Source organism: Paenibacillus nanchangensis, assembly GCF_046543445.1.
GTDB lineage: Bacteria > Bacillota > Bacilli > Paenibacillales > Paenibacillaceae > Paenibacillus_AQ > Paenibacillus_AQ nanchangensis.
In genome coordinates, this window is record NZ_JBHOFD010000015.1 from 115,343 (window position 1) to 160,398 (window position 45,056).

Consider the following 45,056-nt stretch of genomic DNA (forward strand, 5'->3'; position numbering starts at 1 on the left):
GGGCAGTCGCAGATCACCACGCCAATCGTAGGATATCCCCACTCGTCGATCATAAACTGGCTGCCCATATCGCCGCACAGCGAATACGATTTACGGCGGCCGATTCCGGAGATACTTGTGATTGCAATATGATCTTCGGACCACGAGGTTGCCTCGTCGGTAGGGAAATTCGTATTTTTGGGGATTCCTCCATTTTGCGTTTTCATCAAAGCGATATAGGACGCCGGCAGCTTATATCCAAGCTCCGCTTCGACCGAGGCGAGCAATTCATCCGTCAGCGGTTCATCGACGTGCTGATCCCGGGCGTAGGTGCTGTCTTCCCAAAAATCCGACAGGTCAAACCCCGCAAACGGCTCCGCAGTGCCGCCTTCCGCCTGCCGCCGCAGCACGCGTTCCCTCGCTTCCCGGGCCTTTTGTTCCTGGCGCCGTTCCCGTTCGGCCTGGCTCAGGCTTAAGTTCAACAGCTCCAGCGTATCTTCGTCCGGCTCCAGCTCATTTGAGATCCGGAAAGACTCTGCCGCTTCTTCATACCGGCTCATATAAAAATAGGCGTAGCCTACCCGGTAATGCCATACCGGGTCTGTTTTCCCTTCCTCGGCGGTGCGGGCAAACTGCTCCAGCGCCTCTTCATATTGGCCGAGGTTGTTATAAGCCCTGCCCAGGCGTCCTATTAGGTCATAGTTCCGTTCCTCTTCAGGAAGGTTTAGAATCGCGTCCACAATCTTCTGATGTTTGTTTTTTTCATGCCAGGTATTCAGCTGTTCCAATTGATTTGCGTCCATATCCAGCCTCCAAGTTCGTAGGATAAATGATAATTTTATGCATTTTCCCTATTCTACCAGAAGTAGAGGGGGGATTAAAAAGAGCCGATACGCCTGCTTTTCATTTATAAAGTTCGCACTGCCGTATTCGACTGGAAAAAGAGGGGATGAGAATGCTGCAGGTCCCTGCCGATTGATACCCGCGGCCGGTTTCGTATAAGATGGGCTTATCTCAGTTCGTGGAGGTTTTATCGCTATGGCCGTATTAATCAATGAACAAATCAGAGCGTCGGAGGTGGAACTGACGGGGCTTCAAGGAGAAAAACTTGGAGTCGTTTCCCGGACGGAAGCGCTGGCGCTGGCCCGTTCGTCTTCGGCCGATCTTGTCTGCACATCGCTGATGAGCAGCCCGCCGCCCTGCCGGCTGATGCCCAAGGGGAAAGCGAAAGCAGAGGCCGGCAAAGATAAAGCCGCAGCGCGTAAACCGGAAGGGCGCAAGACGGGAAATGCAGGTTCGGATGGCAAGGAAAAAGCGAAAGAGCTGCGTTTTACCGCCCATATCGAGGATCATGATTATGAGACAAAGCTCCGGCAGGCGGACAAGCATCTGCGCGCCGGCAAACCGGTACAGCTGGTAGTGAAAGCGTCGGGCGCAAAAGAAGCCGCGGCCGCCAAATCGGTGCTGGAACGGCTGCTTGCCGATCTGAAGGACGTAGGGCTGAAGGAGACGGGCATTCAGAGCGGCGGCAAAGGCTCGCAGGTTCGGGTCAATCCCCGCTGACTCCCAGCCGTAAGCGGGTGGCCACAACCGGAACCGAAGGCCGCAATCCGAAGCCAAAGCCCCGCCCGTAAGCAAATGGCCCTAGGCGGCACATAACCAAAAAAGGCGGTCCGCTTCCCGCCGGTCCGGCGAAAGCGGCGGCCGCCTTGGTCGCCGTTCGTTTTTCAAGTTCACCTTTATCCTGACGCCGCTTGTGTGTCTTCCCCTACGTTCCGCAGTACGTCCGGTAGGCACAGTCCGACGGCTCCGGCGGCGCGGAGAATTCCTCTTGCGCCTCATTATGCGCATACGGGTCGGACAGAACGGACAGCAGCCGGTCCATTGGCTCATAATCTTCTTGTTCCGCCGCTGCCAGCGCCTCTTCCACACGATAGTTGCGCGGAATGACCGCCGGATTGGCGCTTCGCATCATTCTGTGTGCAGCTTCAGCCGGCTCTTTTTGCCGCTGCATTCTTGCCTCGCGTTTGTCCAGCCAGTCCTTGTACTCGGGTGCTCCTGTCAGCGTCGTCAGTTCAGGCCGACCGAAGGTCAGCGCCCGGAAAGTATTGGTGTAATCCGCCCGGTGCGTCTCCATCATCTCCAGCAGCTCCTGAATCAGCGCTTCATCCTCCGCTTCCTCTCCAAACAAACCCAGCTTCGCACGCATTCCCGCAAGATAGTGCCGCTGGAACTGGTCCGCAAACCCGTTCACCGCTTTTTCCGCAAGCCGGACGGCCTCTTCTTCCTCCTCATGCAGCAAAGGAAGCAGTGTCTCCGCGAACCGCGCTAAATTCCAGGCGGCGATGCCCGGCTGGTTACCGTAAGCATACCGGCCCTTGCGGTCGATTGAACTGAATACGGTCGCCGGATCATACGTGTCCATAAACGCACAAGGGCCGTAATCAATCGTCTCTCCGCTAAGCGCCATATTGTCGGTGTTCATCACCCCGTGAATAAAACCCGCCAGCTGCCACTTGGCGATCAGCGCAGCCTGGCGTCCAATCACTTCGTTCAGCAAAAATAAATACTGATTGTCCGCCGAGCCGGCAATAGGATAATGCCTATGCAGCGTATAGTCGGCAAGGACCTTGACCTCTTCCTTACCGCCCCAAGCCGCCGCATATTGAAAGGTGCCTACACGCAGATGGCTGGCCGCCACCCGTGTCAGGACTGCTCCGGGCAGATGCGTCTCCCGGATGACCGGCTTGCCCGTCAGCGCAACCGCCAGACTCCGCGAGGTCGGAATGCCCAGCGCATGCATCGCTTCGCTGATGATGTATTCGCGCAGCATAGGGCCAATCGCCGCTTTGCCGTCACCCTGGCGGGAATACGGCGTACGTCCCGAACCCTTCAGCTGGATGTCCAGCCGCTCGCCGGAGGGTGTAATCTGCTCGCCAAGCAAAATGGCGCGCCCGTCGCCCAGCCGGGTAAAATGGCCGAACTGGTGGCCCGCATACGCTTGGGCCAGCGGCTCCGCACCCTCGGGCACACCTTGTCCGGCGAACATACCCGCTTCCGGCCCGCTGCGCAGCTGCCCGGCGTCCAGGCCTAGCGACGCTGCCAGCACGCTGTTCAGAATCACCAGCCGGGGGTTCGGCGGAACCTCGGGCTGGGCACGGGAATAAAAAAATTGCGGCAGGCGGGCATAACTGTTGTCGAAACTCCAGCCTGCGTCGTTTTGCTGTCGTTGTTGTTCAGTCATAGCTTCTCCTTTGACTGTCTGCGCCTTATCGGGCCGCACAGACCAGGTCTACATAGTATTGTCTGCTTCCCCGGACTTCTTATCCGTCAACCTTCCTTTACGGGCACATTACACCGTTGACGGAATTTGAAACACTTCTTTGTATGCAGAAGACCTGCGGTGATAGGGAGGGTCCTGTTTTTCGCGGTATCCGAATTTTTAGCAGGACAAGCTCTCCAAATTTCCCGGACTGATCTGTTTAATTCCCGCTTCAACCCGTCTGGCTGCCGGCGATCCCCGGGTCCCCCTCCAGCCTCTTCAGCAATTCCGCTGCGGTCTCCTCGGCCGTCAGCCGGGTGGAGTCCAGCCAGATGCCGACTTTTGGGGTCTCCTCCCAGAGTACGCGGTTCAGAGCTTCGACTGTCCAGGCTCCGTACCCCTTTTTACCCCGATTGGCTTCCCGCTCGGCGACCGCCCCGGGGTCAGGACATAACACGGCCACATGGAAGGGACGGTACGTCATGTAGGCGATAAAGTCATCTAGCACCCTACCGACTACCACATCCTGGACAATCACCGTGAAGCCTGCCTCCGCGTATGTCCTGGCCGCTTGGGCAGCTAAACGGTAGCGGAGCCGGAGCTGCTCCAGTTCCGCTTCCCCGGCGTCCGGCGTCATTTCCCGCCGGTTATTTACAATCATTTTGCGGAACATATCTCCCCGCAAATGCACGGACGGATTCATCCGTTCAGCCAGCAGCTGGGCTACTGTCGACTTGCCGCTTGCCATAATCCCCGTGACCAGGATCACTTTAGGTTCGTTCATCCTCTTCTCTCCTTCCATTTTGCTTTACTTCCTTCGAGCATAGCCGCGGGCTGCATCCGCCTGCAAGAGAACCTTTGAATAAAGGCGTTTTTTTTCTTTACATTTAGAATACGGCTGAATTTGTGGCGCAAACGCAATCCATAAGAAATTAGGGCAACGCCGCAAGGTTATAATAGAAGTAGAGATAACTGCGGACGAGCCGCGCGGACAGAGAGGATTTTTTCATACGGGTACTTTAAGGAGAGGATATCATGACAAGACCCCAAGGTACGGACAGAATTTGCAGCAAAGGACACCGGTACCGTAAAAGCTCCGACTGTCCCGTCTGTCCGTTTTGTGAGGCTGAGGCTGCGCCGGAGGAAGGTTTTCTTGCCCCTTTTGCCGCACCGGTCCGTCGGGCTTTAACCCATGCAGGCATCACTACACCGCAGGAATTAGCCCGGCACACCTCCAAAGACATTTTAAAGCTTCACGGCGTTGGACCCAGCTCGATCCCGAAAATGAAAGCGGTGCTGGACGAAGCCGGCTTGTCTTTCAAAGAGGAGCCGGGCAGGTAAGCGGCAGGCACGCCTTTCTGCCGGCAGGCAAATTTATTTTCACCGTGAGCCCCAGGGGCATTCCCGGTCAGTGTGAGCTCTAGGCTGCCGTTAGCAGCATACAAAAAGCCGGTTCCACAACGCCTGTGCCTAGGCATCTTGAAACCGGCAATTCTTTATTTCAATTTATTTCGGTTCTTATATTTCCGTCTCTAGTTCTTTATTTAAGTTCCTTCCACACCCAGTTCTCCACTTCCGGCAGGTCGAAGCCTTCCTCGCGGATATACTCGTGATGCTTCTTCAGCATGGCGTCCATTTCGTCTACGATGTCCGCATAACGCCCGGCATCCAGGTTCAGCGCCGCTTCCTTCACGAGATCAAACCGGTCCATCTGATTCAGGACGCGCATATCAAACGGAGTGGTAATGTCGCCGTTCTCCCGGTAGCCGTGTACATGCAGGTTGTGGTTGTGCCGGTCAAAGAACAGATCTTTGATCAATCCTTCGTATCCGTGGAACGCGAAGACAACCGGCTTGTCTTTTGTGAAAAAAGTATCAAACTCTTCGTCAGACAGGCCGCGCGGATCGAGTTTCGGGCTTCTCAGCTTCAGCAGATCAACCACGTTAATATAACGGATCTTCAGCTGCGGCAGCTTCTCATGCAGAATCGAGATGGCTGCCAGGCTTTCAATGGTTGGCTCCGTGCCCGCGGAAGCAAAAACAATATCCGGCTCTTCGCCGTTGTCCGTGCTTGCCCAGTCGATAATCTTCAGTCCCTTGTTGACCAATTCCTGCGCTTCCTCCGCCGTAAACCACTGCGGACGCGGATGCTTGGACGAGACAATCAGGTTGATCTTCTGCCGGTCGTTCAGCACCGTATCAAACACAGCCAGCAGCGAGTTGGCGTCCGCCGGCAGATATTCGCGGATAAATTCCGGCTTCTTGTCGGCCAGATGGCCGAGCAGGCCCGGGTCCTGGTGTGTATAACCGTTGTGATCCTGCTGGAATACCGTCGAAGTGGCAACAACGTTCAGCGACGGAATATCGGTGCGCCAGCCTTGATCGGTCGCTTTGCGCAGCCATTTGAAATGCTGGGTGATCATCGAATCGACAACCCGCAGGAACGCTTCATAGCTGGCGAAAAATCCATGGCGACCCGTCAGGACATAACCTTCCAGCATCCCTTCCGCCTGATGCTCCGACAGCTGCGAATCGATTACCCGGCCGTACGTTGCCAGGAATTCGTCGTTCGGTTCGATAATGGCGTCCATCCATTGGCGTTTCGTAACCTCGAACACCGGGCCTAACCGGTTGGACATCGTTTCGTCCGGACCGAAGATGCGGAAGTTTTTGTTCGCCTCGTTCAGCAGGACAACCTCACTCATATATTTCCCCAGAACCGCCATATCCTGCGCAATGACTTGGCCGGGAACACTGTTATCCACCGCATAGTCACGGAAATCCGGCAGACGCAGTGCTTTGACCAGCTTGCCGGCGTCGGTTACCGGATTTTTGCCCATTCTTCTGTCGCCTTTAGGCAAAATCTCTGCGATTTCAGCAATCAAGCGGCCGTTTTCGTCAAACAGCTCTTCCGGACGGTAACTGTTCATCCATTCCAGCAGTGCGGGGGCATGCTGCATATTTTTTTGATCCACCGGAATGGGCACCTGATGCGCGCGGAACGAATTTTCGTTTGGCACATTGCCCCATGCCTTCGGACCCGTCCAGCCTTTTGGGGAACGGAATACAAGCATCGGCCACAGCGGACGGGTTTGATCGCCGTTTTTCCGCGCGTTTGTCTGAATTGCACCAATACGTTCGATAATCGCATCCAGCGTTTTCGCCATTTCCGGGTGCATAAACTCCGGATCGTTTCCTTCCACAAAAAACGGCTCCCAGCCCATGCCGCGGAAATAAGCGGTCATTTCTTCTTTGGACTGGCGGGACAGAATCGTCGGGTTGCTGATCTTGAATCCGTTCAGATGCAGAATCGGCAGCACCGCGCCGTCGGTCACCGGGTTGATAAAGCGGTTCGAGAACCACGATGCGGCCAGCGGTCCGGTTTCCGCTTCGCCGTCGCCGATAACGACCGCGGAGATCAGATCCGGATTATCCAGGATTGCGCCAACGCCGTGCGACAGGGAGTAACCCAGTTCTCCGCCTTCATGGATGGACCCCGGCGTTTCCGGTGCGGCATGGGAAGCGACGCCGCCAGGGAACGAGAACTGCTTAAACAGTTTTTTCAGGCCGGGAATATCCTGGGTAATCTCCGGGTAAATTTCGGTGTAGCTGCCGTCGAGATAAGCGTTCGATACCATTACCTGGCCGCCGTGTCCGGGGCCTTCGACATAAAACATGTTCAGATCGTATTTGCAAATAACGCGGTTTAAGTGAGCATAAATAAAGTTCTGGCCCGGAATCGTTCCCCAGTGGCCAATCGGCTTCACCTTCACGTCGGATGCTTTCAGCGGCTCTCTAAGCAGCGGATTGTCCTTCAGATACAGCTGACCTACGGAAATGTAATTCGTCGCGCGCCAGTAAGCATCCAGCTTCTCCAGATAGGTTGCCGAGGAGTAATCAACCTGTACAGATGATAATCCCATTTTCTCCACTCCCTGTATATTCGTTCTCTTTTTTCCTGCCAATGTTTTCTACAACTCCATCATACCGCCGGAATTATTTAATTCAACCTTTTAAACAAATGATACGGTCCAATTTTGTGAAATTTTGAACATAGTATGAAAAACGCAGCTAAACCCTTACTAAAACAGACGGTTTATAGAAGAATTGGAAATTAAAATCAGCCGGAAATTTAGGTTTCAGGACAGCAAAAAAGACCGGATGATTGCTCCGGTCTCTCGCTTATTGTACGGATACAAATGTATTAAATTTGAGATACTGATAATGAAACCGCATGTGGGAGAACTCGAACGGGGTTCCGTTGTCCAAAAAGAAAATGCCTTCCATGATGCCGACCGGCTCGTGCTCCCGCAAATGCAGCAGCTCCCTGTCTTGAGGCTGCGAAGGCTCCGCAAATATGGATAAAAACGACTTGGTGACCGCCAGATTGCGCGAATCCTCGAGATAATTGAAGATCGAGCCCTCAATAATTGTCTGGTTTAAATCCTGAACGATTTTGATCGGAATATATCCCGTCTCAATCATAAACGGCACTTCTTCAAACAGCCGGAGACGGACAATTTTGTAGACAAAATCATGCGGCTGCAGGAACAAATCCCGCTGAAGCTCCTCCGTTGGCGGTATGACCTCGAAGGTCAGCACTTTGACCTGCGGCTTTTTGCCGTGCATATGAAAGTTGTCCGTAACGCCTAAATTGGAGCCTTCGTAGTTGAAGATGGACTCGTTTTTTATGTATAACGGATTGATGAAGGTACCGGAGCCCTGTTTCTTAAAAATGATGCCGGCATGCTCCATCTTCGTGAGCGCCCGCTTGATGGAGCTTCGGCTGACCTGATAGGATTCGCTGAGGCTGCGTTCGTCGGGAAGCCGCATATCGGGGAACTTGCCGGCGAAAATTTTTTCCTTCAAGTCGTCCATAATCTGCTTATAAACAAACTGTGTCATGTAGCTCTCCTTCTTCATTCATGACCCAAACCCGGCCTGTCTTGTCTGATTCACTATACCATATTCGCCGGCCGGATTATAGCGTTCCTCGGGGTCCCAAGGACTTCTCCCATTTGTGATGAGTAAACACCGCAACTGCCTATCCCCCGGTAAAAAGGTTGCAGATTTAAACCATTCTTAAACGGCTCCCGCCTTTAATTTTAACCTAGGCGCTCTACTATGAATGTATACCAAGAGAGGAGCTAAGGGTGTGAAAAAAACGTCTGTCATCTTATTATCGGGACTTGCCGCCGTTATGGTATTAACCAGCATCCCCCTTCAAGCATTAGCCAGTTCAACCACCAGAGACATAAGTACAGCTTCAGCAGCTTCAGCAGTTTCAGCACCGTCAGCCGGCCGAGCCCCGCTGTTTATCCCGCTGCGCAAAGCAGCTGAATCCATTGGAGCCAAGGTCCATTGGGACCAGGCTGCAGGCAGCGTAACCGTCAAACGGGGGAGCCAACAATGGCAGTTACGTACCGGTTCCCGCAACACGGAGGTGAACGGGGCCTTATTTTTAATGGATAAACCGCCCTTTATAGCAAAAAAACAACTGTATGTCCCGCTTGATGCACTAAATAAAGCTTTACAAGTCCATCTGAACTGGAATGACAGGACAGGGATGCATATCGCATCGTCCGACATAACAACGCAAGGAAGTTATTTGATACGATTGATTGTTGACGGGAAAACACGGGAAGCGCAAAATTTGCTGAGTGACCCGCTGCGTAAATCCGTGCCGGAAGAGGTATTAACCCGGCTTGGAAAAGAATATAAAACGGCATACGGCCCGCTGGATACTCTCCGGAAGGTATCCGTTAGCCAAACGTCAGTACACACTAATGCCCATTTAACCTATGTCCTGCCTTCGGGAGCGCCCCTGTCCATCATCATGCGGTTTGATTCCAAAGGGAAACTGGACGACCTGTTTATTCCGCCTTCAACCCCAGATACATACAAACCTCCCGGCTACGATCATCCTGACGGATATATCGAACAAGAGGTTACGGTTGGACAGGGCACTTATGCGCTCCCCGGGACCTTATCCATTCCCAGAGGAAAAGGGCCTTTCCCTGCAGTCGTGCTGGTCCATGGATCGGGGCCGAACGACCGCGATAATTCAATTGGAGGCGCCAAGACATTCCGCGATTTGGCCGTCGGTTTAGCCAAGTACAATATCGCTGTACTTCGTTACGAGAAGCGTACCAGAGAACACTCTTTGAAGTCGGACAGCGCCTGCTTTACCGTTCAAGAGGAAACGGTCGATGATGCCCTGGAAGCCATAAAACGCCTTAAAAATGATCCCCGGATCGACGCTAACCGGATATTTTTGCTCGGACACAGCCAGGGAGGAATGCTGGTGCCCCGTATCCTGGAGCAGGACCGTTCGGGTTCCATCCATGGAGCCATACTGATGGCCGGCCCTTCCAAACCGCTGGAGGACGTTATGCTGTGGCAGTATGAGCACATGCTTGAAACGGTAAAGAAAAACGGGGCTCCAAGCGGGCAAGTATCCGGTGTGAAGCAGCAGCTTGATTTTTTTAAATCGCAATATGATGTAGTGAAGAGTCCTGCCTTTTCTCCGAAAGGCGCACCCGGGTTTCAACTGCCTCATCCGGAATGGTGGTACGATTTCCGCAATTACTACGGCGGGGAGCTCGCCAAAAAACAATCGGTCCCGATGCTCATTGCCCAAGGAGATAATGATATGCAGGTAAGTGCCGACCATCTGAACGGCTGGAAACAAGCTCTCGCCGCCCGCAGTAATGTCACTTACAAGCTGTATCCCAAGCTTAATCATTTGTTCGTAGCGTCGGACACCGAATCAACGGGTGCGGAGTACATGCTTCCAGGAAACGTACCGCTAAGTGTCATTCAGGACTTTGCCAACTGGATGAATCAGCAATAGAAGGAAACATCCAATAAAGGGAGGCAGGGGCCGCGGCTCCTACCTCCCTTTATCGTCCTGACAGTTATACCCGGTAAGCCTTTGTATCATATACTCTACAGGGAGATGTACACGAAGGATAATAGTTGTGGGTGAAAAAGCCAACCCCATCGGCGGTTCTATTCCTGCCCGCCCTGTGCGGCCAATCCGCGGACAAACGCCTCGAAGCTCGGGGCCAGCGGAGTAACGGCCATACCGTTGTTCCGGTCCACATGCACAACCTCCGGCTCGCCATCGTTGCCCGCTTCCCGGTAGTCCAGCATGATGACTTCATCCGGTGAAGGACAGTCGCAGATCACGACGCCAAATTCCGGGAAACCGCCGCTGTCGATCACTGCCCGGCTGCCTCTTGCGCCGCATAACGAATGTGCTTTGTCCCGGCCGATTCCCGGCATCCCGGCAATAAAAATAGGGCTGCCTTCCGCAGGAGAATAGCTGCGGATAACCGGAACGCCGCCATTATGCTGCTTCATCATCTGCACATAAAACGATGGCAGCTTGAACACAAGCTCCTCCTCCACGGACTCGACCAGTTCGTCGGACGGCGGAGCCGAGCGATAGGTGTCGGCATCCGGCGCCGTATCGTCCCAAAATCCCTCTACGTCAAAGTCGGTATCGAATACGACCGGAGCGGCCTTTACCAGCGGCTTCGATTCCGCCTTCGATTCCGCCTTCGGCTTCTCGGGAAGTTTGCTCCGGATGGTCTCCAGGAACTCCAGCGTATCTTCGTCATCCGGATCAAGCCGGTCCGCGGCTTCGAAGTACACAAGCGCTTCTTCATACTGCTCCAGGTAAAAATGAGCAATCCCCATGCGGTAGTTCCACAGCGGATCATTTTTGCCTTCGTCCGCAATGAGCTCAAACTGTTCAATCGCTTCTTCATACCGCTCAAGGTTGTTCAGCGCCCGGCCAAGATGACTGATCAGCGTATAATCCCGTTCCGCTTCGGGAATTTCATTGATTGCCGCAACAATATTCTCAAATTCATCCTCTTCATGCCATGCCTCGAGCTTGTCCAGTAAATCCTCCTGCATCGCGATTCCTCCTGTTTTGCACGCCTTTGTTTAATTATACCATTATCGGCGAAGTCCGCTCCACCGCAGGGAATCCGGAACTGTCAGCGGGTCTGCACGGGCGGGAGTTCCCGTTGAAAATGGCGGTATAGCCTTTGTCCCGCCAAATGCAGCGGGTAGGCGCCGCTGCTGCCGAGAAGACCGATGTTCATGGAAATGAGACTATCGCCAAGCGGCCGGGCGGTGACGCCTTGAAGTCCGGGAACAACCACAACTTTAGGCACAAGGGCGATCCCCATCCCTTCTGCCGCGTAATATTTAAGCGCCGTCATGCTGCCGATTTCCATCGTTGCCGGCATCGGCAGTCCCCGTTCCCGGAGAACCGCCTCAAGCTTCCTGCGGTAAGGACAAGTTTCCGAGGTAACCAGGAGACGGTCGGCTTCAAGATCCTCCGGTTCAATCCGGTCTTTTTCCGCAAGAGGGTGACCTTTCTGAATCAGCGCTACGAACTCCTCACGGTACAGCTTCTCAAACTGCAGGCCCGCCGTGTTGTCAGGTGTGGTGCAAAGTGCAAAGTCGACCTCCCCGCGCAGCACCTTATCGCTTAGACCCGGCGTATTGGATATCTCCACATCAATCCGGATGTTTGGATAAGCCGTCATGAACTCCCGCAAAATCCGGGGCAGGCGGTAACTGGCTGCCGGCTCGGTCACCCCGATGCGCACTTCGCCCGCTTCCCCCTTGGCGGCATCCTCCAGGCTGCTCTTCAGCCGGTCCATACTGGCGGTGATTTGCAGGCTCTCCGTATGAAACAGTCTGCCCGCCTCCGTCAGCCGGAACGTTTTGCCCCGTTCAATCAGCGGAAGACCAAGCTCGGCTTCCAGACGCTGGATCTGCATCGTCACCGTGGACTGCGCATAATTCAGTTCTTCTGCCGCCCGGATAAAACTGCCGTGTTTGACGACAGTCTGAAACGACCTTACTGCCTTCAAGTCCATTTGCCGCCTCCGTTCTGGTTCAATAATATTGAACCTTCAGTTCATATCATTCAATTATACAAATAGATAATTAAAAATTACAATGAACTCATTCAGATGGAAAGGAAAAGGAGCGGATTACTTATGAACTTAAATGGGAAAACAGCGATTGTCACCGGAGGAGGAACCGGCATCGGCAGAGCTGTCAGTCTTGAATTGGCAGCCAGGGGAGCGATGGTCTGCGTAAATTATTCCCGCTCGCAAGCGGAAGCGGAAGAAACGGCAGACCTGATCAACCAGCAGGGAGGACGCGCGGCAGCCGTCCGGGCGAATGTCGCCGACGACGGGGAGGTGAAGGCCATGATTGAAACCGTTGTACAGCAGTTTGGCACGATCGATCTGCTTGTCAACAATGCGGGGATTACACGGCACCTTCCGATGGACGATTTGGAGTCTGCGGACGGCGAGGTATGGGATGAGTTATTTGCGGTCAATGTGAAGGGGATGTTTTTTTGCGCCCGCGCCGCCGCTCCGTATATGAAAAAAAACGGGCAGGGCGCCATCGTAAACCTGGGCAGCATCGCCGGGTCGACCGGCGTCGGCTCCTCCCTTCCCTACGCTGTATCCAAAGCCGCCGTCCATGGGCTGACCCGGTCACTGGCGCACGCCCTCGCTCCGCTGATCCGGGTGAACTGTATCGTTCCCGGAGCGGTCGCCACCCGCTGGTGGTCGGGAAAAGAGCAGCAGATGCGGGAGCTCGCCCCCCGTCTGCTGCTGCAGCAAATCGCCTCTCCCGAAACGATTGCATCGATGGTCTGCGCCGCACTGGAGCAGGAGGCAATGACCGGCCAGATCATTACGGTTGACAGCGGACAGACCTTGTAGACTGGCCCGGTCAGCACGCCTGACATAGATCGTGCCGTTTCCGGGCGGCGCCGCTATTTTTCTAAACAGAAACAAAAGCTGTCCCTTTTCCCTCCTGCCGTTTGTTATACGGGTGTATACTTCATAGGAACCCGGAGGGAGGTGCTTGAACCTATGGACGAGGAAACAGAATATCGGATCAGGCAGGTCCAGGCAGGCGATATCCAGGCGTACGACTACATCGTAAAAAAACATCAGCGGCAGATTTTTGTGTACTGCTGGCGGCTGTTGGGCAGTGAACAGGAGGCCGAAGACGCCGTTCAAGACATTTTGGTCCATGCCTTTGAACGAATCCGCCAATATAAGCCTACAGTCAGCTTTTCCGCTTGGCTGTACAAAATGGCGTACCACCACTGTCTGAACCTGATCCGCCGCAGGCAGCTGCAGCGCAAATTCAGCCTTCTGCTCCCAAGGGGCCAGACGGCCGAGAGTCCTGACGAAACCATGGAACGCCGCTTATTTAGCGAACCGCTCAGCCGCGCGCTGGACCGGTTGACCGCGGAGGAACGAAATTTACTGGTGCTGCGCGTGTTTGAAGAAAAATCGTTTGAGGAAATCGGACAGATTACCGGCCGCAGCCAGGAAGCAGCAAAAAAGAAGTATGCCCGCACCAAAACCAAACTCAAAACCGTTATGGAAGAAATAAAGGAGGAACACAAGCCATGCGTGAGCTACAACACGACCGCGAAGAACAAGGCTTAAAGGAGATGAGCCATCTATCGGGAAATTCGCTGAGGGTTCAAACCTTTGATGTCTCCGCCCAAGTGATGGAGCGGGTGTACCGGCAGGCCGGAGTGAAACCGGGCCGGAAAACTGCTGCGGCCGCGGGACGGTTCCGCAAAGGCTTTGCGCTTCCCGCCATGGCTGCGGTATTTGTCCTGTGCGCATCCGTAACAGGTTATGCCGCTTCTCAATATCTTGAATTCCGTAACAGCCAAGGGGACATCGTCATGGATACGGCCGTGGCGCCCAAAGAGACCGATGCTTCCAAAATGTATTCGCAGGCTTACTGGCAGCAGCACGAAACAGCCAAAAGCCGGCTTCAGCCCGGTGAATATGGCGCTTATTACGTTAAAAACAGCACCGATCCCGGCCGGAACATTCAATACGTGTATCACGAAAACGAACTGGACAGCATCGCGGGCCTGCAGCGCGAGATCGAACGCACCGGCGCACCGTCCCCTTCCCTGCCCGAACATCCGCTTAAGGAATATACCTTTGATTTTGGCTATGTAACCCCGGTTCATGCGGCCGGATTGGATTCAGCTGCCCAAGAAACCTTGAAAAAGCGGCTGATCGCTGAGGCCGAGGCGGCTCCGCAGGAGGAAGGACTGTTCGTCAGCAAGCTGGACTGGAGCACCTCGGACTTCACTTTTGTTCGGTATTCCAGCGGCAGGCATTATGTGAACCTTACCGTCTCCAGGATCGAACCGGACGTTACAAAAACCACCATTATGCAAAACGAACAGGATGCCGCCGAGAAGCTGTCCATCGGCGGAACGGAAGCTTATTATATCCGCTCGGGCGGACCGGACGGGCCCGTAAATGCAGGCACAAACCGTCTTGGCTGGATTGACGAAACGCGCGCGCTGCAGTTCAATTTGTCCGACGATTCAGACAGTCCGCTGAGCAAAGCCGATTTGGTGAAGATGGCCGAAACGTGGATTGATCCGAAGTAAAATATTTAAAGGGGCTGTCCCAATAAGTCGCAGTATGACGGGGGACAGCTCTTGCTTCGTAATGCACTTGGCTGACTTCATGGGGTGTCTACGCTTACGTATCTAACCAGGCCCACTGGCTTTTATTTAAAATTCGAAAGATTCATAAGCATGAAGCAGAAATACCCGCCCGGCATTGAATACAAGTATAGGCTTCTATATAATGGCATGGAAGACTGTTCCACTAGGTATTTTGTGTGTAATAGGTTTTCATATTCTACTGCCAATGGGAGAGGTTCAGTCCATGATGAAGAAACTCAGCACTCTATTTCTATCTCTGTTTTTGGTGTTAACCGTAGTTTCGCCTGCGCAGGCCGCAGCCAAGCCGGTGGGCGTATGGATTGACGGAGCCCAGGTTCAGCTCGGCAATGTGAACCCGATTCATGAAAAAGGTACAACGCTTGTCCCGATGCGTCCGTTTTTCCAGAAGCTCGGCGTGAACGTAGTCTGGGACAGCAAAACCAAGACAGTAACCGGCACTAAAAACGGACTAAAGCTGCAGTTGACGGTAGGCAGCACCAACGCAACCGTTAACGGCCAGACGAAAAAACTTCCGGTTGCTCCAAAATCGATTAACAACGTTACTTATGTTCCCGTTCGTTTTATCGGTGAGACAACCGGCTACAGCGTAGCTTGGAATCCCTCGCTCCGCACCATCACCTTTGAGGCGCAAAAGCCGGTTAGCGGAAGCAAAGGTTTCCTGTGGAAGGTAGAGAACAAAGGCAATACCGTATACCTGCTTGGTTCTATCCATGTGGCTGACAAAGCCATGTACCCGCTTCGCCCGGAGATTGAAGCAGCATTTAAAGAATCGCAGTATTTGGGCGTAGAGGTGGACATGACGAAAGTTGATTCCGCTTTGATGAAAAAATTTATGGCGGAAAAAGGAGTCTACACGGACGGCACCACGCTTAAGGATCATATTTCGTCCGCAACCTACAACAAGCTGGTCAAATTCCTGACTGACAACAAACTCCCGGCCAATTCATTTGATCAGTACAAGCCTTGGCTGGTCTCCAACTCGCTGACCGGAATGCAGGCCCAGGACTCCGGTTATCAGACCGATATCGGCATTGATATGTATTTCCTGCAGAAATCCAAGCAGCTGAACAAGCCGGTCATTGAGCTGGAGACAGCCGAGCTGCAGCTTAATATGCTGGCCGGATTTTCGGACAAGCTCCAGGAGGAGCAGCTGAACGAAATGCTTGAAGCATTGACGCAGCCTACCGCGGCGGCTCAGGATAACTCAGCCGATCAGCTGAACCAAATGTGGAAAGAAGGCGATGAAGACACGTTGGTTGCCTTCACTAAAGCTTCCGCCACTGACCCCGAATACTACAAAGCGATGCTGCAGGACCGCAATGATGGCATGGTGAAGCATGTCAAGGAATACCTGAACAGCGACAAAGGCTCCACCTACTTCATCGTGGTTGGCGCACTGCATATGCTGGGCGACCACGGGGTCGTGACCCAGCTGAAACAAGAAGGCTACACCGTTGTGAAGCAATAGTGTTGGATTGTAAACCGCTTCCGCCCCGCTTAACCGGGCGGGGCGGTTTTTTTGTCAACTCCCGGGCTGTTTCACCTCAACCTGCTGTTTGAGGGAAGGGTTACCGGGTAAGCTCTTTATAATCAGGCGAGTCCTAACATTACGCAAAAATCGCAGCCGGAGGGGAGTCTATGAAGGAGTTTGATTACACACTGGATTACAGCCAGCTGGATCTGCGCGAGCATCCCGAGCTGTATACGATAGGCCGCGGCGAACAAGGCGTGCTGCTTGTGGAGCCCTACAAAAGCGAGATCCTCCCGCATTGGCGGTTCAAAACGCCGGAAATCGCCCGGGCATCCTCAGAGGCAATCTACGGGCTGTTTTTGAAATACAAAGAGGACCGTGATTTTGTCGGGATGGATATGGCACGGAAGTTCCTGCAAATGGGTTATACGCGTGCACGGCGGTACACCAATCACAAAGGCGGGCGGAAATATTCGCAGGAGGACGGTTCTGTTTTGCCTTACCAAAACGATTCGGTGAAGGCGGAGTCCGCCGCTATCTTCAAAGCCAAATGGACGGAAGCCAAAACCGATCCCGACTATGTGGCAATGAAGCGTAAGCACAAAGCCAAATATGAGGAGTAAGACAGGTTCGATGCATTAAACCTCGATCTGCACACTCAGCGCGCCTTCGCTCCAATCCCCCGACTCCGCCGCAAGTTTGCCTGTCCGGTCAAACAGATAGCCGCCCCCTGGAAAATCCTCGTCCACCGTCCGCCCCGCCTGCGTCGCGACCGCGATGTACGTTGCCGTCTCCGCCGCATACGCTCCAAGCTGGTCGATGCATTTGCTTCTCCACCAGTTATATCCGGATGCCCAGTCGCGGGCCGCCTGCTCGCCGTACAATCCCGGCGCCGCGCTCTCCAGAATCACATCGGCTCCCTGTGCGGCATACTGGCGAAAAATATCCGGATCATCAATGTCAGCGCAGACGGAGAGGCCAAAAGTAAGCCCCGGGATGGAGAACACCGGCTGCTGGTCGCCCGGCGCAAACCATTCCGCTTCCTCGTCGACGATCGTTTTTTTGCGGTAAAATCCAAGACACTCGCCCTTGTAGGCGGCAAATTGCGTGATAAACGGCTTCCCTTCCGGGTTATGCTCGACGAAACCTGCAATAACGCAGACGGCGTATTCCGCACTGTACTCCACGGCTTGGGTTACCGCCGCATGATCCCGGGTCAACACGGCTTCCGGGTGTTTCGCAGGATCAATGTAACCTGTAATGTTCATTTCGGGAAAACAAACAATATCCGCTCCTCCGGCGCTGCCGGCAGCTATGTACTCCCGCATGGAATGGAGATTGCCTGCGATGTCCGCCTTTTCGCTTCGCATCTGGACAAGGAAAAGCTTGTGGGCTGTCTTCTTCATGTCTTTACACCTCATTTGATATAGTATTGGGGACTTTGAAGGAGGGGCCTGTTTGATCTGGAGCGTTACCTAAGCCTGCCGTAGCTGCCTCTCCAACCGGGCTTCCTCCTCCGCAATCCGGTCTGGATCAATCCGCTCAAACAGCAGCTCCAGCTCCCGGATGCACCGTCCGGCCGGAATAACAAGCAGCGTCCACCCCGGTTCTTCCAGTGTAAGGAATTTCCTTATTTTCGCGCAAGCAAACGGAGTAAAGGGCTCCAGCAAATTCGCCAGATTGGCGATAATTTGGACAAATTCGTAGAGCGTATTTTCGCATGCCGCCCTGTTCTCCTTAAATTGCGCCCAAGGCTTCCGCTCGTCAAAATATTTGTTGGCCCGGCGGACATAACCAAAAATCAGCTCGAGGGCATCCTTGAACTGTCCCGCTTCCACTAAAGCTCCCGCTCCGTGATACAGCTCCTCCGTTGAGGTCCTCCATTCCGTACTGAACGTCCCGGCGGGCACTGCGCCCCCAAACGACTTCTGAACAAAGGCCAGCGTGCGGTTCACAAAATTCCCGAATGCGCCAAGCAGCTCGCCGTTATGACTGTAAATGAACTCTCTCCACGAAAAATCCGTATCCCGCTTCTCGGGCCCGTTGGCAATCAGAAAGTAACGAATGGAGTCCGGCTGATACCGCTCCAAAATGTCGGGCACCCACACCGCCCAGTTGCGGCTGGTCGAGAACTTTCGCCCCTCCAGCGTCATGTATTCGCATGAGAGAATCCGGTCCGGCAGATGCAGTCCTCCCGCACCCAACAGCAGCGCCGGCCAAATCAGGCTGTGGAACGGGATGTTGTCTTTTCCGTGCACGTAGTAAGCAGTGATTCCGCCGTCTCCGTCCCCGTTCTCGTCACCGTCACTGTCCTGCCAAAACGCTTCCCAGTTCCCACCCGTTTCCTCCGCCCACTGCCTGCTTGCCGACAAATATCCGCTGACCGCTTCAATCCAGACGTATATTTTTTTCCCCTCATAGCCCTCTAACGGAACATCCACTCCCCACTCCAAATCCCGTGTAGCCGCCCGGTCCTGAAGCCCTTCGTCCAAATAACGTTTCGTCAGCCGCACCGCGTTGTCCCGCCATCCTTGAGCAGTATCCGCATAACGGGCCAGAGGTTCCTGAAACGAGGACAAGCTTAAATAAAAATGCTCCGTTGGCCGGTCGACAGGCGGATGTCCGCATAATTTACAGGTACGGTCCGTCAGATCTGCCGGATCCAGCAGCGTGGAACAGTAATCGCATTGGTCGCCGCGGGCGCGGTTTCCGCATACCGGACACTTTCCCTCGACATAACGGTCGGGCAGAAACCGCTTATCCGTTTCGCAAAAGGTCTGAAGGACTGTCTTCCGGTACAAATGCCCGTTCTCCAGCAGCTTTCCAAACAATTCTTGAACCACCCGATGATGCGTTTCCCGGTCGGTGCGCGTGTACAAATCGTAGGTAAAGCCCAAACGTTCAAAACATTCGGCAAACTCTTGGTGGAACCGGCCGGCGACCGCTTCAGGCGTTGTCCCTTCCTGGATCGCTTGCACCGCTACAGGCGTGCCATGACAATCGCTGCCCGATACATACAGCACTTCTTCCCCTTTTGCCCGGTAATACCGCGCCAGGACATCGCCGGGCAGCACGCTTGCCAGCCGGCCGAGATGCAGCGAGCCGTTCGCATACGGCCAGGCGCCGCCGATAAAAATCTTAGCCATGATCATAACCTCCTCATTGTGGGAAAACAAAAAAAGCTCCCGTCCCAAAGGGACGAGAGCTTGTGCTCACGCGTTACCACCCAATTTAATGCCGGTCCCGGCATTCACCTTGTCAGGTACGACGCCGCTTGGCGTTTATACCCTAGCACAATAACGGATGCGGGTTCCGTCGCAGCCTACATCCCGCAGGGAGTTCGGTGCGCAGCTCAGAGACCATGTTCCCGCGGGTAGTTTCTTTGCTCCTTTTCAGCTGCCGGAGCTCTCTGTTCAAAGATTTCACCGCCGTACTCTTTCTCTTCCTAGCCTTTTCGGGTATCAAGTTATTGGAAATTATAGCGGAGGTTGGGTTGGACGTCAATGCGAAACTTCCAAAGCCGCGGTCCAGCGAACAATACTCTGTGCTTGGGGTGCGCGCCTTAGGGGTCGTAAGCCGTTATGCGCCCTCTCCTTCCCACTACACCAGGTACTCCGCCATAATCTGCTCAATGTCGAACGGAGTTATCCCTTCCTCGACCGAAAACAAGCTGTCGGCCGCTTCGTTCGGTCCTGCCATCACGCCTCTTGCCTGGGCATGCAGCGTAAACAAGTCGTACAGGTTGGGCTTCCGCAGAGCGGTCAACGCTTTGCCCATCAGGACCATGCCTTTTTGGTTCCCTTCCACGTTGTTATAAGAGAAAGGGTACCGCGTCAGCGACAAATCGGTCCAGATGACCACCCGTTCGACCAGGTCCAGAATAACGGGAATTGCAATTTGCGTATTGGCGGTGATATCAATCTTGTTCTCCACCGTCGAAGGCTCGTAAATCTCGCCGGAACCCGGCTTTTTCCGCATCATCCAGCCCGCAAAGCATTCCGGCAAATCGCAGTAAGGCTGCTCGGTAAAAGCATTCAGAGAAGCCACGACATAACGCCCGCCATAATCCACAATCGATGGGATATCGAGGTCGATGAACTCCGACGCGCCTTGGGGTGCAGACACGATGTCCCCGCTGTGGACCGCCCGGTACTTGGCGGAACGCAGATTGGTATAGGAAATGTGCTCCACATAGTTCCACTCTCTGTCGTACATTACAGCCGACAAGTCGATATCCACGCGGCCCGTATCCTTGCCGTTCACTTTCCCTTCCTTCCACCAGGTGAAAAAACGGAGCGTATCTCCCGCCGGCAGCGGAATCCGGCTGCCCCGGACGAGGGTCCGCAGCGCTTTGCTCGCAGACCGCTGGGAGAACGGTACAAGATACTGCCGCAGGCGTGCATCAACATAGGTTTTGCCCAGCGGAGGCAGCGCAGCGAAGCGGCGGATCAATGTCTGGCCGCAGATGTCCACGATTTGCTGGCAGACCGCCGGATCAATTTCCGGAAGCGCGTGAGGTATAGCATAAGCTTTAGCTACATTCCCTTTTGGAAAAAAGACGCGCAGCTCCTTAGGCTCATTCCGGTGTGCAAAATGCGCCTTCACCTGCAGCAGCACCGGTGTCGCTACCTGGTCCGCCACTTCCTCAAACGCCAGCGCCACATATTCCGTCTGCTCACCCGAACGGCGCAGCAGCTGGTCCAGCCGTCTGGCCATTTCGCCCGGGCGGCGCATCAGGAGATCGATCATTGTCCATAGATCGCCGTACTTGTACGCAAGCTCAACATTACGGTTAAACGTAGCAAACGGCTTGTTATTGCGGATAATCTCGAACGCTTCCTTAGCCTTGGCGAACTGATTTTTATATTCGGCGGGATGAAGAATTTCACCCAGCCGGATCCAGCGCTGTTTGTACCGCAGCATATCCTCCGTGATTGAACCGCACTGCTCCAGCAGTCCCAGCAGCAGCCGTCTCTCCGCACGTTTGAATTTACGGAACCGGGCCGCTTGGGCAAGGCTGACGTCGCCGTCAGACAATGCCACAGCCAGACGCAGCACATCAGTGGCGGTTCTAAAATACCGGCCAACCCGCTTCACGCTTGCCAGCTCATACTTCAGCAGCACACTCACCACGAACCCTACATTTTCTTTAAAGGGAATTTCATCCGGAAGGATTTCATCCAGTTCATCCGGATCGGCATACGAGAATGCAGCGTCAATATCCTGACGGTCAGTTTCGGAGATCGACGTCTTCGCTTCGATCAGCCGGCGTATCATCAGATTAAATTCCGCTTTGCTGCCGAGGTCGATCGGCTTCAAGGGTCTTGCGTCCAGCAGCGGCGGTCTGTCCGATGCTCCATATTTTGGCGTCTCATTTGTGAAGTAATGGTAGATTGCATTCAGATACAGCTCCACATCGTCCGCTTCCATCACCTGATCCGGAAAGTCCGGATACATCGGCTGGTATTTTACATGTGCGCCGACCATGACTTTTAAACTGGCCAGCAGCTGACGGTAAACTTCCTCAAACTGCTCTCTGCTGAGTGTACCCAGCGCCTGCATCAAACGCGGGGAAAAGGTGAAGCCGAGCGAAGCGATGTTTTTAGCGGCTGTCGCAAGCAGGGCTTTGGAGAGCCGGTTGGGCTCCTGCCCTGTTTCGACAATCCATTTGCGCCCTCTGCGCAGATAAATTGGATTAACGTTCATAAAAGACTCCAGGAAAGCAATATCCCTAAGGCTGGTTTTAACATAGAAGGAAGGAATATTATAGCCTGGATGCCTCCTCTCGTGTATAAAGGTCCTTCAGGAGAGCTGCGCCCTATTTTCACCAAATGAAGTAGAAGGAAGGATCGCAATAGCCTGAAGGTCAAGGCTGCCGGCCAGCGGCCGCATCGCCTTTGATGGACTTATCATCCCATAACCTTCGACTCCGCAACAGGGCAAAAGTATTACAAATCTAAAAATCGGCGCAAAAAAGCCGCCTTCCGGTAAAAGAAAGCGGCTTTCCCCGTTTCATTTGCGCCTCTGCGGGGAGGCTTCATTTAACCTGCCTGATTTCTTCGCTCCCGCCTCAGGACTGCATCCCATTTTCAATGCGCTGCATAAATTCTTCGGCGGCACTGTAGCCGAGCTGCTTCAGATACCAGTTGTTCGCAGCCGCCTCGATTAGGCCTGCTACATCGCGGCCCGGCTGCAGTTGCACCTCAATGTGCGGAATCTGCACGCCCAGATACTCCGTAAACTGGGGTGTGACCTCCAGCTCATTGTTTAAGGCATTTTCCCGCCACGGGGACAACTCGATGTCGAGCACGATCCGCGTCTCGTCCTGAAACGCCCGCCGGCCGTACTGCCGGACAACGTTGATCAGGCCGACGCTCCGCAGCGCCAGAAATTCACGTGTGGTTTCGTTATGGGTGCCGAGCAGCGTAGCCGGTCCCAGCTTCTTGAGCACCACGATATCGTCGGCTACGAAGCGGTGGCCTCTGCGGATAAGCGTGTGCGCCGTCTCGCTTTTGCCGATGCCCGATTTGCCCCGGAGCAGAATCCCGATACCGGATACATTTACGCACACCCCGTGAATCGACAGCTCGGGCGCAAGGGATTTAATCAGGTAACTGTCCAGCTTGGCGATAAACTCGGTTGTCGTCTCCCGGGTCCGCAGCAGCGGAATGCCTTCCTGCTCGCAGAATAGCTTCAGATAAGGAATCTCCTGCTGGCCTGTCGTAACGATAAAGCAGGGCGGGTGGTATTTTACAATATTGCCGATGTGCAGCTTGCGTTCTTCCACGCTCAGCGTCAGCAGATAGGTAATCTCTTTACGGCCGAGCACCTGCACGCGCTCCATCGGGAAAAAGTCAAAATATCCGACAAATTCAAGGCCCGGCCGGTGCGCCCGCGGCCGGGTGATGATACGATCCATCCGGCCGCCTCCGGCCAGCACTTCCAAGTGGAAGGTTTCCGTAAGTTTTTGAACGGTAATGGATTTCATGCGCTTCTCCTCCTGCGGCTAATGACATATCCGGCGGTACACCCGTATTTACAGGACTTCCCTATAGCATGTCCTAGTAGGTTTACCCGTTATATTCAACGATTTACCGGGATTATCCTTCCTGCAAGCAAGCTGCGGGAAATGGGAGTTCAGTCCTGTACTAATTATAGGCTCAGCCCCTGCGGCCCGGGGACAGCTGCTGCAGCCATTGCAAATTCTGTCCGTTTTTTCGTTTAGAGGCATAATTCCGGTTGAGATTTATCGTCCCATCCTCTCATTGAGCCACGCGTTTCCATATGATACCATACGTTAGAATCATCGCTGTCCGGGTATGTCTTTCCTTAATCTGCAGCATAAGAGGTGTTACAACGTGAAGAAACTGTTTTTTTCGATTCTCTTGTTCATCCTGATCTTATCGGGATGCGATGGCAACAATGAATCCGCACAGCCAAGCCCAAGCCCATCCGCCACGGCCGCTGCCAAACCAAGCGGTTCCGGTCTTCCGGGAAGTACGGGACATACTGTCCGTTCCGGCAATTCCGCCCTGACGGTGCTGGACCTAAAGCAGAAATACGTCAATCGCGAGCAGCCTGATATTATGCCCCTTTATAACGTGAATCACAATCAAGTCTTCGAATTCCCGTTTAACACCAGCCTCTCGGAATTGAGTTTTGAGGAACTCGATCAGGTTGTGACGGTACATACGGATCCAAGAGCCTTGCCGGAGAGCAAGATCGGTTCTTTCACCAGCATCAAGGATTATAACGCGGATAAAAGCGTTCTTGTAGTAGAGTCAATTGAAGCGGTCCTCGCCTCTTCCGACTCCATCCGCTATCAAGACGACCGCTCATGGGGATATGCTCCGATCTATTATCTCCGCGTTAATTATGATTTGGATGCAAACTCTCCAACCAAGCTGACACAGCCCCTTATCATCCCGTTTACTATCAAATCCCGGCTTGCCCCGCCCAATGTACGGTCAGAGATTGATGCGGAAGGCCGGCTAAAATTGGTCTGGGATAAAGTCAGAGGCGCGGAAAAATATAATATTTATCAGGCAACCTCCTCGTACAACAATAAAGAAACGGTAAAGGGGCCGGAACAGGGCTATAAATCCGCTTACCCTTATCTGATTGGAACGGTTACCGGAACGGAATTTCAAGACTTTGCGTCCGACGGAAGCGGCGGATTGCATTATAACGAATTTGAAAAAGGCACCAAGGAGCTCATGAACCAAAATTACCTTGTGAGCGGCCACTATTTCGTTTCCGCCGTAAGGGGGGACGAAGAATCCAATCTGGGTCCTCCTGTCGATACAATTGGGCTGTCCGCCTCTTTGCCTGCCTCCCTGGAAGATCATTCCCTTTTTTATAAAGGATATGAGACGGTGCAGGAGCTTCCGGCAACGGTCAGTGTAACGACAATAAACGGCACCAAACTTACCCGGGCTGTTCTGTATGATCCGAAGCTGACAGCGGAAAAATCGGAAGACGGGTACACGCTGGTTCCTTTTCAGGTGGAAGGTACGCATTTCAAAGGGAAGGCCCATGTATGGACCGTTGATCCGGAAGAACTCACCGCCCTCTCGGAAGATAATGCCGACCTCGCGAGTACCAGCAAAGAGGGATTTATCGGAACGGAAAACACCTCCAGCTATGTGCCGGAACCCGATGTGCCGACACTGATCGGCAGCGGCAAAAAACGTGTTGACGCGGCAGACTTGATCAACGCCCAGCGCAAAAACACAAAAAAAATAATGGAAGAAGGGAACAAGGAGTATGTACCGGCGGTCAGCCATCTCCCGCCCGCGGCGCTCAACGCCGACTCCGCCCTGGAAGAGTTTTTGGCGCTGCATATGGCGGCAGCCGATACCCGCATCTCTTTAAAAGCTTTTCCGGAAGCCCAAAACTTCAGTGCTCTGACGGATACGGTGGATAAAGTGATTTACCAAAACCCCTATATTCTCGATGTGGATCTGTATTGGTATGACTATGATTCCTTGATGCTGCATGTGGATTACGATGAATCCAAACGCAAAATCAAAAGAAAACAGAAGGAGATTTTGGCGGAAGCGGTTCGGGTTGCAGATACCATCATAAAAGACGGCATGACCGAAGACGATAAACAAAAAGCGATCTACGATTATCTGAACGCTCATACTAAATACGATGATGCCGCAGCCGATAACTCGGAAGCTAATGCATATAAAACGGTGGATCCCGAGTTTAACGATTCCTTTAACGCATACGGGGTTCTGGTGAACAAAATCGGCGTCTGCGCCAGTTACGCCTCCGCCTATAAGCTGCTCAGCGATATGGCAGGTCTTGAAACCATCGTCGTTACGGGAACGCTGGATCATGTTCCGCATGCCTGGAACAAGGTCAAAACAAACAAGGGCTGGCTTAACGTCGACCCCACCAATAACGGAACGAACTCAGGCGTCCCTTATATGATTTATAACTCAAACGACGAGACGGCGCAGGATTTGCATCTGACAGCAGGCAAGGAGTACTGGACCGATGCCCAGCTCGGCCTATTCAAGGGAACCGACAACTCGAAAGACTATTACAAAACCCGGGGGCTGGAGATCAGCTCAATGAAACAGTTCCGCGCCGTACTGAAGCAGTTTATCCAGCGGGGGGACCGTCAGCTTGTTGTCCGTTTTGAGGAGCAATTGGAGGAAGATGCAATCGTGGAGGAAGTGTATGATGTGTACAGCAGGATTGCTGAAGATAAACTGGAGGACGCTACGTATTTCTTGATGGACAGTTACCTAGTGATTACTCATTAACCGCAAAAACACACTGAAGAAGCCGCCCCCCATAGGTCATGGAGCGGCTTCTTCTAGTCTAATGAAGGCCCAGCTCACTTGGCTCCTTTAACGCCCTTCCCTTTCCGCCAGCCGCTCCTGCGCCAAGCGGATCATCTCCCGCACCATGGAGCCGCCAATTTGGCCGCCGATCTGGCCTGCAGCTTCCGTGCTGAGCTCCCCGTTCCCGCCCTCCTGCAGAGGAATGCCCAGTTCCTTGGCCACCTCAAATTTCACGTCATCCGGGCGGTTCGGGTTGACCGTGTACCCCTCGCGCTTCATCACGTCCGCTTTGAAGTTCTGCATCGTCTGCTCGACTCCGGGCACCGCATAGTTCCGCTTTCTTCTTCTGGCCATTTGGCAGTCCGCTCCTTCACGTATCTTTTTCCCTAAGATGCCCACAGAAGGCGGCATCTATGCCTCTTGATCTTCTCCCGCATTCAATGGCATTAATGGAGGATAGTGCTTTTTTTATCTGTAAGTCACAATCGGACAGGTTGGAATTGTTATATAAGTGTAAGCAGCAAAGGAGGTGAGCTTGTGAAGCCTAGCGTCCCCGGGGAAACGGACAATACGGCCGAAACAATCGAAGCGATCATCGAGCAGGTTAAGGCAGGAGACAAGCAGCGCTATGGCGCCATCATCCGGAAGTTCGAGCGGCAGATGTACACTTACTGTTACTATATCCTTCGCAATCATGCAGAGACTGAAGATGCGGTCCAGGAAATATTTATTCGCGCTTACGAACAGCTTCACAGGTATGAGAGAGAGGTATCCTTTTCCGCCTGGTTATATAAAATGGCCTACCACCATTTGATTAACCTGAAGAAAAAACAGAGCAGGTGGCTGAAGCTGGTGAATCACTGCAAGGAGCAGCAAACCCTGCCCCAAGTTTCGCCGCATGCACCAGTGGTCGAAGATATGCTGGCAGAGCTGAAGCCGGATGAACAGCATCTGCTGCTGCTGAAGGCGGTCGAACAATACACTTTTGAAGAAATTGCCGGCATTATGGGCATTCAGGCGGCCAACGCCAGGAAGAAGTATCAGCGTCTGCGCCACAAGCTGCTGAACGGCAGGAGCCAAGAAGGAGGAATCGTAAATGGGACATTTGCCAAATCGAACGGGATCCGGTGAGCTTGATACGCTCGAACGGTGGATCCGGGAATCGGACATGCCGCGGGCTACAATGAGCGACGAAATTATGAATAAAATAGAGGAGAGAACTATGAGCAGAACAGCAGCTAAGCAAACAGGGATGTTGAAAAAAACGTTGATTGCCGCGTCTACCGCCGCAGCTCTCGGAGCGGGCGTGATCGGCACAGGCTTTGTTTCACCAGCCATGGCGGCAACCATGAGCAAAATTCCGGTAATTGGATCGATTTTTACGGGAGTAACCGATGCTGGCCTGCAAACGGCAGCCGAAAGAGGAATTGTGTCGTCTCCTAACCTCAGCGTGACTCATGATGGTGTTACACTGACTGTCGCCGACCTGCTGTACGACGGCACCCGGTTAAGCTTCGTACTGGAGCGCCAGGGTGTAGATTTGGAGACTGCAGCCTCTCCTTATATTACAGCGGAAGAGGCGGGGCCAAATCCAAATGACTGGGTAAAGGGAAAAATCGTACCGGAGAACGAACAAAAGAAAGGTTATATTGAGCGGCCTGAAATGCTTGTTAACGGCCAGCCTTTGAAATTTGACAAGGGCGGCATGGGCGATACTATAAAGCAAAATGCATACCTGGCCGAGATGACAGGCCTGAAAAATGTCCCCGACGCTTTTGAACTGACCATCCGTACCAAAGTAACCGGGGTGGATGAGTCCTTTGAATTTACTGTGCCGGTCAATGTAAAAGATAAGTCCATGACTGTGAAACCGAAAGCGGACGCCGCAACCGCATCCAGCCGGGGATTCAGCTATACGGTCGACCAACTGGTTATTACGCCGGTGTCCACCCGTCTTGTCCTGGACAGCACCGGACCGGTACCCGCCTCCAAAGAGCAGTCCGGCGATTACCAGGCCAGCATGGTATATTATGAGCTGGTAGACGATCAAGGAAACACCGTAGATCTAAATATGTATGGATATTTCCATTCCAACCCGAAGACGGAGTATCATGTCGACGAGCTGTACGGAGCTTTTGCATCAACGCCAAAATCCATCACGATCAAGCCGTATACCCTGACGTATAACAAAAAGAACTGGAGTGTTGTAGGCGAAGGTAACGGCAGTCGTGGCGAACGGACATACCTCAAGGATCTGGAACTTACGATTCCGGTTTCATCGGATTCCAAGTAACCGCACACTCACACTAGGTTGCGCCGGAAGGCAACGGCTGCCCATCCCCCTTACAAATGCGGCTGAAACACCGGCATAGCTTATAAATGAACAGGACGGGTTCTCCAGGCAACTGGAGACCCGTCTTTTTTTGCGGCTGCTCGGGATAAATTGATTGATGTCCTGCTTCTAGCTGTAAATGCTCTGTCCGGTGCATCTCCATCCGCCATTAAAGCAAAACTTTCAAGTGCTGCGTTAAGATAAGATGCGCCAATCCATTAATTCAACTGAACTCCAAGTCCGGAAGCCGGAAGATTGCATGAATGTTGTATGGTAGGAGTATAACTCTTTTTTGGAGGGATTCGATTGAACAAAACTGTCGTCTTAAATGACAGTTCTCAGCTGGCGGTCGGGTTGTCTGGCCCCTCATCCGGCAAGGCCATTATGCTTCCCAATGCTAAACAGCCGGTTTATGGACAAGAAGCCGAGCAGCTAAAGCTGTGGGGCGTGGACCCTGAACTGGGTAAACACTTGGTGGAAGGACTCACCGATACCTTTCGGGTGTTATATTTTGACTATGAAGGCCATCTGTTCCGTCATCCCCGGCCCGATCATCTCACCCCTGAAGATATGGTGCAGGATTTCCTGTTAATCGCTGACGAAATGGGTGTGGAGCGGTTCAGCTACTACGGATACTCCTGGCTGGCCCTTGCCGGGCTGCAGCTGGCGATCCGGACGGATAGGCTGGAGAGTCTGATCATGGGCGGATTCCCGCCGTATGCAGGGCCTTATCAAGAAATGCTCACCGTTACCGAAAAAACGTACGAACAAGCCCTCAGCAATCAGAACGCCGTACCTAACTCTCAGCCGGAAACCACGCGCCCGGAAGATATCGACTGGAACAACATCCAGGTAACGATTGATCCCGGCCAAACGAAACAATTTTACACCTTATATAAAAGTTTAATGGATTTCGACGACCGGACCGTTCAGTCCCGGCTGCACATTCCCAAGCTGGCGTTTGCTGGAGAACAGGACACAATCACCTATGGCCAAAATTTTGGCAGCGCCGTTGTGGATATTGCCGGTTTACTTCAACAACATGAACAGGTATTGAGATCCTATGGCTGGGATGTAGAACTGATACAAGGAGCAGACATGGATCATACGAAAGCCATGCAGCCCGAAACGGTGCTGCCGTTGATTAAACCTTGGCTGATCAGTAACCTTTAACAGATACCTAAGTAAAAAAAGAGCCAAGCGTCCAGCTCGGCTCTCTCCCTGTTATGCGCCGTTTTCGGGCATCTTCACAAGATGACTACCGTCGCAACTTCTTTTCCGGCCCATAATTTAAAACAAAAACCTGGTTCGAGTAAATGCCACGGTGCCTCATCTACGATAAACGCTACATCGGCATAGGTGTCCCGCGTTCCTTCCATCGGCTTTGTTATCCTGACGAGCACCGTCCATGAATCCCCGTACAAGGTCTTATCTTTAATCTGGCCAAAATTCACAATTAAATCCCGTATCCATTCATTCAACGGAAGACGCGACGGGTCGATGTCCCAATGGATAAGCGCCTGAGCCAACCTTTTGTCCATCTCACGCCTCCTTTTCTATTTCCGGACTGGAGGTTTGCAGCGGAAAGGTCTCCGGATACTCCCCCAGATATCCGATCATCTCCCCGGAGATGGTCCAGCCGAACGCCTCCGTCAGCACTGGATCGCGAAAAAAACTCTCCGCCACCTTACGGTTCAAGTCCGCCGTGTACGTCTCGAGCACCGGGCTTCCGGCAGCAGACTGCTGCAGATTTACCGCCATCCGGCTTTCCGCCGAGAAATCAAGGTCAAGCAGCCGAAGCCGATTCACCCCCGGGCAGCGGACGGACAAAAAATGAATCTCCAGAAGGTCCATATCGTACACGAGGCTGAACGCCGTATCCGCCCGTTTTACCCGGTGAAGAATGTCGAACACAAACGCTGCTTCCGTATCTACAGCCTGTCCACCCCGCGCGTCAATTTCGCTTGCCAGGCGGTCCGCCTGCGAATCAGAAGGTTCCCGGACCCGAACTGCGGCAGCATTAGCGAGCGGTCCATTCTCTGCAGCCAGGTGTTCCAAAGCTTCCGCGGCCCGGGCGAACCGCTCCATGGAATTAAGCTCATATTCACTGTACTTCCGGCGCCATTTCGATTGGCGTGGACTGTCCACCTGAAGCTTGCACTCCTCCCTAACCCTGCCGGCGTCCTGAAGATCCCCGATCGCCTCAGGGTAAGCGGTATTCGCAAGTACCGGGACGGGCAGATTACCGCCGGAGTAGACATACATCTCGCCACGCAAGAACTCAATCACTGCGCAGCCCCCCGCCTGATCGCACACCAGATAGTGCAGTCTCGACATCGGGTTGATGATCCGCACCTGTCCGGCGGCTTCGATTACCTCATCTACCGTGGCGCAGGTGTCCAGCATAAGCTGAATCCACTGCAGCTCCCCGATGGCGGGCCGCTCCAACGCTTCCGGGTAAACGGTGGCCCAGAGCGTCGTTTGCTCTACCACGAGGCCGGCTTCGTTTATGCCTCCGTTTGGCATTTCTTTGGCTACCTGCGACACCGTCACACTGCCGTAACGGGAAACCCACTGCACGGGCCGGTGCGGCGGCCCGATCATAGCTGTCTTGGCCAGCCCCCTGCCGTTAATGAACAAGTAGGCGCCGTCATAGGGAATATCCTGATTTTTACCGGCAAAATTTCTGCCCCCGTGGTTTACATAAATGGCCGTACTCATGATTTTTGCCTTCCTTCCTGCAGCTTGGCATATAGTTCAACGGAGTGTCCGGCTTCCAGTTCATCCAGCACATGGTCGACTACCTCTGCAGTCCGGGCCTCTCCCCGCTCTAACAGGGCGGCCATCCGCGTGAGACGAACCTGGTTGAGCCGTTCCTGCTGGAGCTGCCGTTTTTTCTCTTGATAAGGAGAAATGTCCTCCGCGTCCGCACCTTCCGACTCCAGCCCGGCGATCTTTTGATCCAGCAGCAGCAGGTGCAGGTCAATTTTGGCGGCAGGCGTGAGCGCTTTAGCAAACTGTTGCGGATCCACCAAAACGGTTTCAGGCACGCTAAAATAAGCAGCGAGCGCCTTCAGTCTTTCGTGCGGCACCGGCCGGCGTTTTTTGATCCAATCCGAAAACTGCTGGGGCGTAATGTTCAGCTCACGGCCAATTCCCGAGTAGGACTGCCGGTTAATCATAACCAGATACTCCAGCACCGTTTTCACATGGACATCGTCTTCCTGTTTCTTCATTCCTCCGCCTCCCGATGACGTAATTTATGTCACCAATATAATGCATCGACATACTTTATGTCAATACCAAGGCGGAATAATTTATGTCGGTTGTATAAGTTGTTCACTTATGCACAAGTAAAAACTCCTCCGCCACCTCCCCCTTGACCTTAGGTCAGACCTAAGGTTTATAGTGAAGTTATTCCAAACAGATTTAGGAGCCGCACTTATGACAAGTGAAATCACCATTAGTGAATTAGCCAGGCTGATGCGGGTATCCGTACATCAGATTCGTTACTTTGAGGAAAAAGGAATTTTGCAGCCCGCCTATGTGGACAGCAATCAGTTACCGGATGTACGGGATGGATCAGGTGTACCGGCTGGCGCATATCCTGCTGCTCCGCAAGCTGGGTTTGTCCGTCCAAGCTATTGGCGGCAGCATCGATTCCTGTTCACCGGACCAGCTTCAGCTGCAGCTTCGCCATTCTTTGAATGAACTCGATACCGAAATCACACGGCTGCAGGAGCTGCGGCAGTTTACCGTAAAAATGCTGCAAGGGCATCAGCAGCTTGGCACGCTATCCGGTTCTTACCGGCTGGTGTGGAGAGCTCCCGCCAACCTTACGCGTTGGGCGGAGCTGAATTCCGGTATGCAGCTTACTGCCAGACAACTCGCGGATCGGGCCAAGCCCGTCCCGGACTTGTTCGAATCGGATATTCATTATGTCGCCTCTGCTCCGGATTCGTTTGCTGTATGCCTGGAGACTGATGCACCAGGCGATCTGGTTCTCCCTGAAGGCGAATACCTCACGGCGCTGCAGTGGATAGGGGAAGAAGACGAGCTTCAGCAAGCGATTGAGGATTTTTATGAATACGCCGCCAGGCAGTCTTTAACCCTGGACGGGCCGCTCATCCTTATCGAACGCTCTTACCTCTCCTTATTCAGCGCCAGCAAACTGCATTATGAGCTGCTGGCCAAAGTACAGCCGGCCCAACCCGGCGGGAGGGCTTAGGCATGAGGGCTCAAGCATGAGCGCCCCCGCTATAACAATAGAGCCGATGCAGCCGGAACACAGCGGCCAGGTCAGCCGCCTGCTTGTGCATGGTTTTCGCGGAAAATTTGGTGCCTCATCCGGTGAAGAGGACGACGAGCTGGCGCTTTTTTTCCAAAAGCTCCTGCTGCATGCGCTTAGCGATCCAAACAGCTGCAGAATGGTCGCTCTGCATGGGGGAGAGGTTGCAGGAACCCTTTCCGTGCAGTGGAGACCCGCGGACGGCATCCGGCGGAAGCCTGGGCTCCCGCCATGGAAAGACCTCAAACGTATGGGCAGGCTCAGCGCAATAAAACAACTGGCACGGCTTTATTTTTTGTCCCACTCCCCAGATCCCGGTGAATTGTATGTTGCCGACCTCGCCGTCGATCCGGCGCATCAAGGGCTTGGTGCCGGCGCACTGCTGCTCCGGTGGGCGCGGCAGTATGCCGAAGCTGATCCTTCCCTGAACAGGCTTAGCTTGCATGTCGCATGTGCAAATGAGCGGGCCAGGCAGCTGTATGAGCGTTTATCCATCCATACGGAACACCATACCAGCAGTTGGACGCGTTATTTGCTGTTCAAGGAAGCCGAGTGGGAGTACAGGGTGCTGCATCTGAAGGACATAAGCCGCTAAAGGAGGCACAATGAAAAAACGAATGCTTCGCACCGCTGTACTCGCTGCTGTACTCACCGCAGTGCTGCTTGCCGGCACGGTGCTTGTGATTGTCATGCAAAACCGGTTCAATATGATCGAGCAGGCTGTCGAAATTTCCGCACCGGAAGGGAAGCTGACCGGCACGCTTGTCCTGCCTCGTCAGGCGGAGGGCAAGCTTGGCCTTGTTTTGTTTATCCATGGCGATGGTCCAATTGACGCCTCACACGAGGAGGGATATAAGCCATTATGGGAGCGGCTGGCCGCTTTGGGTTATGCTTCTTTGTCTCTCAACAAGCGGGGGATAAACGGTTCAGAGGGGAACTGGCTGGAGCAAAGCATAGATGACCGTGTGGAGGAAGCCCGCCAGGCCATCGCATGGGCCAAAACACAGCCGATGATTGATCAGAGCCGGATTGGTGTCTGGGGAGCAAGCCAAGCGGGATGGGTGATTCCCAAGCTCGCGGGGAAAGAACGGCTTGCGTTCAGTATCCTGGTATCCCCGGCCATCAATTGGCTGGAGCAGGGAAAATACCATACACGCAGGCAGATGGAACACGCCGGTTATTCCGAACCGGAAATCCGGGCAAAAGAAGCCTACGATGAGCAGGTGCTGCAGCTGCTGGAGCGTCAAGCGTCGTATGAGGAGTATCTCCGCGTTGCCCGCGAGGACAGCCTGATGTCACGTGAGCGATGGACTTTTGTCAGCAAAAACTACCGGGCCGATGCAGCCGCAGATCTCCGGCATTTCCGCACGCCCGTACTTCTCCTTCTCGGTGAAGAGGACATCCATGTGGATGTAAAAGAGACCGAACGCGTATACCGCGCCCGGGTTGCTCCGGAACTGCTCACCGTCGCCGTCTTCCCGGATACCGAGCACTCCATGCTCAGCACACGAACCGCGGACTCGGAGCTTCGGGCTGTGCTGCTCAGCCTGTTTGCCCCAAGACGGATTACGGTCAAAGGTTACATGGACCAGATCGAGCAGTTTTTGAGGAACCTGCCGGATAAACCGTCTGCGGCTACCGGGAACTAAAAAGGAGCCTGCCAAACTGGCAGGCTCCGGACTCTTACGGCAGACTCTAAATCTTGTGACACCCAAACAACGTGCTAATACGACTGCTTCGCCCGGTGCACGGTCAGCGTCACCCGGCTGGTCTCGCACATAAATGTGGACAGGTGGACGGGCTGGTCCTTGGCGTCAAACGCAACCTTCACGATCCGGAACAAATTTGCGCCGATGTCGCATTCCAGCAGCTTTGCGTATTCTTTTGTCGCGCCGATGACGTCGATTTCCTTGTCGTTGCTCACGATCTCCGTCCCGTATTCCTCGGCCAAAATTTTGTAGGTGGAATCGTTCATGGCAATCCGTTTCTCCAGACCGGGAAACCGGGTCAGCGGAAAATGGGCGATGTCGTAGAACAGCGGACGGTCATTCACATACATCAGCCGCTCAAGCTCCAGAACAGGGCTGCCCGCCTCGATCCCGAGATGTCCGGCGACGTCTTCCGCCGCTTCAATCACATCGCTTCGCAAAATCCGCGAGTTCGGGATCATGCCCAGCTGGTGGCTGAACTCGGAGAACCCGCTTACAGACAGCAATTCATTATGAAATTTGTTGGAGGCCACAAAAGTTCCCCGGCGCGGAACGCGGGTCAACGTCCCTTCGCGGACCAGCTCCTCGATGGCTTTGCGGATCGTAATCCGGCTGACTTTATAACTGTCGCAGAGCTCGGCTTCCGTTGGGATCTGCTCATCCGGCTTGTAGCGGCCCTGCTGGATATCGTTCTTCAACATTTGCCTGATCTGCATATACAGCGGCTGGGGGGTTGAAGGATTTAAATTCATGGAACATTCATCCCTATCCATCAATGATAATATATCCCTATATTATACATTGACGGACACCGCCAGTCACCATGCGGCAAAATAGCCGATTGTTTTTGCCGCTTTTTGCGCCCCTTGCGCCAGACAATCCCCGACTGGCAGCCCTTTCAGCGTGCCGTATAGAAACCCGGCGATAAATGAATCCCCCGCGCCAAGCGTATCGACGACCTCCGTTTCGGTGATCCCGTGCTTGTAGAACCGGACGCCGTCATATGCGAGCGAGCCATTGGAGCCGAGGGTAGCCACGACAACCCGGGAGCCACGGTCCTTGACCCGCTTCATCAAGCTGCGAATCTCATCGTCGTCCTGCGTGTAAGACAGGAACGGATAATCCACGTACGGCGTAAGCGTAGTCAACAGTTCATGGTCCAGTTTATCCGCAAAGTCGAAGGAGGTAAGCAGCCCTTTTTCCTTAAAATATGCAAAATACGGATCGCAATGCCCCCATATCGCCGAATGCACCAGCTGGAATGATTCCGTAAAGTGAAGCTCCTCCGGGCGGAGGACAAAATCGGCCATCACGCCTTCCTCGTAATCGCCCAGCTGTCTGTCATTGTCCACCATTTCGACGTAGGTGACCGCCGTGGTCCCTTCTTTAACCGACACCCTCGAGGTGTCGACTCCTTTGCCTTGAATGGCTTGCACCATAATTTCCCCGTATCGGTCAGTCCCCACCCAGCCGATATAGGCTGTTTCCGCGCCCAACTCCGTTAAGTAGACGGCCACATTCACCGGGTTGCCCCCGGGATAGGCGGTTCCGGCCGGCCGATAGACATCCATGCAGTTGTCGCCGACAGTAACGATTTTCATCAGGTATCACCTTCCTCGTGCTGAAAAAAAAGAGCGCCGCGCCCGTCTGTTCGCTCAGCGCTCTTTTGCAGCGTTTAGTAGTCCATTTTGCGGTAATATCTTCTGAGCGTCAGCGGATGGTTTCTCTCCCGCTCCAGGTACACGCTAATCCGGCTGAGAACCGCCCAGTTAATACTTACGGCAAAATGCTTGCGGAACTCCTCGCTGATGCCCTCCATCGCAAAATCCTTGGTATCGATGACTGTCAGCCGCTTTGTCACTTTTTCGGCAAAACGCTCCACCCGCTCCGTCAGCGGTCTGGTCTCATCCTCACCTTTCAGCAGAATTACGCTTGTGTCCTCCACCACCAGCTCCAGTGTTCCGTGGAAGAACTCAGCCGCATGAATCGACTTGGCGTGAATCCACTGCATCTCTTCCAGCACGCACATCGCGTAGCAGTACGTATTGCCCCACAGGTTGCCGGAGCCTACCATCATGTGGAAGCCGGTATCCTTGTGTTCAACCGCAAACGCTTCGGCCCGCTTGTCGAATGCTTTTACCGCGTTCAGAATTGCCTGCGGCAGCAGCGCAACCTCCCGCGTGAACTGCTCATATTGCGGGAACTCCTTGTTGTTGTACATGAAGCGGAAAATCACCATATAGAGCAGCATGTAGAATGTGTCAAAAGAGTGTGTTTCGGACCCGGTCACGATGCAGTGATCCACCAGCTTCGTCAGCGGCGTGTCCGGCTCGGCCACCAGGGCAAACGTTGTAGCGCCCCGCTGTTTGCAGTATTCGACGGCTTCGATGGTTTCCTTCGTCGTTCCGGACACCGAAGTGAAAATACACACGGAGTCTTTGCTGAAATGCCGGTTGTTCATCACCAGGAACTCGGCGGCGATTTCCGCATGCACTTCGATGCTCGAATTGGACTTCAGGATGTACTCGTAGGGGTACATCATAGCGATTGTGCCTCCGGCGCCGATCAGGAACAGGTTCCGGTACCCCTGCTTGCAGATGCCGTCCACAATCTCTTCAACCCGTTCCCGGTACGCCAGGCCTTCCTTTTCCACCAGTCTTAGGAACAGCTCTTCATCATATTTGTACATGTTCGTTCCCTCCTGTATTGAAGCCGTTAAAGCTCCAACTCCCTTATTTGTTATGTCTTGTATTATATTCAAATAAAACGTTACTTACAATGTCTTTTGCTAGGCTACGATATCGGGTTGGCTGTCTTTTTCCCGGCCGCGTCCATACTTTCTCTCCCAGTAATAATAGACAGGCAGGCCGGTTGCAACGACAATCAGCGCCGCGATCATCCCTTGAAGCGGAGCCCAGGTGAAGGTTCCCCAGGCCAGCCAGGCCGCTCCCGCAATCGCGAGAATCGTCGTAATTCTCCACAGGGGCATCCGGTAAATCGGCTTGTAATCCTCTCTTTTCCGGCATTTATAGACCGCCGCAAAGTCCATAATGTTAATCAGGAGCTGAATCAGCGTAAAGTAGCCGAGCAGCGCCGTCAAATTGCTGAAGAACACCAGAATGCAGGCATATCCGACCTGAACCAAAATAGAGAAGCTTGGCGTCTCGTATTTGGGATGAACCTTGGCAAACCGCCGGAAAAACAGGCCGTCTTTCGCCATGGCGTACTCCAGACGCGGCTGGAACATAATACAGGAGCTTAAAGATCCGAGAATAACGATAATCGCCGTGACTGCCACGAAAGACGACGCCATTCCCGACAACCCCGGAATATAACCGACCGCATCCGAAATGGCGGCGCTGGAGCCCATCAGCTTATCAAACGGCATAAGTCCCGTTACGCAGACCGCAAGCAGCGTATATAAGGTCAATACAATCAGCACCGAACCGATCAAAGCCTTTGGCAGCACCTTGCCCGGATTCCGGATTTCTCCCGCCATAAAACAGATGGATGCCATCCCTGTATAAGCCCAGGTTGTAGCGGACACGCCGCCGATTAAACTTCCTCCGCCGGAGCCTGCCGGAGGCGAATACGAAAAATGATCGTAGTTCATATACATCAAGCCAAGCGCGATGACGATGAGGAACGGAATGATTTTGATCAAGGTAATTACAATTTGGAACCGTCCGCCTTCTTTTACGCTGCGATAGTGGATCGACGTAATGAACAAAATGATCGCAACGCCCAGCAGCTTGCCGGCAATTCCCGCAAAAAACGGAAAGAAGGTGGCAAGATACGTTACAATGGCGAGCGCCATGATCGAAATGGACGGCGGGTCCAGCGCCCAGAACGTGGCCCAGCCATACAGAAAGGCGAGCGGCCTCCATCCCGCTTTGTTCAGATAGACGTAACCGCTTCCATTTTCCGGATAAGCAGTCGACAGCTCGGCAAGCACCATGACCTGCGGGATCGCAATCACTCCGCCGATGATCCAGGCCAAAATGGATATCGAAGGCAGCCCTGCCGCTTTAGCCACATCTCCGGTAGAGACAAAAATTCCGGAGCCGATTGTCGTTCCTACGGCTAATGCCAAGGCCGACCAAAAACCCAGCTTTCTTGTGAGTGTGCCATTACTCATCGCGAGTTCCCCCAAATCAAGAAGATAGGATGCCCAGTTCCCTTACTCTCCTGACGGAATCCATGACCGTGTCATGCGGATTCTGATAATAACGATAACCCATAATTTCCAAAGTGCAGGTTCCTTCATATCCGCACCTTTTCAGTTCTGCCAAAGTTCCCCGCCAGTCCAGCGTTCCGTCATCCAGCGCCAGATGAGCGTCCGATGTCCCCTCTCCGTCGATCAGGTGAAAATGGCACAGCTCCGGCAGCTGGCTAAAATAATCCGCCGCCGTCTCACCGGCGAGCTGCATCGCTACGGCGTCGATCATACCTTTAAGCGCCGGGGAGCGGACCCTCTCCTGCATGTTCTTGACCCCTAAAACATCGGTGATCAGGTTCGATTCAAAGCGGGTTAGCGGCTCCAAAGCAAGCGTGACGCCTTCCCGCTCGGCTATTCGGGCTAACTGGCCAATGGAATCCGCGGCAGCCTCCCATGATTGTTCGAGCGGCAGGTGAAAATCCCCGATTCCCGAAGTCACCAGCAGCATCGTACAGTCCAGCTCCAGTGCGGCATACAGATTGTCAACAAAATACTCAACGCTGCGGCGGCGAAGCTCCACGTCTGATGAAGCCAGATTGTACGGATACACACACTGCTCTGGCGTGTAGCAGACCACCTGCATGTTTCTGGACCGCAGCTCCCGCCTGATCCGCCTTACCTGGCGGAAACCTCCCCGGTTTACATACAAATGGGGTTCCCCCGCCCACAGCTCCACTCGATTCACCCCCAGGTCCAGCATGGAATCCAGAAAATGCTCGAATGGAAAATGCCTGTACGTAATATTCATCCCTGCAAGGTGCACAGCCTCACCTCCCGAAAATGATAGCGCTTTTTTATTTGTTATGTCTTGTATTATAATTAACAATTACAAAATGTCAATCCATCTGCACAAAAAAATCCCGCACACATTTCGGAGAGAAATGGTGCGGGATACAGTGACGTTTCCTTCATCATCGCAGATTAATAATCGTTGCCCGTTTGCGCGCAGCCTCCGCTTAAGTAAGAGACTCAACCCTCGCTTTTTCAGCAGCTTCTTCCCGGCTGCTCACCTGCAGCTTCAAGTAAATAGACGAAATATAATTCCGGACCGTCCCTTCGGACAGATGCAGTTTTTGGGCAATTTCCTTATTGCGCAGCCCTTCTGTAAGGCACCGGAGAACATCCGCTTCGCGCTCGGTCAACTCGTACGGATTGGACGTCTCCTTTTCGCTCCGCTGCTGGAATAATTGGGCCGCCACATCCTGCGAGATCATGGTCCCGCCGCCATAGACGAGCCGAATGGTTGCGGCCAGCTCCTTGGGATGAACGGATTTCAGCAAATAACCTTCCGCTCCGCTTTGAAGCGCCTCGGCCGCCAAGGTAACATCCTCAAGGGTCGTGATCATGATGATTCGGATGTCCGGCCATGTCTCCTTCAGCATTCTGGCAGCGGCAAGCCCGTCCATCTCGGGCATTTTAATATCCATCAGCACAATGTCCGGCCGGCTCTTCCGGCAGGCTTCGACCGCCTGTTTGCCGTCTCCGGCCACCTCGATTTCAAAATCCTGCTCTTCCCCAAGCAGAAGCCTCAAGCTTTCCCGGATTAAAGGCTGATCATCGGCGAGCAAAATTTTGATTTTCCGCCCAGGCTGAGGGGCCGAATTTGGAACCGTACAGGTAACCATCGTTCCGTCGCCTGCCTGGGAATGAATGTAGAGCTTGCCCTGCAGTGCGGACAGCCGCTCCTGCATCCCCGTCAGACCAAACCCATATTGGAGTTTGTCGCTCCCTTTGCCATTGTCCTGCACCTGCAGCATCGTCTGGGTGCGGTCATACTGCAGCAGCACTTGGATCGTATCGGCCTGTCCATGCCGGCTGGCATTGGTTAACGCTTCCTGCAGGCAGCGGTACAAGACAAGCTTAACCTGCTTGATTACGGGGTAAGGTTCGCCCATTGTGCGGAATACGATGCGGATTCCGGTACTCCCTTTGAACTCCTCGATCATCTGCAGCAGCGCCCGGTCCAGCGGCAGCGCCTCCTCCGCCGGGTCCATTTGATGCACCTGACGGCGAATCTCATCCAGCCCGTTTCTCGCCAGCTTAAGCATCCCCGCCAGCTTGGCTTCTCCCTCTTGGGATGGAATATAGGGCTTCAGCGTCTCCATTCCCAAAATCATGGACGTGAATGTATGCCCAATCGTGTCGTGCAGCTCACGGGCCATACGGTAACGCTCCTCCAGCAGCGTCATTTTTTCAATCTGCGAGGAGTACTGCTCCAAAATCGTGTACTGCTCTTTAATCAGCGCCAGCTTCTGCTTGATCGAGTCGATTGCCAGCGCTCCTTTTTGCAGGGCGTAGCTTATTCCGTAAAGGATCAAGGCATCGCTTAAGCTTTGCAACAGAATAGGAGACGACAATGAGGCATACACCGTGTTTCCCGCACTGAGCACAAACAAAATTACAGCAATAGGCAGGGAATACAAGTGGGCCCGGCCCCGGCTGTAGAAGGCAATCGTAAAGAGAGCCGGCGGGAACAGCCGGACCAAGTCAAAATCGTAAGCAAGATACAAGGAAATGCCGCCAGCCAATAAACCCTCCGCAATCAAGTACAGACCGTAACGGCCTTTCACCCATACAAAAGGAACAAGGTTGCACAGCAGCAGAGGAACAAACACCGCCCAAAAGGGAAACACCGGCTGATCACGATACATTAAAACAATAACGGCGGCGACCCAGAACAGGCGGATGGCGAGCATCGTCCAGTCCTGCCAGGACCACCGCTTCAGGATATGATGACGCATAGATACAACAACTCCATTCAGTCATGCGGGGACAAGCAGCCACTGCTTGTATGCACCCCTTTTTTCCTGTCATATCAAGGTTATGACTCCTTGTCACTCGGCTTTATGACAACCGTTCTGATAGGGTGAAGCTGCTGAGATGAATCCGCCAGAATACGGAAAATTATATCTCATTCCCATCGCTAACAAAAGGAGTGGTTGCATTGTCGTTACTACAAATTCGGGACCTGACAAAAAAGATAGGAAACAAGGTCCTCGTCGATCAAGTGACGCTGAGTATGGAAAAAGGCGAAATTCTTGGCCTCCTTGGGCCAAACGGAGCGGGAAAAACAACGACGATCCGGATGATCGCCGGTTTAATGTCCGCATCAGGGGGGCAGGTGCTGATTAATGGTACGGATGCGCACGCACATTTTGAAGAAGCCATGAAGCATGTAGGCGTCATCGTGGAGAATCCGGATTTGTACAAATACCTGTCCGGTTATGACAACCTGGTTCACTTCTCGCGTATGACACCCGGCGTAACCGAATCAAGAATCCGGGAAGTGATAGCTCTTGTGGGCCTTGAGCACAGCATCAACGATAAAGTAGGCACCTATTCTCTGGGGATGCGGCAGCGCTTGGGACTTGCCGTCAGCCTTGTCCACAAACCCTCCCTGCTTGTGCTGGATGAACCAACCAACGGACTTGATCCGGCGGGCATCCGCGAATTGAGGGGACATTTAAAACACTTGGCCGAGCAAGAAGGCACAGGGATTCTAATCTCCAGCCATCTCATGTCCGAGATGGAGATGATGTGCGACCGTGTCGCCATTTTGCAAAAAGGAAAGCTCGTGGGCATCCGCAGCATTTCAGATATGGCGGACGACGAGCGGACCGAAGTCCGGTTCGAAGTTGATCGGCCGGACCTGGCCGTACAGGTTCTCCAATCCATCATGTCAGGCGAAAAAATTACGGCCGATCAGCAGCATATCCAAGTTCATATCCCCAAGACGCAGATCCCGGAAATCAGCCGGAAATTGATGGATGCCGGAATTAACGTTTTTGGTGTAAGCACGGTCAAACAGACCCTGGAGGATATGTTTATGGAAATTACGGGAGGGGACAACCAATGATTCCACTCATTCGCAATGAAAACATGAAGATTTACAAACGAAAACGTACATGGGTGATGATGGCTGTCGTCCTGATCTACGTATTACTCCAAATTGTGAATCTCAAAACGGCGGGAAGCGGCACGGTAAACGAAAACTGGAGCACCCGGCTGCAGCAGGAAAACGCCAAGCTCCGCGAAGAAGCAGCCAAACCGGACGCGCTGAAAATCGAAATAAAACAGGCGGAGGAGCATTTGCTGCTGAACCAGTACTATCTGGACCACAATATTCCTCCAAGCACAAGTGCCTGGAGCTTTACCGTGGACCAAGCCAGAAATATTGTTTTTGCGGTATCGCTGATTTCCGTCATTATCGCCGGGGAAATTGTTGCCGCTGAATTTGTGACCGGCACCATTAAGCTGCTGCTGACCCGTTCGGCCAGCCGGACCAAAATCTATTTTTCCAAATATATTGCCGCCGTGCTGTTTGGTCTGCTGCTGTCCGCGGCGGGGGTCCTGGCATCGGTTTTGCTTGGAGGTTTTATCTTTGGTTTTGGCGGGTTGGCAGACAGCTTTTATTTTGTAAAAGATCATGCTGTGGGAGAAGTTCCGATCCTGCAGGCTTTGCTGGGCGGATTTGTGCTTAACCTTCCGTTCCTGCTCATTGCGGTTACGCTGGCCTTTATGATCTCCGCCGCTTTTCGCAGCACAACCTTCTCCATCGTCATTTCTCTTTTGATCTCATTAGCCGGGTTCGTCATCTCCATCGCCATGGACGGCTGGGCTTGGACGAAATTTTTTGTTTTTTCCCACACGGATCTGACGCCGTTCGTGTACGGAAGTCCTTCCCTTGATAACGTGTCGCTCGGCTTCTCCCTTGTATTTATCGGGCTCCATCTTCTGCTTATGCATCTGATTTCTTACCCTATGTTTGCAAAACGCGATGTGGTCTGAACAGCGGGAGGCGCGCTGCGCGAACGGGTTTGGGACTACCGGCTGCGCGGACCTATCCGCCTTATGCTCTATCCGCCTTACGGTACGGAACAATATTCACAATGAAATGGGGAATCACAATGAAGATTAGGAAAATAAAATTCGTGGTGTTTATCGGTTTACTGCTGCTGTTGTCTGCCTGCGGAACCAAAGAGGAGTCGGCGTCAAAGGAGCTTACCCTGCCCTCAGATGGTCTGACGAAGATGATTGTGGATCACCGGAATGGAGAAGTCAAAATTACAGGCACCGATTCAGATCAGATTGAGGTTTCCGCAGCCGTCAAGGCGGATGGCGTCAGCATGGACAAGTTGGACCTGACGCTTGAGGCCCGGGAGGACACCGCCGTTTTAAATGCGCAGTTTAAAGCGCAATTTCTAGCCATGGGAACGGGGAGTGTCGATCTGGAAGTCAAAGTGCCCGAGTCGCTTACGCTTGAAGTCACGTCCCATCGCGACGGAAAAATCACCCTTTCGGACCTGTCGTCCGGAGCAACAATCAGCAACATTAACGGGGAGATTCAGGCATCGGATATATCCGGGACGCTTGAAATTGATAACCGGGACGGCGATATTAACGCCCGCAATATCAGTTCCGATGTCATCGTACACAATATCAACGGCCATATCGTGGTTGATGGCGTAACCGGCTCCGCAGAAATCCATGTGGGTGACGGCAGTCTGGATCTCGACCATGTGGACAAAGATGCGATGATTACGCAATCGGGGAACGGGAACATTCAAATTGGCGAGGTAAAAGGGAAAGTTACTCAAAACAAAAAGAATTAGCACTCCTTTACCGGGGGAATCTGCAGTTCTGAAACAACCAGCGGGCAGAGAAAAGGAATGTCCTTTCTTTGCCCGGTTTTCCACCCGGTCTCATCATCTCGACAACAACGTTTTGCCTATTAACTTTTTTGACGGGTAATCCTCCACGTCTAATAAAATCCCCCCTAGATTGGTTCCATCCCGGCTAATATAGCGAATCAGTTCAAACCCTTTGATTGTGCAGCGGCATTCGGGGTCACCCTCGATCTCAAGTTCCGTGCCAATACCCGCATAACCGGTTGAATTGCCAACAACGATCACTCCTCTGCCTTTGCTTTCAAACACGTCGAGAACGTTAAGTTTGTAAGCCACCTAATCCCCTCCTTTTCCAGTCAGATCATCCCCATGCCGTCTGCCAAAAATCCAAGTTCATACAAGCGAACGCTTTGCTCTGCCTTGATCTATATACTTTTTCATATAATCCTCCGCTATTTGTTGATCCGTTATTAGGCAGACTTAAGCGAAACTAACGACCAGGCTTTCCCCTAGCCAACTTGAATCCGTCATGCGGTTCTGCTGTAATTAGACTTGTTTATAGCTTCTGCTTTCTTATAAAAGTTCTCAACTTTCGCAGCTAGAAAAATGGCATAGACCCTTTAGTGAGTAAGATAAATTCAACAAATTTACTTGTATTGACAAAAAAAACACCTCACTTGCTAGGGATCATGGTAGTGATGCGACCAACCATGCCAACAAGAAAGGTGCGTAACTCTATGTTACAACAACATTCCCTGCCTGAACACAGTCTCGCTTTTCCAAACTTTGGGGGGCATTTTGAAG

General features: G+C 53.3%; 40 protein-coding genes and 1 other annotated feature (1 of these 41 cut by a window edge). Of the genes, 18 read left to right on the plus strand and 22 right to left on the minus strand.

Features of this window, described 5'->3' with window-relative positions; genetic code table 11:
- Positions 1-782, minus strand: partial view of an SMI1/KNR4 family protein gene (locus tag ACE6ED_RS14080; protein ID WP_410827805.1) — the 5' portion only. The gene continues 619 nt to the left of window position 1, outside the view; the window shows 782 of its 1,401 coding nt (coding positions 1-782); it begins with the start codon at positions 780-782; its stop codon lies off the left edge, out of view.
- Between the two features lie 235 nt (positions 783-1,017).
- On the opposite strand from ACE6ED_RS14080, the gene infC reads away from it, so the two are divergent.
- Positions 1,018-1,542, plus strand: a complete 525-nt coding sequence (gene infC / locus ACE6ED_RS14085; protein ID WP_410827806.1) for a translation initiation factor IF-3 — start codon at positions 1,018-1,020, stop codon at positions 1,540-1,542.
- Positions 1,543-1,747: 205 nt separating this feature from the next.
- Here infC and ACE6ED_RS14090 read toward each other — a convergent pair whose 3' ends face one another.
- Both ACE6ED_RS14090 and ACE6ED_RS14095 read right to left on the minus strand, forming a co-directional pair.
- Positions 1,748-3,223 carry a protein adenylyltransferase SelO gene (locus tag ACE6ED_RS14090; protein ID WP_410827807.1) on the minus strand — a complete coding sequence of 492 codons (1,476 nt, stop codon included), beginning with the start codon at positions 3,221-3,223 and terminating at the stop codon, positions 1,748-1,750.
- Positions 3,224-3,473: 250 nt separating this feature from the next.
- A complete protein-coding gene (locus ACE6ED_RS14095; protein WP_410827808.1) occupies positions 3,474-4,025 on the minus strand; it encodes a phosphotransferase-like protein in 552 nt (183 codons plus the stop codon).
- 251 nt (positions 4,026-4,276) lie between these two features.
- On the opposite strand from ACE6ED_RS14095, the gene ACE6ED_RS14100 reads away from it, so the two are divergent.
- Positions 4,277-4,582: a helix-hairpin-helix domain-containing protein gene (locus ACE6ED_RS14100; RefSeq protein WP_410827809.1), complete on the plus strand. Its 306-nt coding sequence runs from the start codon at positions 4,277-4,279 to the stop codon at positions 4,580-4,582.
- 199 nt (positions 4,583-4,781) lie between these two features.
- Here the strand turns inward: ACE6ED_RS14100 and ACE6ED_RS14105 are convergent, their stop codons facing one another.
- Entirely contained in the window at positions 4,782-7,163 is a 2,382-nt protein-coding gene (locus tag ACE6ED_RS14105; RefSeq protein WP_410827810.1) for a phosphoketolase family protein, read from the minus strand.
- Between the two features lie 259 nt (positions 7,164-7,422).
- Entirely contained in the window at positions 7,423-8,145 is a 723-nt protein-coding gene (locus tag ACE6ED_RS14110; RefSeq protein WP_410827811.1) for a GntR family transcriptional regulator, read from the minus strand.
- Positions 8,146-8,395: 250 nt separating this feature from the next.
- Here ACE6ED_RS14110 and ACE6ED_RS14115 point away from each other — a divergent pair, with 250 nt between their 5' ends.
- Complete coding sequence (locus ACE6ED_RS14115; RefSeq protein ID WP_410827812.1) at positions 8,396-10,093, plus strand: alpha/beta hydrolase family protein; 1,698 nt, start codon at positions 8,396-8,398, stop codon at positions 10,091-10,093.
- 158 nt (positions 10,094-10,251) lie between these two features.
- Here ACE6ED_RS14115 and ACE6ED_RS14120 read toward each other — a convergent pair whose 3' ends face one another.
- Together ACE6ED_RS14120 and ACE6ED_RS14125 are read right to left on the minus strand one after the other, a co-directional pair.
- Positions 10,252-11,166, minus strand: a complete 915-nt coding sequence (locus tag ACE6ED_RS14120) for an SMI1/KNR4 family protein (protein ID WP_410827813.1) — start codon at positions 11,164-11,166, stop codon at positions 10,252-10,254.
- Positions 11,167-11,249: 83 nt separating this feature from the next.
- A complete protein-coding gene (locus ACE6ED_RS14125; protein WP_410827814.1) occupies positions 11,250-12,143 on the minus strand; it encodes a LysR family transcriptional regulator in 894 nt (297 codons plus the stop codon).
- A 123-nt stretch (positions 12,144-12,266) separates the two neighbouring features.
- Here ACE6ED_RS14125 and ACE6ED_RS14130 point away from each other — a divergent pair, with 123 nt between their 5' ends.
- The 5 genes from ACE6ED_RS14130 (at position 12,267) to ACE6ED_RS14150 (ending at position 16,900) form a co-directional block, all read left to right on the plus strand.
- The gene (locus tag ACE6ED_RS14130; protein WP_410827815.1) at positions 12,267-13,007 is read left to right on the plus strand and encodes an SDR family NAD(P)-dependent oxidoreductase; all 741 of its coding nucleotides are present in this window, start codon (positions 12,267-12,269) and stop codon (positions 13,005-13,007) included.
- 153 nt (positions 13,008-13,160) lie between these two features.
- Positions 13,161-13,748 (plus strand): RNA polymerase sigma factor, encoded by a 588-nt coding sequence (locus ACE6ED_RS14135; protein ID WP_410827816.1) that lies wholly within the window; start codon positions 13,161-13,163, stop codon positions 13,746-13,748.
- The gene (locus tag ACE6ED_RS14140; RefSeq protein WP_410827817.1) at positions 13,709-14,725 is read left to right on the plus strand and encodes a DUF4367 domain-containing protein; all 1,017 of its coding nucleotides are present in this window, start codon (positions 13,709-13,711) and stop codon (positions 14,723-14,725) included. The genes ACE6ED_RS14135 and ACE6ED_RS14140 overlap by 40 nt, the downstream gene beginning before the upstream one ends.
- A gap of 283 nt (positions 14,726-15,008) precedes the next feature.
- Complete coding sequence (locus ACE6ED_RS14145; protein WP_410827818.1) at positions 15,009-16,274, plus strand: TraB/GumN family protein; 1,266 nt, start codon at positions 15,009-15,011, stop codon at positions 16,272-16,274.
- A gap of 170 nt (positions 16,275-16,444) precedes the next feature.
- Positions 16,445-16,900, plus strand: a complete 456-nt coding sequence (locus tag ACE6ED_RS14150; protein WP_410827819.1) for a DUF4385 domain-containing protein — start codon at positions 16,445-16,447, stop codon at positions 16,898-16,900.
- Positions 16,901-16,915: 15 nt separating this feature from the next.
- Here ACE6ED_RS14150 and ACE6ED_RS14155 read toward each other — a convergent pair whose 3' ends face one another.
- From ACE6ED_RS14155 to hprK, 4 genes are all read right to left on the minus strand, one after another.
- Positions 16,916-17,683: a carbon-nitrogen hydrolase family protein gene (locus tag ACE6ED_RS14155; protein ID WP_410827820.1), complete on the minus strand. Its 768-nt coding sequence runs from the start codon at positions 17,681-17,683 to the stop codon at positions 16,916-16,918.
- 69 nt (positions 17,684-17,752) lie between these two features.
- Positions 17,753-19,423 (minus strand): methionine--tRNA ligase, encoded by a 1,671-nt coding sequence (gene metG, locus ACE6ED_RS14160; RefSeq protein ID WP_410827821.1) that lies wholly within the window; start codon positions 19,421-19,423, stop codon positions 17,753-17,755.
- Between the two features lie 45 nt (positions 19,424-19,468).
- Positions 19,469-19,733: a binding site (T-box leader), on the minus strand.
- Between the two features lie 144 nt (positions 19,734-19,877).
- Positions 19,878-21,983: a TerD family protein gene (locus tag ACE6ED_RS14165; RefSeq protein ID WP_410827822.1), complete on the minus strand. Its 2,106-nt coding sequence runs from the start codon at positions 21,981-21,983 to the stop codon at positions 19,878-19,880.
- Between the two features lie 364 nt (positions 21,984-22,347).
- The gene (gene hprK / locus ACE6ED_RS14170) at positions 22,348-23,265 is read right to left on the minus strand and encodes an HPr(Ser) kinase/phosphatase (RefSeq protein ID WP_410827823.1); all 918 of its coding nucleotides are present in this window, start codon (positions 23,263-23,265) and stop codon (positions 22,348-22,350) included.
- Between the two features lie 370 nt (positions 23,266-23,635).
- Between hprK and ACE6ED_RS14175 the strand changes: the two genes are divergently transcribed.
- Complete coding sequence (locus ACE6ED_RS14175) at positions 23,636-26,056, plus strand: transglutaminase domain-containing protein (protein WP_410827824.1); 2,421 nt, start codon at positions 23,636-23,638, stop codon at positions 26,054-26,056.
- An 87-nt stretch (positions 26,057-26,143) separates the two neighbouring features.
- Here the strand turns inward: ACE6ED_RS14175 and ACE6ED_RS14180 are convergent, their stop codons facing one another.
- Positions 26,144-26,431 (minus strand): small, acid-soluble spore protein, alpha/beta type, encoded by a 288-nt coding sequence (locus ACE6ED_RS14180; protein ID WP_410827825.1) that lies wholly within the window; start codon positions 26,429-26,431, stop codon positions 26,144-26,146.
- Positions 26,432-26,614: 183 nt separating this feature from the next.
- Here ACE6ED_RS14180 and ACE6ED_RS14185 point away from each other — a divergent pair, with 183 nt between their 5' ends.
- The 3 genes from ACE6ED_RS14185 (at position 26,615) to ACE6ED_RS14195 (ending at position 29,582) form a co-directional block, all read left to right on the plus strand.
- Entirely contained in the window at positions 26,615-27,208 is a 594-nt protein-coding gene (locus ACE6ED_RS14185) for an RNA polymerase sigma factor (RefSeq protein ID WP_410827826.1), read from the plus strand.
- Between the two features lie 91 nt (positions 27,209-27,299).
- Positions 27,300-28,370: a DUF4179 domain-containing protein gene (locus tag ACE6ED_RS14190; RefSeq protein WP_410827827.1), complete on the plus strand. Its 1,071-nt coding sequence runs from the start codon at positions 27,300-27,302 to the stop codon at positions 28,368-28,370.
- A gap of 345 nt (positions 28,371-28,715) precedes the next feature.
- Positions 28,716-29,582 (plus strand): alpha/beta fold hydrolase, encoded by an 867-nt coding sequence (locus tag ACE6ED_RS14195; protein ID WP_410827828.1) that lies wholly within the window; start codon positions 28,716-28,718, stop codon positions 29,580-29,582.
- A 74-nt stretch (positions 29,583-29,656) separates the two neighbouring features.
- Here ACE6ED_RS14195 and ACE6ED_RS14200 read toward each other — a convergent pair whose 3' ends face one another.
- From ACE6ED_RS14200 to ACE6ED_RS14210, 3 genes are read right to left on the minus strand one after another with little or no spacing between them, the layout of a single operon-like run.
- A complete protein-coding gene (locus tag ACE6ED_RS14200; protein ID WP_410827829.1) occupies positions 29,657-29,950 on the minus strand; it encodes a hypothetical protein in 294 nt (97 codons plus the stop codon).
- Position 29,951: 1 nt separating this feature from the next.
- A complete protein-coding gene (locus ACE6ED_RS14205; protein WP_410827830.1) occupies positions 29,952-31,130 on the minus strand; it encodes a linear amide C-N hydrolase in 1,179 nt (392 codons plus the stop codon).
- The gene (locus ACE6ED_RS14210) at positions 31,127-31,645 is read right to left on the minus strand and encodes an XRE family transcriptional regulator (protein WP_410827831.1); all 519 of its coding nucleotides are present in this window, start codon (positions 31,643-31,645) and stop codon (positions 31,127-31,129) included. Before ACE6ED_RS14210 ends, ACE6ED_RS14205 begins: the two co-directional genes overlap by 4 nt.
- A gap of 308 nt (positions 31,646-31,953) precedes the next feature.
- Between ACE6ED_RS14210 and ACE6ED_RS14215 the strand changes: the two genes are divergently transcribed.
- Genes ACE6ED_RS14215 through ACE6ED_RS14225 form a run of 3 tightly spaced genes read left to right on the plus strand, consistent with a single transcriptional unit; the run spans position 31,954 to position 34,346 of the window.
- A complete protein-coding gene (locus tag ACE6ED_RS14215; protein WP_410827852.1) occupies positions 31,954-32,637 on the plus strand; it encodes a MerR family transcriptional regulator in 684 nt (227 codons plus the stop codon).
- Between the two features lie 16 nt (positions 32,638-32,653).
- Positions 32,654-33,292, plus strand: a complete 639-nt coding sequence (locus tag ACE6ED_RS14220; protein ID WP_410827832.1) for a GNAT family N-acetyltransferase — start codon at positions 32,654-32,656, stop codon at positions 33,290-33,292.
- Between the two features lie 10 nt (positions 33,293-33,302).
- On the plus strand, positions 33,303-34,346 hold the full coding sequence (locus tag ACE6ED_RS14225; RefSeq protein ID WP_410827833.1) for an alpha/beta hydrolase family protein: 1,044 nt from the start codon (positions 33,303-33,305) through the stop codon (positions 34,344-34,346).
- A 74-nt stretch (positions 34,347-34,420) separates the two neighbouring features.
- Here ACE6ED_RS14225 and ACE6ED_RS14230 read toward each other — a convergent pair whose 3' ends face one another.
- The 6 genes from ACE6ED_RS14230 to ACE6ED_RS14255 form a co-directional block, all read right to left on the minus strand.
- Positions 34,421-35,158 (minus strand): GntR family transcriptional regulator, encoded by a 738-nt coding sequence (locus ACE6ED_RS14230; protein ID WP_410827834.1) that lies wholly within the window; start codon positions 35,156-35,158, stop codon positions 34,421-34,423.
- Positions 35,159-35,224: 66 nt separating this feature from the next.
- Positions 35,225-36,007, minus strand: a complete 783-nt coding sequence (gene frlD, locus ACE6ED_RS14235; protein WP_410827835.1) for a fructoselysine 6-kinase — start codon at positions 36,005-36,007, stop codon at positions 35,225-35,227.
- A gap of 74 nt (positions 36,008-36,081) precedes the next feature.
- Positions 36,082-37,095 carry an SIS domain-containing protein gene (locus tag ACE6ED_RS14240; protein WP_410827836.1) on the minus strand — a complete coding sequence of 338 codons (1,014 nt, stop codon included), beginning with the start codon at positions 37,093-37,095 and terminating at the stop codon, positions 36,082-36,084.
- A gap of 99 nt (positions 37,096-37,194) precedes the next feature.
- Positions 37,195-38,544, minus strand: coding sequence for an amino acid permease (locus ACE6ED_RS14245; RefSeq protein ID WP_410827837.1), 1,350 nt, complete (start codon positions 38,542-38,544; stop codon positions 37,195-37,197).
- 16 nt (positions 38,545-38,560) lie between these two features.
- Positions 38,561-39,388: a TIM barrel protein gene (locus ACE6ED_RS14250; RefSeq protein ID WP_410827838.1), complete on the minus strand. Its 828-nt coding sequence runs from the start codon at positions 39,386-39,388 to the stop codon at positions 38,561-38,563.
- Positions 39,389-39,581: 193 nt separating this feature from the next.
- Positions 39,582-41,366: a response regulator gene (locus ACE6ED_RS14255; RefSeq protein WP_410827839.1), complete on the minus strand. Its 1,785-nt coding sequence runs from the start codon at positions 41,364-41,366 to the stop codon at positions 39,582-39,584.
- Positions 41,367-41,569: 203 nt separating this feature from the next.
- Between ACE6ED_RS14255 and ACE6ED_RS14260 the strand changes: the two genes are divergently transcribed.
- The 3 genes from ACE6ED_RS14260 (at position 41,570) to ACE6ED_RS14270 (ending at position 44,237) form a co-directional block, all read left to right on the plus strand.
- Entirely contained in the window at positions 41,570-42,481 is a 912-nt protein-coding gene (locus ACE6ED_RS14260) for an ABC transporter ATP-binding protein (RefSeq protein ID WP_410827840.1), read from the plus strand.
- Positions 42,478-43,413 (plus strand): ABC transporter permease, encoded by a 936-nt coding sequence (locus ACE6ED_RS14265; RefSeq protein ID WP_410827841.1) that lies wholly within the window; start codon positions 42,478-42,480, stop codon positions 43,411-43,413. Before ACE6ED_RS14260 ends, ACE6ED_RS14265 begins: the two co-directional genes overlap by 4 nt.
- 119 nt (positions 43,414-43,532) lie before the next feature.
- Positions 43,533-44,237, plus strand: a complete 705-nt coding sequence (locus ACE6ED_RS14270) for a DUF4097 family beta strand repeat-containing protein (RefSeq protein WP_410827842.1) — start codon at positions 43,533-43,535, stop codon at positions 44,235-44,237.
- Positions 44,238-44,330: 93 nt separating this feature from the next.
- On the opposite strand, the gene ACE6ED_RS14275 is transcribed toward ACE6ED_RS14270, so the two are convergent.
- Positions 44,331-44,588 carry a hypothetical protein gene (locus tag ACE6ED_RS14275; RefSeq protein WP_410827843.1) on the minus strand — a complete coding sequence of 86 codons (258 nt, stop codon included), beginning with the start codon at positions 44,586-44,588 and terminating at the stop codon, positions 44,331-44,333.
- Positions 44,589-45,056 lie beyond the last annotated feature (468 nt).

What these genes read in the sequence shown, in the direction of transcription:
- infC (WP_410827806.1), top strand. Translation starts at nt 1,018, where the DNA reads ATGGCCGTATTAATCAATGAACAAATCAGAGCGTCGGAGGTGGAACTG.
- ACE6ED_RS14090 (WP_410827807.1), bottom strand. Translation starts at nt 3,223, where the DNA reads ATGACTGAACAACAACGACAGCAAAACGACGCAGGCTGGAGTTTCGAC.
- ACE6ED_RS14095 (WP_410827808.1), bottom strand. Translation starts at nt 4,025, where the DNA reads ATGAACGAACCTAAAGTGATCCTGGTCACGGGGATTATGGCAAGCGGC.
- ACE6ED_RS14100 (WP_410827809.1), top strand. Translation starts at nt 4,277, where the DNA reads ATGACAAGACCCCAAGGTACGGACAGAATTTGCAGCAAAGGACACCGG.
- ACE6ED_RS14105 (WP_410827810.1), bottom strand. Translation starts at nt 7,163, where the DNA reads ATGGGATTATCATCTGTACAGGTTGATTACTCCTCGGCAACCTATCTG.
- ACE6ED_RS14110 (WP_410827811.1), bottom strand. Translation starts at nt 8,145, where the DNA reads ATGACACAGTTTGTTTATAAGCAGATTATGGACGACTTGAAGGAAAAA.
- ACE6ED_RS14120 (WP_410827813.1), bottom strand. Translation starts at nt 11,166, where the DNA reads ATGCAGGAGGATTTACTGGACAAGCTCGAGGCATGGCATGAAGAGGAT.
- ACE6ED_RS14125 (WP_410827814.1), bottom strand. Translation starts at nt 12,143, where the DNA reads ATGGACTTGAAGGCAGTAAGGTCGTTTCAGACTGTCGTCAAACACGGC.
- ACE6ED_RS14130 (WP_410827815.1), top strand. Translation starts at nt 12,267, where the DNA reads ATGAACTTAAATGGGAAAACAGCGATTGTCACCGGAGGAGGAACCGGC.
- ACE6ED_RS14135 (WP_410827816.1), top strand. Translation starts at nt 13,161, where the DNA reads ATGGACGAGGAAACAGAATATCGGATCAGGCAGGTCCAGGCAGGCGAT.
- ACE6ED_RS14140 (WP_410827817.1), top strand. Translation starts at nt 13,709, where the DNA reads ATGCGTGAGCTACAACACGACCGCGAAGAACAAGGCTTAAAGGAGATG.
- ACE6ED_RS14145 (WP_410827818.1), top strand. Translation starts at nt 15,009, where the DNA reads ATGATGAAGAAACTCAGCACTCTATTTCTATCTCTGTTTTTGGTGTTA.
- ACE6ED_RS14150 (WP_410827819.1), top strand. Translation starts at nt 16,445, where the DNA reads ATGAAGGAGTTTGATTACACACTGGATTACAGCCAGCTGGATCTGCGC.
- ACE6ED_RS14155 (WP_410827820.1), bottom strand. Translation starts at nt 17,683, where the DNA reads ATGAAGAAGACAGCCCACAAGCTTTTCCTTGTCCAGATGCGAAGCGAA.
- metG (WP_410827821.1), bottom strand. Translation starts at nt 19,423, where the DNA reads ATGGCTAAGATTTTTATCGGCGGCGCCTGGCCGTATGCGAACGGCTCG.
- ACE6ED_RS14165 (WP_410827822.1), bottom strand. Translation starts at nt 21,983, where the DNA reads ATGAACGTTAATCCAATTTATCTGCGCAGAGGGCGCAAATGGATTGTC.
- hprK (WP_410827823.1), bottom strand. Translation starts at nt 23,265, where the DNA reads ATGAAATCCATTACCGTTCAAAAACTTACGGAAACCTTCCACTTGGAA.
- ACE6ED_RS14180 (WP_410827825.1), bottom strand. Translation starts at nt 26,431, where the DNA reads ATGGCCAGAAGAAGAAAGCGGAACTATGCGGTGCCCGGAGTCGAGCAG.
- ACE6ED_RS14190 (WP_410827827.1), top strand. Translation starts at nt 27,300, where the DNA reads ATGAGCAGAACAGCAGCTAAGCAAACAGGGATGTTGAAAAAAACGTTG.
- ACE6ED_RS14200 (WP_410827829.1), bottom strand. Translation starts at nt 29,950, where the DNA reads ATGGACAAAAGGTTGGCTCAGGCGCTTATCCATTGGGACATCGACCCG.
- ACE6ED_RS14205 (WP_410827830.1), bottom strand. Translation starts at nt 31,130, where the DNA reads ATGAGTACGGCCATTTATGTAAACCACGGGGGCAGAAATTTTGCCGGT.
- ACE6ED_RS14210 (WP_410827831.1), bottom strand. Translation starts at nt 31,645, where the DNA reads ATGAAGAAACAGGAAGACGATGTCCATGTGAAAACGGTGCTGGAGTAT.
- ACE6ED_RS14215 (WP_410827852.1), top strand. Translation starts at nt 31,954, where the DNA reads ATGTGGACAGCAATCAGTTACCGGATGTACGGGATGGATCAGGTGTAC.
- ACE6ED_RS14220 (WP_410827832.1), top strand. Translation starts at nt 32,654, where the DNA reads ATGAGCGCCCCCGCTATAACAATAGAGCCGATGCAGCCGGAACACAGC.
- ACE6ED_RS14225 (WP_410827833.1), top strand. Translation starts at nt 33,303, where the DNA reads ATGAAAAAACGAATGCTTCGCACCGCTGTACTCGCTGCTGTACTCACC.
- ACE6ED_RS14230 (WP_410827834.1), bottom strand. Translation starts at nt 35,158, where the DNA reads ATGAATTTAAATCCTTCAACCCCCCAGCCGCTGTATATGCAGATCAGG.
- frlD (WP_410827835.1), bottom strand. Translation starts at nt 36,007, where the DNA reads ATGAAAATCGTTACTGTCGGCGACAACTGCATGGATGTCTATCGGCCG.
- ACE6ED_RS14240 (WP_410827836.1), bottom strand. Translation starts at nt 37,095, where the DNA reads ATGTACAAATATGATGAAGAGCTGTTCCTAAGACTGGTGGAAAAGGAA.
- ACE6ED_RS14245 (WP_410827837.1), bottom strand. Translation starts at nt 38,544, where the DNA reads ATGAGTAATGGCACACTCACAAGAAAGCTGGGTTTTTGGTCGGCCTTG.
- ACE6ED_RS14255 (WP_410827839.1), bottom strand. Translation starts at nt 41,366, where the DNA reads ATGCGTCATCATATCCTGAAGCGGTGGTCCTGGCAGGACTGGACGATG.
- ACE6ED_RS14265 (WP_410827841.1), top strand. Translation starts at nt 42,478, where the DNA reads ATGATTCCACTCATTCGCAATGAAAACATGAAGATTTACAAACGAAAA.
- ACE6ED_RS14270 (WP_410827842.1), top strand. Translation starts at nt 43,533, where the DNA reads ATGAAGATTAGGAAAATAAAATTCGTGGTGTTTATCGGTTTACTGCTG.